Source organism: Mangrovimonas sp. sgz306409 (assembly GCF_059735265.1).
The window spans coordinates 1-57,671 of sequence record NZ_JCAPEU010000005.1 but is presented as its reverse complement, the minus strand read 5'-3'; the positions used below and the strand labels follow the sequence as shown (position 1 = coordinate 57,671).

Below are 57,671 nucleotides of genomic sequence, written 5' to 3'. Positions count from 1 at the left end.
TCGTCAAATAATGTACTGCAATGTCCTTTTTAGCACACTGAGCAACAATTGCCTTCCCCACAAGTCCTGTAGCGCCTGTAATTAAAACTGTCATACTGCCTTTTTTATAAAGTTAGGAAATGCCGCTGGTATTCAACCCTCTTTTAATTAAGGTTTAACAAAGATTTCTTACAAACAAATGATTTGTAACACATAGGAAAGTAACACCAAAAAATTTATGCAGGTTTGTAGGCCCGTAACATTTCACGCTTACCAGGAGGTCCAGGGAGTTTATCTACCTTAAACCCTACGGCCAACATGGCTCTACGCACACTACCCTTTGCAGAATAGGTTACCAAAACGCCATTTGGTCTTAAGGCTTCATACATAATTTTAAAAATATCTTCAGTCCACAATTCTGGTTGTACCCTGGCGCCAAAGGCATCAAAATAGATAAGATCAAAGCAATTAACCTCATCAATATCCTTGAATTCCTTTTGCTGCTTTTCAAGTTTAAACAATGAAGTTATTTCGTGAGCTGTCTGCCAATCCACCTTGTGCAAAGCTTCAAACTGAGGTGTTCGATCTTCTTTTGAAAGTTGTTCTGGGTAATTTAATAATTGAAGTTCTTCGGGCTTAACTGGGAAAGCCTCTACTCCAACATAATTGATGGAACAATTCAATTTCTCGGCCTCTAATAAAGTTAAAAACGCATTCAACCCAGTTCCAAAGCCTATTTCCAAAATACTAAGCGGTTCCGATTGGGAACCTAAAAAATTTTCAAACTTATACTGAAGACCGTGTTTAATAAACACATGCTGCGCCTCTTGAATGGCACCGTGTTTAGAATGGTACTGTTCATCCCAATCTTCAATTTGGATGGTCTTGGAGCCATCTCCAGTAGTAATAATTTTACGCTTCACTAAATTAGTTAATCAACAGTTTTTGAATTCTAGGAATTGGTCCTGTACACCCCATGTTGTGGCAAGAAATACAAAGATTCACGGTAGCATTGAAACGTGTTTCCAAAGACTGGGTAGAAGTAGAATCGTATAAACGTTGTTCTGCTTCAATAAAGGCTTTGGACATCGCCTGAAAAGCTTCGGTGCGGTCTTTAAAATCGGAAAGTTCTGCCGAATGAATCTTTAAAAACTGATTAGGAAATTCCGTTGGCATTGTCCCTGAAAGAATATCTTGCTTTAATTCAGCCTTGTAATCATACATCTCATTCATAAGGTTGGCCATTTCCGAAGGCACATACATATCATATTTTACAGGTACTTCAGTTTCTACCATAGCCTCCTTTGGCTGTTGGCCACAACTGCAAAAAACAGCTAACATAAGCAATATTGCAATACGCCTCATGCTACTCATCCTTTAGCAAAACGCCATCCGCCAAAAACGCATACGTACGTTCAGGATCGGTTATTTTAGCGATATCTTCCTCACTTTCTCCTGCATCTTGTGCATAGTGACGCAATTCGGCTACAGAAGTTTCAGACACATATGCCATTCCATTGATAATGACTTCTTTTCCGGCTATATTTTTTGGCACAAAAAATCCATAATCTCTAAACTTTACCATCACTTGTTTCTCATCTCCTAAATCCAGCTTCATCCAACATCCTTTGGCCTGGCATACTTCATCAACTTTGGCAACAACCTTAGTTGACAAACTGTCGCCTGCGCTTATGGATTCATACAAACTGGCTAAATCTGATGCTGCAATGGCATTATTGGCCTCTGTAGGATTTCCAAAAGACATATAAGCGATTTCTTTTTTAGTTTCTTGATTTGCCAAATCCTTGGATTCATTTTTACAGGACACCAACAACAAAGCCACGGTAAATAAGGAGAAAAATGTTTTCATACAATTAATTATTTAAGAATCTGGCTACTAAGATACTTCTTTTATTAGACAATTTAATGATTTCAAATCTCTATAAATTTCATAATTTTGTAAGCATATCAAAAACACAACTATGCAGAATACAACACACATTCAAGATATAGAAATTACCAAATGTCAAGACAGCAAGATAAATGAGATTGACTTTGACAATTTGGCTTTTGGAAAAGTATTTTCAGACCACATGTTGGTTTGTGATTATAAAAACGGTGTATGGGAAGCTCCTAAAGTGATGCCTTACCAAAATATTAGTTTGGCGCCATCGGCTAAGATTTTCCACTACGGACAATCTGTTTTCGAAGGGATGAAAGCTTATAAAGATGCCAATAACGACACGTTTTTATTTCGCCCATTAGACAATTGCAAGCGCTTAAATATTTCAGCTAAACGATTGGCTATCCCAGAAGTGCCTGAAAACTATTTTATGGAAGGACTTAAGGCTTTATTGGAAGTAGATGAGCAATGGATTCCTAAAGCTGACCAAGGTTCGTTGTACATTCGTCCATTTATTTTTGCTTCGGGAGAAGGTTTTCATGCATCTCCTGCCAATGAATACAAATTTATCATTGCAACAGCGCCTTCTGGGCCCTATTTCTCTGGTAAGGTAAGCGTACTGATTGAGCAAATCTATTCGCGCTCTGCCAATGGTGGAGTTGGATACGCCAAGGCGGGTGGTAACTATGCAGGACAATTTTACCCTACCCAATTAGCTATTGAAAAAGGATACAACCAGGTTATTTGGACCGATGACAGCACCCATGAGTTTATTGAAGAAGCAGGTGCCATGAATATTTTTATAAGAATAAAAGATACTTTAATCACTGCACCAACCAGCGATCGTATTTTGGATGGAATTACCAGAAAGAGTATTATTGAAATTGCCAAGGCAGAAGGTATTAATGTAGAAGTACGTCCACTTTCTGTTCATGAAGTAGTAGACGCCGCAAAAAATGGTGACCTTATGGAAATGTTTGGATCGGGGACTGCTGCGGTTATTTCTCCTATCGCATCTTTTGGTTATAAAAACAATGATTACGATTTACCTCAATTGGAAAACAGTTATGCTTCCATTTTGAAAAAACGCATTACAGATATTCAATATAACAGAACCGAAGATCCTTATGGATGGCGAGTTAAGATATAATGAACAAACACAATAAAAAAAAGAGAAGTCAAATGCTTCTCTTTTTTTTATTCCTCTAGAATACTTGCAATATCCGGTTTAAAATAGTTAGGGCCTTTCAACACCTTTCCATCTTCCCTATAAATAGGTTCTCCATCCTCCCCCAATTTACTCATATTGCTACGTTGGATTTCTTCGAATACGGCTTCGATTTTATGTTGTAATCCGTGTTCTATAATAGTCCCACATAAAATATAAAGCATGTCTCCCAAAGCATCCGCCACTTCTACCAAATCCCCATTGTTGGCGGCTTCCAAATATTCTTCATTTTCCTCACGCATCAATTTATAACGCAACAGGTTTTTATCTTGACCTAGGTCAGCTTCAGGGGTTTCCAAATGACCAATCTTGAATGCCGTGTGAAAGGCTTTAACCGCCTCGATGTTTTTTTTCATTGCAGTAATCCTATTTTTTATGATGTCTTTTTGAATTGATTATAAACTGATTCTGTATTTTTGCCTAAAAATAGATATATGTTTACAAAAGGTCAATGGATTTTCGGGATTTTATTTGCCATCGCATTTATTGCCATCATAACCTATACCTATAGAAAGGATTTAAAACTTCACCGAAAGTACTATAAGGGAACGGTTTGGATCTTAATCGGTTTTATAGCCTTTATACTATTTATTGCTGCCATCAAGTTTGTTTTTATGTAGTAAAAACCTTAGTTTTAGTTTTTATTGGAGTATTGCCTCACCTCTATGCCTTATAAATTTCCCCAGTATCGGGGATGGTTTAAAATAGTTGAATGGCGTTACTTCGCAATATTGTTTTACTAACTAAAACCAACAATCTTATGGCTACAAAAAGATATAGCTTAGCGGATCACACCAAGAATTACTTTAGTACATCTACAAAAAAATTATATCTACAAATCCCAGTTACGGAAAGGGGGCTTACGGCTACAAAAAAAAATATTTCGAGCACAAGCCTTTGTGCTCTTGCAATTGAAATAACGGGAGCTACTTCTACTCCAACTTCTCCTATAGTAGATTTCATTGATATGGAAATAGATTTAAGCTCTGTTTCAGGATTTCCGATATCTAACCTTCGAGACGAATTAATTGTTTATGTTTTTCTAGATCCCAATTCTACCTCTGCATTATCAACCTTAAAGAACCAAGTTGCCTCTTTCGGCAGCACCTATCCATCTCCCCTGCCAATGCCTAATGGTCTTAAAGAAATTGATGGAGATATTATTATTAGAAAAGCTTAATGAACAAAATTTTCAGTTTCTCAACTTTGTTATTTTTGCTCCTGGCCGGGATTTGCTTCGGACAGGAGCAAAATTTATTACATACCCTTGATTCCTTAAAGAAAAATGAGAATTACAGGGCAATTATACAATACCGTAAAACCATTGATGACATCCCAAACAAAACTCCTGCTAAAGGGAGTTACCAATTAGCTTTAGCAAAAGCTTATAATAACTTCAACAAAGAAGATTCTGCTTTCTTATATTTTAAAAAAGCCTTAAAATCTTTTACCCAACACCAACAAGAAGAGCAAATTGCAGAAACCAATTATGAAATTTATTCATTATTGGATTCCCAAAAAAATTTAGAATCCGAAAAAGACCTCTACCTCAACAATCTTATTGAATACGCTCAAGAACATAAAAGTGATAAATGGCTAGGGACGATTGCCAATCAAAAAGCCATAGCATTTCACAATGCTAGAGAATTAGACTCGGCCAAATATTTTTACAACAAAGCCCTTTCCTACTTTAGAAAAATTGATAGCACACAAATACAAATTGGGATTTTGTCCAATTTAGGTTCCATACACAGTAGGATGTACAAAGATCAGGACTCGGCAATAATCTTAACCAAAGCCGCCCTAAAGCTTTTTGATCAAGACACCCTAGTAAGTAAAAATAAAAATTACAAATTCATTTTTTTTAACAATCTAGGTAATTACTATCGTAGAAACCAAAACTACTCAAAGGCTCTGAATTACTATACCTCCGCTGAAGATATACACCTATCCAAACAAGCCCATAAAAGCTACCTAACACTCTATAAAAACATTGATTCCACATATGTTGAATTGAACGACTTTAAAAATGCCCATAAATACTTTTCCAAATCCGATTCCATTCAGGAAATCATCAACCTTAAAGACCAAAACGCCTCAATCACCGAAGTAGAAGCCCGCTACCAAAATGAAAAACTGAGAGCCGATAATCTAGTAACTGAAGCTGCTAGAAAAAGAAACCGAAACTTCTTAATTTTGGCCGTTGTCCTTTTAATTTCAGTAGCGATAGTTTCGTACTTGATTCAAAAGAACACACGTAGAAAACAAAAACTGGCCGAAAATGAAAAGGAACTGCAAACACAAAAACTAGCAACCGTTTTAAAAGAACAGGAGCTGAAAGCTATTGACGCCATGATTGAAGGGCAGGAAAAGGAGCGCTTGCGCATTGCCAATGATCTTCATGATGACCTTGGCGGATTAATGGCCAACGTCAAGTTGCACTTCAATAGTTTAAACGGCCAGCAAAACAAAGAACTTTTTGAGCGCACTAATCTTTTAATAGACGAAGCTTACAACAAAGTGAGAAGTATTGCCCATGCCAAAAATTCTGGAGTTATTGCAAAACAAGGTCTTTTAAAGGCCGTACAACAAATGGCTGATAAAATTTCTTATGCCAATAAAATTTGCATTGATGTAATTGATTATGGCCTAGAAAACAGACTGGAAAACAGTTTGGAACTTACCATTTTTAGAATTATTCAGGAGTTGACAACCAATGTTATCAAACATGCCAATGCCACAGAAGTGACTATTCACCTAACCAATCATGACGACAGCTTAAATATCATGGTTGAAGACAACGGAAAAGGCTTCAACCCAAGCAAAATAACTTCAAAAAGTGATGGCATGGGACTTGGCAGTATCGACAAACGAGTAGACCACCTACATGGCTCCATGGCCATTGAATCTGAACCCGACAAAGGCACCACCATAATTATTGATATTCCCCTATGATACGATTAGCAATTGCAGAAGACCATCAATCCTTAATAGATGGCATACAATTACTGTTAGAGTTTGAAAATGACATTGTAGTAGTAGGTACTGCCAATGACGGCGAAAAACTTCTAGACATTGTCAACAGCAAAACCCCCAATGTGGTTTTAACCGATATTAGAATGCCTATCATGGATGGTATTGAAGCGACCAAACAAATTAAAAACCTGTCACCCGCCACTAATGTTTTGGCCTTTTCAATGTTTGATCAAACAGAAGCCATCAATCAAATGCTTGAGGCAGGAGCATCTGGCTACATCCTGAAAAACTCTCCGCTAACAGAAGTACTTTCGGCCATTAGAACTGTAGCCGAAGGCAACACCTATTTTGATGCCAACATCAATACCAATGCCTTAAACACCTCCGAAGCAACTTCAAAAAAAGGGATTCTTACCAAACGGCAAATTGAAATTTTGGAACTTGTGGCACAGGGAAGAACCTCTAGGGAAATTGCCGATGAGCTCTTTATAGGTGTTAGAACTGTGGAAACCCACCGTAAAAACATGATTAAAATCCTAGGGCTACAAGGCAAAGGTGAATTGATGCGCTACGCTCTAGAAAAAAAATACCGATTTTAAAAATATCCCCATTATCACGGATGGTTTTATATAAGGAGGTTCGCTAGTTTTACTCCGCTATTTAGAACAATGCCTTCGGGTCAATCTAAACCTGCCCAAGAGAAATCTTTGGCTACCTAGTTGAAACATCGTTTAGGTTGAAGGGAATATTTTACGTTTTCAACTATCAAAAAATCCCCTATAAAGGGGATTTTTTACTACAAAATGTACTCATATATTTACCTTCTCTTAAATGCTTGACGTTATAAGATCTTTGAAACAACCAACCAAAGCTAGAAACCCCTTCTCCATTAGCCTATAGTATGGTAGCAGTATAAATTTTATACATTCAATTGTTTTTAGCTAATTAAATCCCCGTCATCGGGGATTTTTTGTATACAAAAACACCTACATTATTACTATGAACAAAATTAAATTTCTTCAAAATTGATTACCTTTGATTAACATCAATGTCTTCAAAATGAAATTTTTTAAATACTTTCTATTTCTTGTCCTTATAGCCTGTATCGCCTTAGCGATTTACATTGCCGTACAACCAAATTCTTATGAGGTTAAGCGTGAACTCACCATAGAAGCTCCCGTCTCCGTAGCTTATAAAAACGTGGTTGACCTTAAAAATTGGGGAGCTTGGTCGCCTTGGGTAGAAAAAGATCCCAATACCGCCATAACTTTGGGAGAAAACACTCTAGGAGTTGGCGGATCGTACTCTTGGACAGACTCCCACGGGAAAGGATCAATGAAAACTAAAGAAATAGAAGATAATACATCCATTGATCAGGAATTACGATTTGACAATTATGAGCCCTCCAATATCCATTGGAAATTTGAAGCCTTAGAACCAAATAAAACGAAAGTAACCTGGACCATGTCCGCCGATAAACTCCCCTTTATGTATAAAGCCTATGCGCTGGCTAATGGAGGATTCGACAATATGGTTGGACCCGATTTTGAGCGCGGCTTAGTTAAATTGGATAGCGTGCTTCAGGAATCCATGAAAATTTACAACATCAAAGTCAATGGTGTGACTCAGCATAGTGGTGGGTTTTATCTTTATAATACCACATCTTGCAAAATTTCAGAAGTAAAAGCTAAAATGCAAGAAATGCTTCCCAAAGTCATTCAATATGCCTCAGCAAATAATATTTCCATCGCTGGAGCTCCATATATTAACTACATTAAATGGGACGAGGCCAATAACGCAACCATTTTTTCATGTTGTGTTCCTACAACAGCTCAAGTTATTACTGCTGATGGAAGTGACATTCTAACAGGATATATGGATGCCTTTAGAGCTGTAGAAACTACGCTTACGGGTAACTACGACAATTTAAAAGAAGTTTGGGACATGGCCTTGAAATATGTACCAGAACATGGATATGAATTTCAGGAAAATGGTCCTATGTTGGAAACCTACCTTACAGATCCTATTCAAACCCCAAACCCTGCAGAATGGGTGACCAAAATCTATATTGCCATTAAGGACGACAGTAGCAATACAACTCCAGAAACAAACAGCCTTTAACTTACTTCCATGAAACATTTATTACTTGTATTTCTGGGAGGAGGCTTTGGAAGTGTGCTTAGATTTGGGATTGGGAAGCTTTGGAACAGCCATGAAACCGGTATTCCATACGGCACTTTTGCCGCCAACATTTTAGGCAGTTTACTTATCGGTATTATATTGGGATTGGCAGCAAAGAACGACACCCTTTCCCAGAGCCAAACCCTGTTTTTGGCAACTGGTTTCTGTGGCGGATTTACAACTTTCTCAACCTTTGCCTATGAAAACCATGTCTTTTTAAGAACTGGTGATTTCACAAGCTTTGCCATTTATACCATTGCAAGTTTTATCCTTGGCTTTTTGGCAGTGTTCTTGGGAATGTTTTTGGTGAAATAACTTTCGGGCTAACACCTATTTCTTTTTATAAGCCTTTACACCTGCCTTAATCTCTGTATTGAGATAGTTGTCTCTTGGCACGATAGGACACGAATAGCGTGCATTATAAGCACAATAAGGATTGTATGCTTTATTGAAATCTATGGTGAGGCTATCACCTTCAGGAATTTTCAAATCTATATATCGGCCACCCCCATAACTTTCATCTCCATTGGTATTGTCCAAAAATGGCAAAAACAAATAGTCCTCAAATCCTTCTTGTGTCATCAATTCCTCTCCTTGATAAACTTTAAGCTCATAAGAACTTCCTTTTAATTCAAACTTCAAAACGCCGTATACTCGCTCCTTGGACTCTCTATCCGTAGTTGTTTTCATTAAAAACCATGGCGAATCTGGAGTTCGGTGTAATGTTGCAGGGACCACATAGGAAGAATCTACATCGAAAAACGACAGGCCCTTAAAACCCTTTCGGTCTTCATCGGTCAATGGGGACATTGTAGCATCCCTAAATTCGGCATTTAACTTTTTTTGAAAGGCTGTTTCACCTAAAATTGGCTGCTTATCTTGGGCACATCCCAAAGCAAAAATTCCCAGAAATAAAAAAATTAAGAATCTCATATACATTTTTTTCGCCATCAAAAATACAACTTAAAGTTATTTTGCATAGCTTTGGATTTCAAACTTTTAAGAATATCATGCTTTCAGTCATCACAAGAAATAAGCAAACCTATACCTCTTCGCCTAGAAGCTGGACGCTTATACGATTGTGTTGATTGTAACCAAACAATATATCTGTAGAACGTCCGGCTTATGTCGGACGTTTTTTTATGCATCAATTTTACATTAATCAAACATGGAACGAATTTTCAACAATTATATAAGCTCCTTTAAGGGACTTTCCAAAGAAGTCTGGTGGTTGGCATTAATTACCCTCATTAACCGAGCAGGAACCATGGTGGTTCCCTTTCTATCCCTTTACCTCACTAAGAGCCTCAACTTTTCTTTTAGTGATGTTGGATGGATTATGTCTGCATTTGGAGCTGGCTCGGTTTTGGGTTCCTGGCTAGGGGGTAAATTAACAGACAGACTGGGCTATTACAAAGTCATGGTCTTTAGCCTTGTGGTATCTGGGTTCTTATTTATAGGACTGCAATTTATCAGCAGTTTTATAGGCATGGTTTTAGGAGTTGGAATGTTGATGGCTGTAGCTGATATGTTCCGCCCTGCTGGGTTCGTAGCATTGAGCGCCTACAGCAAACCGGAAAACAAAACCAGATCAGTGACTTTGATACGTCTGGCCATCAATTTGGGATTTTCGGCTGGGCCAGCCATTGGTGGGATGATCATTCTCACTTTGGGATATGCAGGACTCTTTTGGGTGGATGGCATTACTTGTATAGTCGCTGGTATTTTGTTGCTCAATGTACTCAATCCCAAAACCGCTAGAGTTCAGGATGACATCATTGCTCCAGATCCAAAATCGGCATATAAAGATGGGCCTTACATCCTATTTTTGATTGCCATGGTATTGTTCAGTATCGTGTTTTTACAATACTTTTCTACCATGCCCCTTTATTATGAAAAGGAACGAATGCTTTCTGAATTTCAAATAGGGTTGCTTATGGGAATGAACGGTTTACTTATTGCCGTTTTTGAAATGCCGCTTATAAAATGGCTCGAAGGCTTGAAGTATACCAAAACCGGTCTTATAATCTCAGGTGCCCTACTTACAGCATTGAGTTTTTTGGTTCTTAACCTTAGCTCTTGGGTAGGCATTTTGATTGTAGGAATGTTATTTATGACAGTAGGCGAAATGATAGCCTTCCCCTTCTCCAATGCCTTTGCTCTTAAAAGGGCTACACGAGGTAATCAAGGGGAATACATGGCGCTGTACAGTATGGCTTTTGCCATTGCCCACATATTTGGTCACAATACAGGCATGCAGCTCATTGAGCAAGTAGGTTTTGAAAGCACTTGGTACATTATCATAGCAATCATGTTGATTTGTGTGCTACTATTAGTATTTTTAAAGCATAAAATGGCCTATCAAAACATTAGCCAATAACCTAAAGATTTAGCATTTTGAAAATAGAAAAAGACATTATCATCATAGGCGCAGGCCCCATAGGTATTGCCTGCGCCCTTGAATGTAAACAAAGAGGATTTGATTATGTGATTTTGGAAAAGGGGGCCCTTACCAATTCGCTTTTTAACTATCCTTTGAATATGACCTTTTTCTCTACTTCGGAACGATTGGAAATTAACGATGTTCCTTTCATTAGCAACAACCCAAAACCTAACCGGGATGAAGCTTTGGAATATTACCGTCGAGTAGCCACTTCCAACCAATTGAAAATTCATTTATACGAAGAAGTTTCAAGCATTCTTGAAAAAAATGGGCAATTTATAGTCACTTCGGAAAAGCAGAATTACCATGCAAAAAAAGTAATTATCGCCACTGGTTTTTATGATATCCCAAAACTACTGAATGTCCCTGGAGAAGAACTCCCTAAAGTAACCCATTACTATAAAGAGGCACATCCCTACAGCATGCAAAAGGTAATTGTGGTAGGTGCCAGCAACTCTTCTGTAGATGCTGCTTTGGAAATTTGGCGCAAAGGTGGAGACGTCACTATGGTGATTCGAGGTAATGATATTGGTGAACGCGTTAAATATTGGGTACGTCCAGATATCCTCAACCGCATTGAAGAAGGAAGCATCAAAGCCTATTTTAATTCAGAAATACAAGAAATCAAGGAAAGTGAAGTCTTGGTAAACACTTCAAAAGGAAGCATCAGCATCCCCAACGATTATGTTGCCGCTCTTACGGGGTATCAACCTAATTTTAAGTTATTGGAGGCGGCCAATATTACCTTTAGTGATGATGAGAGACATATTCCAACCTATAACACAGAAACCATGGAAACCAATATTCCTGGACTCTATCTTGCCGGCGTGATTTGCGGAGGTATGGAAACCCATAAATGGTTTATTGAAAATTCACGTATCCATGCCAAACAAATAGCTGAGCATATTTCCCAAACCCTTTAACTATTACTTAAGAGGTTTGATATAGCCATTTTTGACCACATCAGAAAGAACAATTTGAGTTTTGCTTTCTCCGTACACAATAAGTTGGTCAATAAAAGCCTCCAAATGCTTTTGATGTTTTAGGATGACTACCATAACAATGTTTTCATTTCCGGTAATCCTGTAACAGTTCAATACCTCATCATAGGTTTTCACCTTTTCCAAAAAGGGCTTGAGCTTTCCCATAAAGGCACGAAGTGTAATAATCGCCTTGAGCTGGTAGCCCGCTTCAAAGTAAGAAACGGTAGTATGATAGTCCTCTATAATTCCACCATCTTCCATTTTTTTGATACGCTCCGAAACTGCAGGCGAACTAATGCCCACCTGTCTCCCAATTTCAGCATTGGATTGCCTTGCATTTTGCTGCAAACACTTCAATATTTTCCAATTCAAAGTATCAATACTCATTTTTAAAGTTTTTTAACTAAAAAAAATAATAATTAAACCAAATATACACTTTTACTTTAATTATTAAAGCTGAATCTAAAATCTTGTCCTTAATTTTGATATAAATTGCTATTAAACTATGTTACCTCATTTACCATCCCATTTCTCAGAACTACCTGTGTATCAAAAAGCTATAGATATCATCATATTATCTAGAAGCATTTCTACATACTTAAATCAGGATCTGAATTATCTCCGTGAAGATGGTACCGAAGACCATCACATTTATTTTACGGGAGACATTGTACAACAATCGGCTTCCCTGGCTCCAGAAATTGTCAAGGCCGAAATGGAACGCTATTCTGAAAGACGCCACAAACATATTGCGGCCCTAAGAAGAATGACCAACAGGCTCTACAGGAATTGCCGTAGATTGGAAAAATGTAACAGTAACGGCAAGGATTATATCCCTTTGCTAAGACGCGAGCTTAAAACCTTTAAAAGGTTACAGCACTCTTGGATGCTTACCCTTTAAAGTTTTATTTGCACTATAGAAATACCGTACACATATCAGGAAGCTCAACAGCTTCCGTTTTTTTGTTAAAAACTTTGTGTATAACTAAACGTACAATTTACTGAAATACACTTCATTATTAGTAATTTAGAATTGTCTCTAAGAACTTTTTATTACTAAGCCTTTCCCTAATTTTTGGTTGGTTAAATACAGGAAAGGCTTTTTTATTTCTACTAAGTATCCACATCACCCCAAGTCTTTTTATTATGCCATCAAGGATGCACATCCAAGACATAAATTTTAAACACCATTATAAGCATTCCTACTAGCCCACCTACCAAAGCGCCATTCAACCTAATGTACTGTAAGTCCTCCCCAACCTTTTCCTCTATTTGTTTCACCAACTCAACATTTGATAGTTTTGCCAAGCTTTCCCCAACCAATTCCCCTATGCGATGGTGGTGTTTATCTATTACTTCCAATAAAGTGCTCTTTAACCAAGCATCGGTACGTTCCAATTTCGAGACATCATTGTAAAAGCCATGCAACATTCTATTCACTTTCTCCTTTAAAAGTTGGGTGTGTTCTGTTTCCCCTAGAAATACTTGTTCGTGAATGATCTCTTTTACTCTTGTTAAAGCCTGTTTTACCATACCAGAATCAATCAAGCGCAACAGGAATTGCTCTCCAAACGCATTAATGGTTTCAATAGCAGGATGGTCTTCCGAGGTCAAACGGTCTCCATAATCGTAAAGCTGTCTGTCCAATGCCTGGATAATTTTATGATCCTCGGGAGACTCATGCATCTCCTCTATCAGTTCATACAACTGTTCTTGTATCCCTTTGGCTATTTTTGAAGGTTTTATAGCTCCTAATATCTGGCCAGCTCCAACCAACACCCCTTTAAGTACAGAGCCCTTCTTCTTCTGATTTTTCACCTGAAGCTCCACTTCAGTCGTTAAAAACTCCAAAGTTGCTGGGTCTGCAATTTTTTCTTTCAGCACCTCCAAAAACACCTTGAGCATTCCGTAATGTTCCTTATGCTCTACTACTTGCTTTAAAAAACGGCCTAAAGGCTCCGCAATATTATTTCCCTTGCAAGCGGGACGTAACAAATCCTCCAGACCAGACACCACATTGGGAGCGTCCAACTGCAACAACAAGGCTTCCAGTTCTGGCTTAAGAGTTTGTTGAATAGCAGTTTGATTGTCCCCGTCCATTAAATATTCCAGAATAGGCTTGGCCAAGGATATGCCTCCAATTTTATCCCTTAGCATGTCTTTGGAAAGCCATTCGTTGTTCACCAAGTCAACAATACCGGCAGACAACTTCTCCCTACTTTTTACAATGATATTGGTATGGCGTTTTACATAAGGAATGGGGATTTCCTGAAATAAAGCTCTTACCGCAAACCAATCGGCGACACCACCAACCACTGCGGCCTCAAATCCTGCCAACAGTATCTCCAAAAGATCACCTTCATATAAATGCAATTTCTTCAAGACGAGAGCTACAGTCATGAAGCAAACAGCCAAAGCCAAAGACAGGTTTCCTAATCTATTTTTTTTCATGTTGAAAGTTTGGTCTTTCTAAGGTCTTAAAAAATCCTGAAACCTAAGACCTTAATCAAAACAAAATCAACCAAATAATTTAAAAAGCATTTCAAAACCCTAATCCATAAGATACCTTTCTTTTGAAAATTCCATAAAAAAATCCCGAGAAGATTCTTCTCGGGATTTTCAATAATTGTTATGTTTTCAATCTACATATTACGTCTGTACTGACCACCTACTTCAAACAACGCATTGGTAATTTGTCCAAGTGAACAGAATTTCGTGGCTTCCATCAACTCTTCAAAAATGTTTTGGTTATTGATAGCCGCATACTGTATTGCAGACAATTGCTCAGCAACCTCTTTAGCATAACGTTCGTGAAGGTTTTCCAACGTTTTAATTTGGAATTGCTTTTCTTCTTCCGTCGCACGAATCACTTCCGCTGGAATTACCGTTGGAGACCCCTTACTGCTTAAGAAGGTATTCACCCCAATAATTGGGAATTGCCCATTGTGCTTCAAGGTTTCGTAATACAAACTTTCCTCTTGAATTTTAGAACGCTGGTACATGGTTTCCATAGCTCCAAGCACACCACCACGCTCTGTAATTCTATCAAACTCTGCCAACACAGCTTCCTCAACCAAATCAGTCAATTCTTCAATGATAAAGGATCCCTGAATTGGATTTTCATTTTTAGCCAAGCCTAATTCCTTGTTGATGATCAACTGAATTGCCATAGCACGACGTACCGATTCTTCTGTTGGCGTTGTAATGGCTTCATCATAAGCATTTGTATGCAACGAGTTACAGTTATCGTAAATAGCATAAAGCGCCTGCAAAGTAGTACGGATATCATTAAAGTCTATCTCTTGGGCATGCAAGCTACGTCCTGATGTTTGAATATGGTATTTCAACATCTGCGCTCTTGGATTGGCTCCGTACTTATGCTTCAAGGCCTTAGCCCAAATTCTACGCGCCACACGACCAATAACCGCATATTCAGGATCGATACCATTAGAGAAGAAAAACGACAAGTTTGGTCCAAACTTATTGATATCCATTTGTCGTGACAAATAATACTCCACATAGGTAAAGCCATTCGCAAGGGTCAATGCCAATTGGGTAATTGGATTAGCCCCTGCCTCTGCAATATGATACCCAGAAATAGACACCGAATAGAAGTTACGAACGTTGTTATCGATAAAGTATTCCTGAACATCCCCCATCAATCGCAAAGCGAATTCCGTAGAGAAAATACAAGTGTTCTGGGCTTGGTCTTCCTTAAGAATATCCGCTTGAACTGTTCCGCGCACCTGAGCGATAGTTTTAACTTTAATATCGGCATAGACATCGGCAGGCAACACTTGATCTCCTGTAACGCCCAACAGCATCAATCCTAAGCCGTCATTTCCTTCAGGTAATTCCCCATTATATTTTGGGCGCTCTTTTCCTTTATAGATTTCGGCAATTTTTGCCTCCACTTCTTTTTCAAGACCATTCTCCTTAATATAAATCTCACATTGTTGATCGATTGCCGCATTCATAAAGAATCCCAGCAACATTGGTGCAGGCCCATTAATGGTCATACTTACCGAAGTCATGGCATCGGCAAGATTGAATCCTGAATACAATTTCTTGGCATCGTCCAAACAGCAAATAGAAACTCCTGCATTTCCAATCTTTCCATAGATATCGGGACGATGGTCTGGATCGTTCCCATAAAGAGTCACCGAATCAAATGCTGTTGACAGACGTTTGGCAGGCATTCCTAAACTTACGTAGTGGAAACGACGGTTGGTACGCTCTGGCCCACCTTCTCCGGCAAACATACGTGTTGGATCTTCCCCCGTTCTCTTAAACGGATACAGTCCTGAAGTATATGGAAATTCCCCTGGAACATTCTCCTGTAAGCACCATCTTAAAATATCCCCCCAAGCTTGGTACTTTGGAAGGGCTACTTTAGGAATCTGTGTGTGCGACAGAGATTCTGTATGCGTTTCAATCTTTATTTCTCGATCCCTAACCTTAAAAGAATAGATTGGATTTTTATATCGGTTTACCTTTTCATCCCATCCTGTAATTACTTCCCAGTTGTATGGATCAAGGTTCATTTTCATTCTGTCGAACTCCTTAATTAGAAGTTCCAATAATAATTTGTTCTCTTCGGAAACTACCAAAGTTTCGGTATCCACTCCAGAACGTGTTAATACCGGTGCTGAGCCTACAACCGTTTCAGTGGTTTTATAAATACCATACAGTTTTTGCGCTACCTCTACTTGTGCCGTAGCAGTAGTATCATAAGCACGGTTGTTTTCTGCGATTTCAGAAAGGTAACGTGTTCTGGCAGGTGGAATCACAAAAATCTTCTCGCTCATCTCCTTGGTGATTTCAAAAGTAGACTTTAAATCACTCTCCGACTTTTCAACCAAAGTATCCATGATGGCTTTGTACAACGAGTTCATTCCTGGATCATTGAACTGCGACGCAATCGTTCCAAATACCGGCATATCATCTGGGTTGGCATGCCACAGATTGTGGTTGCGCATGTACTGCTTCTTCACATCTCGCAAGGCATCCAAGGCGCCACGTTTGTCAAATTTGTTAATCGCTACCAAATCGGCAAAATCCAGCATATCGATTTTTTCCAACTGGGTTGCAGCCCCAAATTCAGGAGTCATTACATATAAAGACACATCACTGTGCTCTAAAATTTCTGTATCAGACTGACCAATTCCGGAAGTTTCCAAAATAATCAAATCGTACTCGGCAGCTTTTAAAACTTCCACAGCTTCATTAACGTATTTTGACAATGCCAAATTAGATTGACGTGTTGCCAAACTGCGCATGTACACTCTTGGGTTGTTAATGGCATTCATACGAATTCTATCTCCCAACAAAGCGCCTCCCGTCTTTCTTTTGGAAGGGTCTACAGAAATAATCCCGACTGTTTTTTCTGGAAAATCGATTAAAAAACGTCTTACCAACTCATCCACCAAAGAGGATTTACCGGCACCTCCCGTTCCTGTAATTCCAAGTACTGGGGTATGGCTGTTTTTATTTTTAGCATGAATATCTTCTAAGGCAACCTTGGCAACTTCTGGGAAGTTTTCCGCTGAAGAAATCACTCTCGCAATAGCTTTTGGATTCTTCTCTGCTAAATGGCTTACTTCTCCATTCAAGGAATCACCAATGGCAAAATCGGACAACATTACCAAATCATTGATCATCCCTTGAAGGCCCATTTCACGACCATCGTCAGGCGAATAAATTCGGGTAATTCCGTAATCCATCAATTCCTGGATTTCTTCCGGAAGGATTACTCCACCACCGCCACCAAAAATCTTGATGTGCTCGGCCCCTTTCTCCTTCAATAAATCGTACATGTATTTAAAATACTCATTGTGTCCTCCTTGATAAGAGGTCATGGCAATGGCATTGGCATCTTCTTGAATGGCCGTGTTCACCACTTCTTCCACACTGCGGTCGTGTCCCAAATGGATTACTTCCACTCCTGTGGCCTGAATGATTCGGCGCATGATATTAATGGCAGCGTCGTGGCCGTCAAAAAGCGAGGCGGCAGTCACGATTCTTACTTTATGTTTAGGTTTGTAAGGTGCTATCTGTTTCATCTATAGTAAGCTATTGAATTAGTTTTTAAACTGAAAATCAAGAACCTAAGACAGTTTCAACTTTAAAACTATCTCTTAACCAAATGATTCTTTGCCAATCAGCCCTGATTTTCGAAACGCAAATTTAAGGATTATTCAAAAAAATACCCTGTTTATCTTAAATTATCTAAAACGTTTGAGGATTATGAAGGACATTGCAATTTTCGTATAATTTATGGCCTTCTAGAAGGAGTTTTAAACTGTTCTTTCTTTATGAAATCAATTGCTGTTTCTCATGCTCATAGCCTCACGGATCAAGGCTTCTACCACAGGTTGACTATCTTCCTCAATATTCGAAGCCGTAAGTGACATTATCAAAGGTAATAGTGTACTGTCTATAGAACTGTTGTGAGGTGCTTTAATTAGTTCCATTTTCCAAAGAGAAAGCAATTCATTGATTAAAGTTGAAGATGGCTTGTAATAGTTTTTGATTTGATGGGCCAAACTCTTGGAATAACTCTTGAACAACAAGGGATTTTTAACGAGTTTAGCAAAAAACCTTTGGGTTTCGATGGCAATACCTTGTTGGTGATTTAATGATTTTATAATGAACTCCTCACGGCTCTGTCCGTTACTTGTCTTTAAAAGCAAGAAAGTATCTACTATTAAATTGGTATGGTCCACCATGGCAAAATAATATATATCCACTCCTAGATTGGTGTTTATTACCAGCACCTCATTTTTAATAACCCCTTTAAGGAACGAGGTTAAGGTAATCACTTCAGAGCTCGATATCAGCAATTGTTTTTTATAACCTTTGCTATAAATACTCACAACTTTCAGTTCAGGAGTTTCCATATCAATTCACATTACTAAATTACAATTGTGCATTTATCAATTTACCGTTGCGTAAATTATCAAATCAACAAACAACAATCTTATAAATTTAATAATTAATAATTTCTATTCAAATTTTAAGGATTTATATTATCTATTCAAACATAAACTTTGGCTATTCACAATTTATGGCACCACTTTTGTATTTTTGACACCATTAAATTGAAAGCCCTATGAGAAAATTGATTACCATCTTCATTTGCTTAATTTCCCTAAGCACCCAAGCACAGTTGAAAGATTTATTAGACAAGCTCCCTATCAATACCGAAGAAATAATTGGCAATGCCAATATAGCCGAAGCCCTAAGAGAAGCTCTTGACCAAGGAATCGAAAAACAAGTAGACAAGCTTACCCAAACGGACGGTTTCTACAAAAATGAATTAGTTAAGATCTTGTTCCCAGAAGACATTCAAAAGGTGGATAAAGCTCTTAGAAATGTAGGACTGGGACACCTCGCCGATGAAGGCATCAAAGTACTTAATAGAGCGGCCGAAGATGCCGTAAGTGAAGCTACTCCAATATTTGTAAATGCAGTTAAAGAAATCACCTTTAATGACGCCAAAAACATCTTGATGGGAGAAGACAATGCTGCGACCTTATATCTTACCGATAAAACACAGACAGAACTTTACCAAAAGTTCCACCCGGTTATCAATGCCTCCTTTAAAAAGGTAGGTGCCGACAAAATATGGGAAGCTTTAATAAGCAAATACAACAGCCTTCCTTTCACTAAAGATGTCAATCCTGACCTTACAGATTACGTAACCAAAGAAGCTTTGGAGGGTGTCTATACCATGATTGCCGTGGAGGAAGCCAATATTAGGACTGATATTAGTTCCCGAACTACAGATTTATTACAGGACGTATTTGCCATGCAGGACTAAGCAACCCTCTTAAACAAGGTACACTCTCATTATTTAGAAGAACATCAGAAACATTTCACATTTAACAAACTCATTATCTTTAAGTTATTAAATGAAAGTTAATCCAAAGCTAATATTTACATAACATTAGTTATTGAATAAAGCCACATCTTTGTAGTGTTAGCAAAAAAATGAAAGTTTCTTCACAAAATTAGAATTAGTAAGTTAGTTTTAAATCGGTCTCTTCATCAGGGCCGATTTTTTTATGAACATAGCAATATTTTAACTTGCTGATTAACAATATTTTAGATATATTTAAAAATATTAATTGTTCTAGAAATGAAAACGTCGTCCGAACTAAAAAGCTACCAGCAGAAGCTCCTTCTAAAGTACAAAGAACTCATCGAGCAGGCTTACAATTTGCGCCAAACAGATTCGGCTTTAAGCGACATTTCAGAGTACAAAGCCATTAAATTGCTCAACAAACTTAACGAGCTCAAATACCTAAGCAGGGAAAGGGAATTGATACATCCCACACCTCCTGCCCCCATAAATTGAAATTTTACATTTTTTTAACGCACACAACACGTCTAAACCTCTCATTGGGGCGTATTTATAGTATATAAAAGCAACAAGTTTATGAACAAACATTTCTGTAAAGTAGGAACTATCAGACCGAACCTTGAGAAGGTATCAAGTCTGAACGATTTGGAAAAAAAACATTCCAATTTCATTGAAGAAGCATATAATTTGACCCAAACCGATTCTGGTTTGAGCGACGTGTTATACCATGAAGCTTCAAAACTTAGAAGGAGAATATCACGCCTCAAAGGCATTAGTTCACCTGCTCTTGATGCAGCCTTTTGAAATACTCAAATGCTTGGGTGAGCCTTGAACCGTACCATGAGAACATTTCACCATCTACTAATAGAATTTTGGCAGTGGGTGAAATGACCTCAAAAATGTTTGTATCGTCAACTTTAAACGGGTAAGGCTCACTGGATAGCAGAATGAGCTCCACATCTTCCAAAGCCGCTTCATTTAAATCAATTTCAGGGTATCTTGACAACTGTTTGAAGTAATTGTCAAACCCTTGCAACTCCATCACATAATTTATAAAGGTATCGCTAGCTGCCACCATCCAAGGGGATTTCCATATGAAATAAGCCGTCTTGTATCGACGTCGACCTTCCATAAAACTTTTAAAATCCTCAAGCTGGGAACGCAGCGAATTTTTTAATGCCTCAGCTTGATCTTCAACCGAGAACATCTCTTCATACATTCCAATAAGCTCCAAGCAATCAGAAAAATTTAGAACATCACTAATGTGCACCGGAGCAATGCCCACGCAAGCCTCCACAATCTCCAGAGTATTCTCTTCTTTATTGCACAGAATGATATCTGGCTGCAAAGCTTTGATTTTATCCACGTGGATTTGCTTGGTTCCTCCTACCACCTCCACTTGTTCCCTGATATCGTTAGGATGCACACAAAACTTGGTCACCCCTACCAAAGAATCCCGTAAACCTAAATCGCATAAAAGCTCCGTTTGGCTAGGCACCAAAGACACAATACGCTTAGGTGTATCATGTAAAAAAACCGATCTATAAAGCTGATCCTTGAAGACTTTCATTGAAAACTGAGGAGATAACTTTGGATTTTTTTACGCTTGTAAAATTGCTTCCATTTGCTGCTGAAGCTTCTTAGTTTCTTTAGCTGCAGCTTCGGCAAAATCCTCACCTTGCGATGCGTAGATAATGCCTCTTGAAGAGTTGATTAACAAGCCCACTTGATCGTTCATGCCATATTTACACACTTCCTGTAAATTACCTCCTTGAGCTCCAACCCCAGGAACCAACAAAAAGCTATCAGGAATGATGGCGCGTATTTCCGATAAATATTCAGCTTTGGTAGCACCTACCACGTACATTAAATTTTCGGAATTTTTGTAGCTCTTGGAAGTTTCCAAAACGTGCTTATACAATTCCTTTCCATCGATAAGTTTTGTTTGGAAATCAAAAGCCCCTTCGTTGGACGTCAATGCCAACAAAATGGTATGCTTATCTTGGAAGGCCAAGAATGGCTCCACAGAATCTTTCCCCATATAAGGCGCTATCGTAACACTATCAAAAGCCAAATCCTCAAAAAAAGCTTTGGCGTACATCGTACTGGTATTTCCAATATCCCCTCGTTTAGCATCTGCTATGGTAAAGATTTCAGGATAGTTTTCATTGATATAGGAAATGGTTTTTTCCAAGGCCTGCCAACCTTTGAGTCCGTAAGCTTCAAAAAACGCAATATTAGGTTTATAGGCCACACACAAATCATGGGTAGCATCAATAATAGCCCTATTAAAGGCGAATATAGGATCTTCTTCCTTCAACAAATGAGAAGGGATTTTGTTAAGATCTACATCCAACCCTACACATAGGAATGAGTTTTTAAGTTTTATCTGTTCTACTAGTTGCTCTGTGGTCACGATACTTTATTTATAGCGTTATTTTGAAATTTTAATTTTTTGGAACAAAAAAGCCTCAAAAAAGAGGCTAATTGTTGCTGTTTAAATGACATCGTCACCTGCTTTTAACTTTTCAGTGTTTTCGGCAAGCATCAATTCATCTATTATTTTTTGGATATCTCCGTTCACGATGTTTGACAAATCATACAACGTCAAACCAATTCTGTGATCAGTTACACGACCTTGTGGGTAGTTGTACGTTCTAATCTTGGCACTACGATCTCCTGAAGACACCATGCTTCCTCGTTTGGCTGCATCTTCCTCCTGCTTCTTGGCCAACTCCATATCATACAAACGGGAACGTAATACCTTAAAGGCTTTTTCCTTGTTTTTATGCTGTGATTTTTGATCTTGGCACTGTGCTACCAAACCTGTTGGAATATGTGTTAAACGCACCGCAGAATAGGTAGTGTTCACCGACTGACCTCCAGGACCTGAGGAACAGAAATAATCAATTCTCACATCCTTAGGGTCTATCTGTACATCAAATTCTTCTGCTTCCGGAAAAACCATCACCGTAGCAGCACTGGTATGTACACGTCCCTGAGTTTCCGTTTGAGGTACTCGTTGTACACGGTGTACTCCTGCTTCAAACTTCAAAGTTCCATAAACATCTTCACCAGAAACTTCAAACTGGATTTCCTTAAAGCCACCACTGGTTCCTTCGCTGTAATCTACAACATCAACTTTCCAGCCCTTGCCTTCGCAATATTTGGTATACATCCTAAACAAATCTCCGGCAAAGATACTGGCCTCATCCCCTCCTGTTCCTGCACGAAGTTCCATCACGGCATTTTTAGTGTCCTCTGGATCCTTAGGAATCAAAAGGAATTTGATTTCATCTTCCATTTTTGGAATGCTTCCTTTGGCTTCATCCATCTGCATTTTGGCCATTTCAACCATTTCAGGATCGCTTCCATCGGCAAGAATCTCTTCAGCTTCCTTAAGATTGTCCAAAAGCGTCTTGTATTCCTCTCGCTTATCAACCAATAGCTTAAGGTCCTTATATTCTTTATTTAACTGTATATAACGCTTCTGGTCTGCGATAATATCCGGTTGGATGATCAAATCACTTACCTCATCAAAACGCTGTTTTACGATATTTAATTTATCTAACATTTGCCTTTTTAAATTGTGCCGCAAAAATACGATAATTTATGAATTGTTGAATTGTTAATGACCACAAATACATCTACCAATACACCTCAATTCTTCTAAAAACAAAAAGAGCACCTTAAAAAGTGCTCTCTTCATTTGAATTATATTTCTGGAATCCTATCCACACTTGGAAGATCCACAATCTGTACAGGTCAAACAACCTTCTTGGTAAATCAAGTTGTCTGAATTACAGTTTGAACATTTTCCTTTGGCTTTGGTTCCGTCTTCTACGTAACGTTTAATTGCTCTTACAACTCCATTCTTCCAAGTACTGATTGACTCACCGTCCAACTGTAAACTGTTGATCAAATCAACAATTTTCTCAATTGGCATACCGTGACGCAAGGTACTAGAGATCAATTTTGCATAGTTCCAGAACTCTGGGTTGAATTTATGAGACAACCCTTCAATAGTGGTTTTGTAGCCTCTCTTGTTTTGATATCGGAAATCGTAACGAGACGTACCGTCTTCATTTCTATTTTTAATGATCACCCCTTCTGTAGCCCATCTTGGAATTAAAATTCCATCTTCGTCGTCGGCCAAACCAGTAAAGATTTCATAAGGTTTTCCGTCGATCAAACCAATAAAGGCAATCCACTTCTCCTTATTATTTTGGAATCTTACTACGTCCGCTTCCAATACTGCTGGACGCTTTGTTGGGAACGCTGTTAGCGTTTCGTTTGTTTCTTCTTCTTTCTTTTCGCTGTTAGAAATCAATACTCCAGATCGAGAACCGTCTCTATAAACAGTTACTCCCTTACAACCTACTTCCCAGGCTTTCAAATATAGTTCTCCAACCAATTCTTCTGAAACATTGCTTGGCAAGTTGATAGTCACACTAATAGAGTGGTCTACCCATTTTTGAACAGCTCCCTGCATGCTCACTTTGCTCAACCAATTTACATCGTTGGAAGTAGCCTTATAATATGGAGAATCTTTTACCAATTCATCCAATTCCTCTTGCGAGTAATTTTTGGTGATATCATAACCATTTACTTCCATCCATTGCTTAAAGCGGTGGTGGAATACCACATACTCTTCCCAAGAATCCCCAACCTCATCTACGAAGTCCACACGAGCTTCCTTATCGTTAGGATTTACTTTTCTACGACGCTTGTAGACTGGTAAGAATACAGGTTCTATTCCAGAAGATGTTTGAGTCATCAAACTTGTAGTTCCTGTTGGTGCAATGGTCAACAAGGCAATGTTACGACGCCCGTATTCCATCATTTCGTAATACAGCTTTTCATCGGCTTCCTTCAATCTTAAGATGAACGGATTGTCTTTTTCAAGTTCGGCATCATAGATTGTAAAAGCTCCACGCTCTTTAGCTGTGTAAACAGATCCTCTATAGGCTGCAATAGCCAAAGTTTTATGAACTTCAACAGAAAATGCATTTCCTTCTTCAGATCCATATTGAATGCCCAAAGCCGCCAACATATCTCCTTCGGCAGTGATACCGATTCCTGTACGACGTCCTTCGTAAGCTTTTTGGCGAATGTTCAACCAAAGGTTTCTTTCGATAGCCTTGATTTCATCAGATTCTGGATCGGCATCGATTTTTGCCAAAATCACATCAATTTTCTCCAATTCAAGATCGATGATATCATCCATCATACGTTGTGCATAAGCAACATGCTTTTTGAACAATTCGAAATTGAAAGAAGCTTTATCTGTAAATGGGTTTTCTACGTATGAAAATAAATTGATCGCCAACAAACGACAAGAATCGTAAGGACATAAAGGAATCTCCCCACATGGGTTTGTTGACACTGTTTTATAACCAAACTCGGCATAACAATCTGGAATAGACTCTCTTGCAATGGTATCCCAGAATAAAATTCCCGGCTCAGCTGATTTCCATGCATTGTGAACTATTTTCTTCCAAAGACCTGTTGCATCAATTGTTTTGGTTACTTGTGGGTTATCGCTAAAAATAGGATAGGATTGCTTGTAATCAACACCTTCCTTAACCGCTTTCATGAACTGATCGTCAATTCTTACGGACACATTAGCTCCAGTTACCTTTCCTTGTTCCAACTTTGCATCAACGAAAGCTTCAGAATCTGGATGGTTTACCGAAATAGACAACATCAAGGCACCACGACGTCCATCTTGCGCCACCTCTCTTGTTGAATTGGAATAACGCTCCATAAAAGGAACAATTCCGGTAGAAGTCAAAGCAGAGTTCTTTACATCACTTCCCTTAGGACGGATGTGCGACAAATCATGACCAACACCACCACGACGCTTCATCAACTGCACCTGCTCTTGGTCTACTTTCATGATACCACCATAAGAATCGGAATCTCCCTCGTTACCAATTACGAAACAGTTGGACAAAGACCCTACTTGGTATTTGTTTCCAATTCCCGCCATTGGACTTCCTTGTGGCACGATGTATTTAAAATCCTTAATTAAATCAAAGATTTCGTCTTCGCTCATAGCATTAGGATAACGAGCTTCTATCCTAGCTATTTCACTAGCAATTCGCCTGTGCATATCATTTGGGGTAAGCTCATAAATGTTCCCATCTGAATCTTTTAAAGCATACTTGTTCACCCACACGCGAGCGGCTAAATCATCACCCTTAAAATAGTCTAATGAAGCTTGAAACGCTTCTTCTTGAGTATAAGTTCTTTTGGACACTGCAGAAGTATCGACTTTCATAATAGCTGAGTTTTTTATTAGAAAAGGTTATTTAAATCGGAATGGTTTTCTGATGGTAAAAGTAGCTGTTTTTAAAACACACTTTACCTGTGTAAAAATAAAGTTATCAATAAACATCTGTTAATTTATTGATAATCAGATAATTAAAAATTGATAAAAATTAAAAAGTTGACAAATAAAAAAACGGTTTGTTTTTGTCAGAATAACAATTTAGGGATTAAAAGCCCACAACAACACCCACACCCAGCAATTGCTTCCACTGGATACGGGCGCCATTTTTTTCGTATTCCCCTTCAACCTCTGTGGCTTCCAGATTTTTAACGTCATTATCATAAATAAGGTGAGAACCAAAACTGGTCTTGACATATTTATTGACCTTAAAATTGAAGAGGACTTCCCAATCTATATCAATGTTTCCAAAACTATTGATATAGTCGGTATACAAACTTAGGCGGTTGATTAAATTTATGTTTTCGTAGACCGGGGTCTCAAAGGAATTTGTGAACAGAATTCCCATTTCGGTCCTAATGCGTTGTCCCGGTACAACTACATTGCCATCAAGATCAAACACTGCAGGCGTAACCCCGAACGACCCCGCATTAGACAAAGCTTCGTCCAATACAAACGTAGACTTAAAGGTCATAGGTGAAAAATAAAAAGAAAGCTTCTCTATGTTTTTGCCATATTCAACCCCGCCTCCTAAAAACAGATAACCGGGTGCCATAAATTGGGAAATAGGCTTGCTTGTCTCTGGGTATTTGTAACCGTTGGTAAGCTGGGTTTTAAAGTTGAAACGCGCCGAATAAAACCAATTGGTCAAAGTATCTCTTCGGTAACCCATATTGGATACCAACTCAATAACGTCGTCTGTTTTTCTCACTTCCTGCCCTTGCTGTTTATTGATCCCGTAACGCAAAGTTCCAACAGACTGCCATGAAAAATTCTTGTATTTGTATCCTAAATTGGAGGTTAATCCCAATAAGGCAGAAATAGAGTTGCTACCCCCAGAATTCCAATTCACGAAAGCTACTTCGCTTAAATCAAACCCTAACTTGTTGCTTTGCGTCCATTTTGGCTTTATGTCGTGCTTGATCGGTTTTTTTACAAATAACGAGTCAGGCTGCGCCAAAACGCATTGCACACTTAGAACAAATAACAGAACAAAAACATTTTTCATCAAACCCAAAAACTTATAATAGATTACATTTAATTAATAGTTGAACGTTCCAAATTCACTTTCTATTGTAAGTTTTTTGTTTTCAGAAGCCTCTACTCTTCCTACTATTTGTGCATCGACATTAAAAGATTGAGAAATAGCGATGATATCTTCAGCAATTTCTGGAGATACATATAATTCCATTCTGTGCCCACAGTTAAACACTTGGTACATTTCTTTCCAATCGGTTTTTGACTGCTCTTGGATTAATTTAAACAATGGCGGCACAGGGAACAGATTATCTTTGATAACATGTAGTGCATCTATAAAGTGTAATACCTTGGTTTGGGCTCCACCAGAGCAGTGTACCATCCCATGGATATCCTCGCTTGTATATTTTGATAAAATTCGTTTGATGATTGGCGCATAGGTTCTTGTTGGAGACAATACCAATTTACCGGCGTCCAATGGGGAATCTTCAACTGCATCAGTCAATTTTACCTGTCCTGAATACACCAATTCCTCAGGAACTGAAGCGTCAAAACTCTCAGGGAATTTCTCCGCCAAATATTTATGGAATACATCATGACGGGCAGAAGTTAAACCATTACTTCCCATTCCTCCATTGTATTCCTTTTCATAACTAGCCTGTCCAGAAGACGACAATCCAACAATAACATCACCTGCTTTAATGTTGGCATTGTCAATAACATCGCCACGTTTCATTCTAGCTGTAACCGTAGAATCTACAATAATGGTACGCACCAAATCTCCTACATCGGCAGTTTCACCTCCTGTAGAATGAATGGTCACTCCAAAATCCTTTAGTTCTGAAATCAATTCTTCAGTTCCATTAATAATTGCAGAAATCACTTCACCTGGAACCAAGTTTTTATTTCTTCCAATAGTAGATGACAACATAATATTATCTGTAGCTCCTACACATAAAAGATCATCAATATTCATGATCAAGGCATCTTGAGCAATTCCCTTCCAAACAAACACATCCCCTGTTTCCTTCCAATACATATAGGCCAAGGAACTTTTCGTTCCAGCACCATCGGCATGCATGATCAAACAATAGTCTTCATCGTTAGTAAGAAAATCGGGCACAATTTTACAAAAGGCCTTAGGAAACAATCCTTTGTCAATATTCTTAATCGCGTTGTGAACGTCTTCTTTGGAGGCAGAAACACCTCGTTGTGCGTATCTTTTACTTATATCTTGGCTCATGAAATCGAATTATGGCACAAAAATAAGGATTGTAATTTATTTTTCAGAGGAAACCAGACTTACTTCTGGCTTTTAACACAAAAAAAAAGACAAATAAATTAAGAACTAATTTACTTGTCTTTCTCGTACTAAAACATTAAACTAAAAACTAAAGTTTTAAATACATCTTGTAGCTGTAAAAGAATGTCACATATCTGTTGCCGGTTTCCCTTTCTGTACCGAAACTATATTGTCCGTTTTTTTCAAATCGTCTTTCTTATCTTCGGAATCCTCCTGAGAAAACAACAATGTAGCAAACATGAGTACGGCTACGCTTAGCAGTAACTTCTTCATTTTACAAATAATTGATTAATAGCACTGTAAATGTAACAAATTATGTTTCCACTTGTAAATGATTCACAGCTTTTTTATCACCAATAATCAATAATTTCGATAATTCGTAAAATACTAAGACGAAATGCATTTTAATAAGCTTTTAAGTACGTAGTATTACTTACAGCCCTATACCTTAAGACACGTTACCTTAATTATAAAATTCACTAAATCAACTACTTAACAAACAATAATTCACGGTATTTTGTTAATGGCCACAACTCGTCATCAACCAATAATTCCAATTTATCGCAATGATATCTTACCTCATCAAACATTGGTTTTACGGTGTTGCAATAGGCTGTAGCCTTCTTATCTACCACTTGGATTTTATTGGCTTCTTTTCTTACCTCAATCATCTTTGTTACATTGAAATTGATAGACTCGATATGCCCAGAAATCTCCTTAATAAGATTCAATTGTTCCTTTGCCAATTCCTTAAACTCCGCTCCAAAAATTTCCTTTAAACCTTTCACATTCTCTATCAATATATTTTGATAGCGAACTGCCGTTGGTACGACATGGTTTCTGGCAATATCGCCTAGCACGCGGCCTTCTATTTGAATGCGATGAATGTAGTCTTCCATCTCTATTTCATACCTAGCCTGAGCTTCTACCTTATTCATCACCCCCAAATTCTCAAACAATTCAATCACTTTTGGGGATACTTTTACCTTCAAAGCTTCAGGTGTAGTTTTATTATTGCTCAACTTACGCTTTTTGGCTTCCTTTTCCCATGCTTCGCTATAGCCATTCCCTTCAAATAGTATGTTCTTTGAAATTTTGATATACTCTCTCAAAACATTAAAAATAGCTTCGTCCTTTTTAAGGTTCTTTTTATCAATCAACACATCCACTTCTTCCTTAAAATCCATCAACTGCTTAGCCACAATACTATTTAATACCGTCATAGGGTTAGCGCAATTAGCCTTTGAACCTACTGCCCGGAACTCAAATTTATTCCCAGTAAAGGCAAAAGGCGACGTTCTATTCCTATCTGTATTATCCAATAATATTTCCGGGATTTTACCAACCACATTCAACTTTAAATCCGTCTTTTCTGCAGGAGACAATTTACCGTCCGTAACATTCTCCAATTCATTAAGGACGCTGCTTAACTGCTGACCAATAAATACCGACATAATGGCTGGAGGTGCCTCATTAGCCCCTAGCCTGTGATCGTTACTAGCCGAAGCCACCGCCGCCCGAAGTAATTCCTCATTATCATGTACCGCTTTTATGGTATTGATAAAAAAGGCTAAAAACTGAAGGTTGCTCATAGGCGTTTTTCCTGGACTTAACAAATTCACCCCCGTATCGGTACTTAAACTCCAATTGTTATGTTTCCCAGATCCATTAACTCCCTTAAAAGGCTTTTCATGAAATAACACCTTAAAATGGTGTCGTTCGGCTACCTTGTTCATAACATCCATTAATAAAGAGTTATGATCTACCGCCAAATTGGCCTCATCAAATATAGGCGCCAACTCAAATTGGTTTGGAGCAACTTCGTTATGGCGTGTCTTCACAGGAATCCCCAAAAGCATGCATTCATTTTCCAAATCACGCATATAAGCCATCGCCCTATTGGGAATGGTCCCAAAATAATGATCATCCAACTGTTGCCCCTTCGCGGCAGAATGTCCCAACAAAGTTCTTCCTGTAAGTACTATATCAGGTCTGGAAGCCGCCAAGCCACTATCTATTAAAAAGTATTCCTGCTCCCATCCTAAGGAAGCATTTACCTTCCTTACATTTTTATCAAAATATTTACAGACTGCCACTGCTGCATTATCCACTGCCTGTAAAGCTCTTAATAAAGGCGTTTTATAATCCAAAGCCTCACCTGTATAGGCTACAAAAACCGTAGGAATACATAAAGTGGTCTCATATATAAATGCCGGAGATGTAGGATCCCAAGCGGTGTACCCTCTAGCCTCAAAAGTATTTCTAATACCACCATGCGGAAAACTTGACGCATCGGGTTCTTGTTGCACCAACTGGCCTCCATCAAATTTTTCAATGGCAACACCCCCGCCTACAGGCTCAAAAAAGGCATCATGCTTTTCGGCGGTAGCTCCCGTTAAAGGCTGGAACCAATGTGTATAATGAGTAGCCCCCTTAGAAATGGCCCATTCCTTCATTCCTGCAGCTATATGATCCGCAATAGTCCTATCTATTTTAAAACCAAATCTATTGGCATCCATAACACTATTACAAGCCTCTTTGGTTAAATACTGGCGCATGGCCACTTCATTAAAAACCTTTGAACCAAAAATGGCAGAGCGGCGCTCTTTAAAATCCATTTTCAAGGGCACTCTATCAAAAGACTCCTTGACAGCATGAAATCGTAATGTTGACATATTTAAATATTTAGACCACAAAAATAGCGGGTAAGCCCATTTCGGTAAAAGCAATTTCACCTAAATTATTAACAAAATCGCATTTTTACCCCTAAAAAAGCACCCGTTTTAAAAATAACCCTAAAAAAAACAGGGCTTAATTAAAAAAAAGAATACCTGTTAATAAATTACCCCCTAAAAAAAGGCAGTTAATATCAAATCATTTATATTTGCCCTATTAATTGATAATATTTTTATACAATGGCAAAATCTAAACTTGAGTACATTTGGCTAGATGGTTATTACCCTACTCAAAACATGAGAAGTAAAACTAAAGTCGAAGAAGATTTTAGTGGTAAATTAGAAGACTGTCCTATTTGGTCTTTTGATGGAAGTTCAACAAAACAAGCTGAAGGCGGATCTTCTGACTGCCTTTTAAAGCCGGTTGCTATTTACCCTGACCCAGCAAGAAAAGACGGGTACTTGGTAATGACAGAGGTTTTAAACGCTGATGGAACTCCTCACGAATCAAACGGAAGAGCTACCATTGATGATGATGACAACGATTTCTGGTTCGGATTCGAACAAGAATATTTCATCATGGACACTCATACTCAATTGCCATTAGGATTCCCTATTGGAGGTTACCCTGGTCCTCAAGGAATGTACTACTGTTCTGTAGGTGGAAGAAACACTCACGGAAGAGATATCGTTGAAGAACATGCTGACTTATGTATTGAGGCTGGTTTGAACTTTGAAGGGATCAACCAAGAAGTTGCCTGTGGACAATGGGAATTCCAATTGTTTGCAAAAGGCGCTAAAAAAGCTGGAGATGAGATTTGGATTGCTCGTTACCTATTGGATCGTTTGACTGAAAAATACGGTTACTATATTGAATACCACCCTAAACCAGTAAAAGGTGATTGGAATGGTTCGGGAATGCATGCCAACTTCTCTAACTCTGTTTTAAGAACTTGTGGAGACAAAGAAACTTATATGAAAATTTGTGAAGCGTTCCGTCCTGTTGTTGATGAGCACATTGCTGTTTACGGAGAGTTTAACGACGAGCGTTTGACTGGTAAGCACGAAACCGCTTCTATCAATGACTTTAGCTATGGAGTTTCCGATAGAGGTGCTTCAATTAGAATTCCTATTATTACCGTTGAAAGAGGTTGGAAAGGATGGTTGGAAGATCGTCGTCCAGCATCTAACGGAGACCCATACAAGATTGCCGGTAGAATTGTGAAGACAGTAAAATCTGCAGTATTGGATTAAATTTGTTCATAATTACATAAATGATCAAAAGCTTACATTAATTTGTAAGCTTTTGTTTTTTATGCCTACGTTTGGCCTTAATTTGAATAAAAATTAAAAAATGAGAGAACAAATATCAGTTGATAAAGCAATAAAAAGAGGACATCTTATTGTAAATGTTCCTGTATTTATTGCAATTTCTGGTTGTCCTTCTTTAGCATTTTACTTATCTAAACAGAACTTAATTCCTGATTGGGGAACAGAATTGGATTTATTTTAGCCTGGTTAATTTGGAGTTTTATGATTACCAAGTGGAGAATTTGGGCTTTTGAGAACGTTAGAAATGTTCACGAATTAAAAAAAAGAGCTATCCAAGAAAAATTGATTTGGAACGACGGAAAGGTTTTTGAAAAAACTGAAATTAGAACCAGTGAGGATAGAAGAAAACTCAAAAAGCTTGAAAAGAAATTTGAGTTAGAAGATGAATATAGAGAAGATTATTCCCTTCCTCCAAAAATGGAAATTTACTATTCAAAATCATATACCTACTTCGAACTTGGTTTTTCAATTTTAATAATTGGTGTTGGATTTTACTTTTTCACCAAAGGAACTAACAAACCATATATCTTAGGTGCAATAATGACAGTAATCGGCCTTTATAGCTCAGTAAAAGAATCCAAGAAAGCTTTTAACAACAAACCACAAATAATTATTGATTCTAAAGGAATTCAGACCAAAAATGTCAATTTTAAAAATTGGTCAAGTATAGAACGTGAAGAAGTTATTCAAGAAGGTTACGGAAAGTCATCAAAATCCTATCTTATTTATTTCTATGATAATGACGAGTATGAAAAAGTTGAAATTGCCTCTCTAAATGTTACACACAGAGAATTAGAAAACATAATAAGACCGTACAGAAAACGCCATATTAAAATTCCTCACGACCGAACAGATAAATACACAAACACCAAATAGGCACCAAACAACACCATCCCTTTTAACCTACCTATTTCATATCGTTTTGGAGTAAATACCATAGGAATTAAAATAGCCGCAAAACCTATCATCCAGAAAATATTTGTAGAGAGAATTTCAGGTGTTTCAGGATTTACTGAAATAGGCTTTATAATAGCAGTCAATCCCAAAACCGAAGCAATATTAAAAATATTGGACCCTATTAAATTCCCCAAAGAAATAGCCTTCTCCTTTTTTAATGCCGCAATTACAGAAGCGGCCAATTCAGGCACGCTGGTCCCAACGGCAATCACAGTTACCGATATAGCATATTCGCTCACCCCAACGGCTGAAGCCAGTTCTTTGGCTCCTCTTACCAACCATTCACTTCCAAAATACAGGGCAGCAGCACCAATCAACAGCCAAACAACAATCTTGAAATTAGAAGTTTCCTGAAGGGCATCGTCCACTTCTTCCGAAAGGTCTACCTTGATCTTTTTTCTGGAATTTCTAATCATGATGAACAAAAAGACAGACAATGCCAGCATAAAAAACACACCTTCCCACACACTCAACAACATATCCTGCTTTAAAAAAGCATACAAGAGCATGGACAAAATCATCATCATAGGCCAATTAAGCCTATAAAAATCCCTATCAACCACTAACGGCGAAATAAAAGCCGTAACCCCTAATACCAAACCAATATTGGCAATATTGGACCCGATGACATTCCCAAGAGAAATATCCGAAGAGCCTTCCAAAGCAGCCTGCAAACTCACCAATAGCTCTGGTGCCGAGGTAGCAAAGGACACTACCGTCATACCAATCACCAATTTTGACAACTTCAACTTAAAGGATAATGCTACAGACGATCTTACTAAAAACTCTCCACCAACCACAAGCAGCAATAGTCCCAATACCACCCAAACAATGCTCATCATAAATTATTTTTTTGCGAATATAGCCAACAATCGAGAGATAAGCCTTGTATTTTTTGCAATTGTTAACATTGGAGGCCAGAGCAGTTTAAAGTTTCGTTAAACTCCAACAAAGCATTGAATTTTGCTTTAATTTTGATAGAGAACTTTTAAATATTTACACAATGAAAACGCTAATTTCCAAACTCGGATTAGGCATTGTGCTCAGCGGCGTTCTAAGTCTAATCCCCTTAAATTATCAAGCCCAGAACCAACAAGATCAAACTCCCGATTACTCTATTACCATCGACAGTAAGACCACTCCACAAAACATCGAAGACATTAAAAAAATGTTGGACAACCACCAAATCACGGCAAACTTTTCCAACATCGAACGTAACAGTAGCGGTGACCTTACAGGAATTAAAATTGAGCTTACCGACGAAAATGGCAACCAAACCGTAAGCCGAATTTCCAGCAACTACCCTATCCACAAACTCTCTTTTGGCAAAAAGGACGGAAACCTCTTCATTTCGCAAGACGCATTAGGCTTTAGGGATCTTGCATTGATTGACCCTTCTATTTTCAACCAAGACCAGGATTCTATTTTTGGACAGAGTTTCAGTGGTTTCAATCAATTCAATTTAGATGATTTTTTCAACAATGAAGACCAAGCATTCTTTTTAAATGGTGAATCTTTTTCTTTTGAAGACCTAAAACAAGAACTGGAAGAACAGATGAAGCAAATGGAAAACCAAGGCGACATGTTTTCACAATATCTATATGAAGACAATTCCCAAAAGTTCCACTTCATAGACGATCCTGACACTGAAAAACTCATCATCATCGATGGAACGGAAAGTGATTTTGAGACCTTGAATGATTTGGCTGAAAATCACAAAATCAAATCGGTTGACCACTTAAAACCTAATACAGCAACCATTATTTATGGCAAAAAAGCCAAAGATGGCGCCATAATTGTCACTACCAAGAAATAATAATCTCCCATAAATTTAATAGACTGCACGCCATACGGCGTGTTTTTTTTTAATACAAAACTAAAAAAATAGTTAAAAAACTAGTAATACAGTTGTATAACTATAAAAATAGTTATAAGTTTGAACAACCTATAATTCTTTCATCATGCAAAAGTTAACGAACAAAGAAGAGGAGATCATGCACATTTTATGGAAGCTTGAAAAGGCTTTTGTAAAAGATGTCCTTGCCGAAATAAAAGAAGACAAACCGCATTATAACACCCTTTCAACCATTATAAGAAATCTTGAGGAAAAAGGATATGTTAGCTATCAAGCCTACGGCAAAACCCACCAATACTTCCCCATTGTAAGCAAAGAAGATTACAAAAAGAAATTTATGAATACAGCCATTGAAAACTATTTCAATAATTCCTATAAAAATGTGGTGTCGTTTTTTGCCAAGGAAGAAAAGATTAGTGTTGAAGAGTTGAAAGAGATCATTTCCCTAATCGAAAACAAATCATGATTATGGAATATTTATTGAAATCATCGGCTATCATCATCCTATTCTATGCTTGTTATAAATTATTTCTGCAAAAGGAAACCTTTTTTCAATCCAACCGAGCATTCTTAATTTTAGGATTGGTCTTGGCTGCTATATTCCCTTTAATCATTATTCCTATTTACATGGAATATACGCCTGCACCCGTGACGGCCAATTTCACTTTAAACCAGTTGGCTCAACCTGAAATGGAAGATGCCTGGGAACTAACAGATTTGTTGCCTTGGATATATGGTCTTGGAGTAATATTCTTTTTATCTAAACTCCTGTTTGAAATCACCTCCCTCTTCCTTCTTTTGAAAAAACATCGAAAACAAGCTTTTGGCAAATACATCTTTATTGAAACTAACAAAAATCTAACGCCATTTTCATTTTTCAACCATATTGTTTACAACCCCACCCAATTTACCAAAAGTGAACTCCAACATATCATCAACCACGAAAAAGTGCACGCACAACAACTGCACTCTATAGATGTACTGCTCATTCAATTGGCTACGGCCTTACTTTGGTTTAATCCGTTTATATGGCTCTACAAGAAAGCCCTCTCTCAAAACCTAGAGTTTATTGCCGATGGTAACGCTCAACAACATGCCAATAGTGAAAAGAGCTATCAAATGCTATTGCTAAAAACCTCAACTTCTAATCATCAATTGGCCTTGGCCAACAATTTTTATACATCATTAATCAAAAAACGAATCGTTATGTTACACAAATCCAAATCACACAAAATAAAGGCTTGGAAATACAGTTTGATACTGCCTATCCTAGCTTGGTTTTTAATGAGCTTCCATACCAAGACCGTGCTTGTTGAAGCCAACGCAAACAATGAGCTGCTCCCCAATGTTCCTGAAACAGCAACTACTCTTAAAGGAGCTCCAGAAACTACCGAACTTAAAATTATCATCACCAAAGATTTCTCTGAAAAGGAATTTGAAGCAGTTAAAGCTGCAGCAAAAAAAGAAGGCGTAACGCTTAGTTTCAGCAACATTAAACGCAATGACAAAGGGGAAATCATAGCCATTTCTGCCGAGGCCAAAACTGAAAAGGGATCTAGCAACTTCAACCTTAATGGTACAGAACCCATCAAACCTTTTGTGTTCAACTATAACGAGAAAGGTTTTAGTTTTGGAACAGTATCTACAATGGGAGAAGCGCAAGCTTCAACCATTTCAGGAGAAGACAAAAACATTTACTTCGTAACCAGAGACACACTAAAAGAAGGAACTCCTACCAAAATCATCATTAATAAGCAAAATATAACAACAGGAAACAATGATGTCTACTTTTCTCCAGAAGACAGCGACTCTATTTACATTGTTAAAGATATTTCAAAAGCAATTTGGACAGATAAAAATGGGAAAACAGTGGATATTCATGCCTACCATAACGACCAAGTAGCCACAACAATGAAATTGAAAAGCTCAGACAACATCCTTTACATAATAGACGGAAAAAAGGCCACTGCAACAGAATTACACAACATTGCACCCAACGCCATAGAGTCTGTAAACGTATATAAAGACAATAAGGCTATTGAATTATATGGCGCAGAAGGAAAAGAAGGGGTCATTATCATTAACACTAAAGGCAATAATACTTGGACTACAGATGACGGCTCTAGTATCGTTATCAGGAACACATCAGGAAACAAAACTTATGAAATTAGAAATAATGAGTGCTACGCCCCCTTTGAAATCTCAAAAGAAACTTCAGACTCTGCATTAGAAGCACATAAAGAAGCTTTAGCTCAAAAAAACGTGACAGTAAAATACTCCAAACTAAAACGCAATAAGGCAGGAGAGATTGTCAAATTGAAAATATCACTGAACAACAATAACAACAAAAAGTCAAGTGCCACTTTTGAAGATCCCGATGGCATTCCAAACATTGTCTTTGGAAAATACGATGATAATGTTTTTGTAAAATCAATTAACTAGCAAAAAAATGCCCAACTAAATAGTTGGGCATTTTTTGTTAAAAAGACCTTCTTTCATTTTCAAAAACAAAACCTTTTAAATTCTCCTTTTTGATTCTTTCGGAATTCTCAAAAAAGATGAATTCCTTAAAAAACGCCCCTTTCCCTTCCTCAACTTCCCTAGGATTTCAAAAACACCTTCAAAACACCCCTAGAATTATTACAGTTTAAAACATAAAACAAACTTAAGACTTACATTTAAAAACATATTTGAAGACATAAGTATTTCAATTTGGAATACCTACTATTTTTTTACTTATAAATTAGAAGTCAATTTCATTAATTTCCTTAAAAATGCTTGGAAATAAGGTGTTCCTCCTGATATCTTTAAAAAACAATCAAGAATTTAATCTATTTATTAACCCTTAAAACCATAACACCATGATCACTCTTGCTAAAATATTAATCGATTTAATATTCTCTATCAGATAACCATTTGGACCTTTTTAAGTAAAACTTAGTTCTAGAATAAGTTTTACTATTTTTAAGTTCTCAATATCTTAGCGAGATGAAAAAACACCTTTTTAAGAGCATCGCAAAACTGAATAAACGCTTACTGCCAAGTTTCAGCAAACAACAGTTAGACCTTAGCAAAGCCAACAAACTTCAAATGGCTATTATTGGTTGGCGTGCCTACATCACCAAAAATGCTTTGGACTGATCTTTCTGACATTCTTAAAACCTGTCAAGAATCACTATTTTCTTCCACAAAAACACACCAAACCCCAATAAAACACTATAAACCAAAATCTTAAACTTCCATTTTCATATCATACATTCTGAATTAATCAAGTAAACAATTACGTAGTAATGGGTATATTTTCTAACAACATAGAACCGTAGTTTTATACAAAACGTTAGATAAATCGTAATTAACCTTTATTTAACATTTGTAAGATATATCGTATTTAATTATTGATTTTATTTATACTAGAGGTTTATCGTTTTACCTAAAAAACATAAATACTTAAAAATAAAATACTTACCCCAAACCACCTGCACTCCCTACTTAAAATAGGTAACGATTCTTGCCCTGAATCTGCCATTTTCTACACCTCCATGTTATAGTGACCCTATATAACTATGGCTATCGATTCATTTATTAATCCTTAATTATTTATTCATGGACAAATCCATTACGCAAGGTGCGTTTAACCAACCACCAACCAAAACTCCCAAACCCTTTTTCCGTTCGCTAACCTACCTGCTCCTTATTTGGTTATTAACGTCTACTTCGGCATTAATGGCTCAAACCAACATTACCATTAAACTATTGGACAGTGGAGAGAACCCATTACCAGATGGAAGCTCTGCAATCTTAAAAGTCTATGACTCTGGCTGGTCCACAGTTGACACGAACAACGGGAATGGAGAGTTTAGCTATACAACGTCATCTACAAGCGTTATTTTTAAAATGTACTACAATAAAGGGGTGCAATCCATCAATACCGCTGTTACGAGTGCTTCGCAAGAGGTTATTTTTAATACTGTAACTGTAACTCCTTCATTAGAAGATTCTAACGGCGTTACATTATCAGGTGGCCAAGTAAAACATTATCAAAATGGATGGTCTGGACTTTACGATTCCAATACTCCTCAAGAATTACTTCCTGGGAATTATACCTTTACAACCTATTACAACAAAGGTGTACAAAACATGTCCAGCGTAGCAGTTTCTGGAGATGAACAAGAAGTACTCTTTAAAACAGTATCTGTTACACCTAGCTTAAAAACCTCCACTGGAGCTACCTTAACAGGAGGTCAAGTTAAGCATTACCAAAATGGATGGTCTGCACTTTACACTTCTAACGAAGACACCTCTGAATTACTCCCCGGGAATTATACCTTTACAACCTACTACAACAATGGAGTACAAAGCATGTCTGGAGTTGCAATTTCCGGTAATGCTCAAGAGGTTCCTTTTGTTACTGTTAGTGTAATACCTACCCTTAAGAACTCAGACGGAGAAGAGTTAACAGATGGAGAGGTAAAACACTATCAAAACGGATGGTCTGGCTTGTATGACTCAAATAATACTGTAAACCCTCAAGAATTACTACCAGGAACTTATACATTTAGAACCTACTACAATAAAGGAGTGCAAAGCATCTCAGGCGTTACAATTTCTGGAATTGAACAAGAGGTCGATTTTGAAACTATAACTGTAACCCCCAAATTATTGGCCTGCGATAATACCACTGAGGTAGAAGGTGGCCAAGTAAAACATTACCAAAATGGATGGTCTGGGCTTTACCCTAACAACTCTTCTACAGAGCTACTACCAGGAACTTATACTTTTAGAACCTATTTTAACCACGGGGTTGAATCACAAAACGGTATTGATATTACTACAAACAGCACACCAACTTTTACCGCTGTTGAATTGGACATTAATTTTGACGGCCTAGTGAAATTCTATCAAAATGGATGGGGCACCTACACCAATCCAAGCTACCTTCTAACAGGTGACTATATTTTCAAATTCGGTAACATAAGTATCCCGGGGATTACTATTGACTGTAATACTGAAATAGGAGACGTATACCTGTTTAAAACCGTAAAAGCCGATGGTAGCCCACTACCTAACGTCAATATTAAACGTAATAATTATGGGACTAACTATGTTAACGTTGGTACAACTGATGAAAATGGAAATCTTTATGTTTTAAACGCTGATTTTGAAGGCTCATGGAAATTCCGTGCCAGTAAAGACTACTCTAACCAATATATTATTACTGGTCCAGATTATATTTTATTCCAAACCGCAAAGTATACTGCCCATGTGAAGAAAACAGACGGCTCAGATTTTGAAGGTATTGAAACGGAATACAACGATTATGGTACTCACTGGATAGACTTGGATTCTCAATACACTGATGCCAATGGTAATGCCAGCATTGAACTTTTCCCTGGTGATTTTAAGTTTAGAGCAAAAAAGAATTACTCTGTACAGGAAAATACACTGGAGTTGACAAGTTCTGGAGCAATGGGAACAGTAGAGTTCCAAACTTCAACATTTACCACTCATGTAAAAAAACATGATGGGGCTAATTTTGATGGCATAGAAACTGAGTACAACGACTACGGTACACATTGGATAGACCTTGACTCTCAATACACCGATGCTAATGGTAATGCGAGTATAGAGCTTTTCCCTGGCGACTTTAAGTTCAGAGCTAAAAAGAACTATTCTGTTCAGGAAAACACGTTGAACATACCAACATCAGGAAGTACGGATTTGGTAGAGTTCCAAACAGCATTGGCCGTTGCTCATCTAGAAGACTGTGACACCAACATGCCTATTGAAGGTATTGAAGTAGAATACAACGACTACGGTACTCACTGGATCGATTTAGATCCACAATCTACAGGAGTTGATGGTAATGCTTCTATTGAATTGTTCCCAGGAACTTATGACCTTAGAGCTAAGAATATTTACACTTTCGAAACCAAATCAATTATATTGGCTGACCCTTCCGTAAATACTTCTACCACGGTTGAATTCTACCCAACTCGAGTTTGCTTTAACTCCGATATGGTAAAATACAATGATTATGGTACCCATTGGTTAACCTTACCATGTAACACCTATATGTTCCCTGGCACTTACGATTTCAGATTCTATAACAATGGTAACCTTGACCTAGAAACGTCTGTAGCCATTAGTGGATGTGCCCAAGAGCAAGCGCCTATTTTTGTACAACTTCTGGATAGCGAAGACAATGGCTTGGCCAATGCCCAATTTGAATACCGTTTTGGTTACGGAAGCTACACTACCATAGGCACTGATGCCACAGGCAACGGTATTTGGACTTTTATCGATGGTAACCCAAGTTATACCAAGGTAAATGTTAGCTATAAAGGTTCCTCAAAAGAAATCCAACAGAATGTTCAGAGCAACCCCATGTTTATTTTCAACACCGTAAAAGTGACTGCTGATCTTGAGACTTCGCTTTTTGATGATATCACTAACGATGCTGATGATTGGCAATACAGATTTGGCTATGGCCCGTACACTTCTTTCGACCCTACGACAGGAGAGGAACTGTTACCTGGAAATACCAAAGTGAAAGTTTCTCATAAAGGAACATCTAAGGAAATACAGCAAAACACTAGTTCGACTGCTCATTTTGATTTCAGCACTGTAAAAGTGAATGCCAGCCTATTTGAGTCTAATCTTACCACTGATATTACTGAAAATGCTTCTTTTGAATACAGATTTGGTTATGATTCTTATTCAACTTTAGATCCTGTAAATGGAGAAGAGTTATTACCAGGTGATACCAAAGTAAAAGTTTCTCATAAAGGAACTTCTAAGGAAATACAACAAAACACTGGTGCAGATGCTAGTTTTGACTTCAATACTGTAAAAGTAACCGCTAGCCTTGTAGAGTCTAATCCTGATAATGATATCACTGCAGATGCTACATGGCAATACAGATTTGGCTATGGCTCATACACATCTTTCAACCCTATAGATGGAGAGGAATTATTGTCAGGAAACACCAAAGTGCAAGTTTCTTACAAGGGAACCTCTAAGGAAATGCAACAAAACACTGGTGCTGATGCTAGTTTTGACTTCCAAACAGTGCTAGCTACTGCAAATTTATGTGGTGGGACATCCGGTACATATGTATACCGTTACGGATATGGACCTTATATGCCTTTTAATCCTAGCGGTGAGGAGCTACTACCTGTAACCACCAAAGTAAAAGCAACCAATGATGTTGGTACATCTCAAGAAAAGCAACAAAATATAGGTTCAGATTCATTCTTTGAATTTAGCTTTGATTGTGTAGCTCCATCAACGGCGGCTCCCCAAGTTAATGCTTTTGGCTCCCAAAATACGGTAAAATGCTACCCTAACCCAACCAGCGAATATGTAACCTTGGAAACAGATCACCCTGGTAATATTTTTATATTCAACCAAACAGGCTACCAAGTACATAAAGGAAAAGGTAAAACAATTGATGTGACCAACTATCCTGAAGGTTACTATTTTGTAAAAGCTGGTAATTATACTGGTAAATTCTACGTTAAGCACTAACTAGATAAAAAACTTTCTAAAAAAGCACCCTCTGATGGGTGCTTTTTTTATATGTTCCAGACAGCTAAAGTAAAATGAAAAAATTCCCTAAAAACTTAACATTGAAAGTAGCCTTTAAAGTTGCCCAGCTACAAATCATGGATTAATTTTACGTTTACAAAAAAAACGCCAACCATGGTACAGGATTTAGACACCAAGGAACTTTTGACTTCGTTCCTTTATGAACTTGACGATTACAGCTCGTTGGATTCCTTAAAATTTCTTGTGGAAGACAGTAGCGAGCACTATCACAGTTACCAAATTACCTATTGGACTGCCAATAAAGAACTCAAAACACTTTTGGTTGAAATAGACCTTCTTAAAGGAAAAATGTCGTTTGGCCCTTGGGGCGCATGCGCCATGGAGACAGTGAAGTTTTAGGTTGCCTCTTTTCAAAATTCCCCTTAAATCCTTTTCGTTTTAACGAAACAGAAAAAGGCACATCCCTAAGAATGCGCCTTCAGTAAAAAAATTCCCTAATGCAATTAACTAATAGCATGTCAAAAATAGGGTATGCTATAAAATATCTTTTACGGGTATCCGTAACATCGCTGTTTTTATTTTAGATTAACCCTAAGTCCTTCACAATAGCCACTAAATGAATGGCATTATTGGCATTAAATTGAATTCGAAGTCTATTGAGTCGTTTTTCAATGGAACTCAAACTATTGGGGTATACCTTAGCTTCCTTGAAAGATTTACTGATTTGATCCTGCGAATAGCCCAATGACAACTGCCGCATCAATTCAATATCAAAATCCTCAATCTCCATTTCTGATTTTTGGCTTAAGGCATGTGAAATCTCTTTGGAAAGGAATTGTCCTCCGTTAAAAACCTCATCCAAAGCCTGCTGTAACTCCAACAAACCTCTGCGCCCCTTACACACATAGGCATTGACACCATATTCCAACAACTGCCTAACAGTTTGCAACCTATCTTCTATGGAATAGACAATAATTTTAAGGTTTGGAAAATCCTGATGAATGGCCTTTACCAAACTTTCACCCGAAGTAAATTGCTGCTCCCTATGGTCTGCCTTAAAAGAAAGATCTGTAATCAACAATTCAAAGGGCTCACCATCCATTTTGGCCTTTTTGAGTTTTAGATAAGCTTCATCACAATATTGGGCCTGAACCACATTGGAAACCTTTAAAGTTTGCAATACCGAGGCCACACCTTGATTGATACTTCCTAAGTCGTCGACTATTAAAACTTTATTGAACATGCTATCAAATTCTTATCAATGCCTTAAATCCGGCTTCATTATTACTTTCAAAGGTAATGGAACCTTTAATGGATTTCATACGGTTTTCCGTATTTTGAAGGCCGCTTTTCTTATAAAGTTCGGTTCCAATGCCATTATCAGCATATTGAATTTGCATCCGTTTTCCATTTTGCTCGAATTTCAAAACCACATAAGAAGCCTTGCTGTGCTTTCGCATATTCACCATCAACTCCTGCAAGACTCTATAAATAGTTGCCTTTTGCAAATTTGAAAATAGCCTCCAATCTACCTTTGAAAGGTTTTGCACAATAACCCTAACCTCTTCAGTATTGAAACCTTTCAATAATTCCATTAAGGTTTCTCCGAAATTATGTTCCACATCAATATCACTGTGTTCCTTGGAAATATCCCGCGTTTTTCGGTACACTGCTTCCAAATGATCCAAAACCTCTTCAGTTTCTTTGCTAGCCTGCAATTTGGTCATGATTTGGTACACATCATTGGCCACCTCATCATGTACCTTTTTGGAAATACGCGTTTCGGTTTCAAATACTTTTTGAAGCTTCTCTTTATTGTGCTTTATCCTTCCTATAACATATACAGTTCCAAAAACCATTATTACCAATACCAATATCATGATGAGTCTTTGCCTTTCAAATTCACTTTCCTCATACAAGCGTTGTTGTTCACTAAACTGGTACCTGTAATACTCAAAATTGTCCTTGGCCTGTCTTCTGGCCTTCTCCAAACTATCCTTCAGCTTTTTATATTGAACCACTTCCGGTGTACCGTTTAGAAGCAACAATGTAGACAACGTACTTTCTAAATACTGCGGATTATTGAGCGTTTTTGCAAACCCCAAAGCCTTATTGGCATAATCCAGGGCCGTTTCCCTATCTCCCCTATCCAAATAATATTCCGACAAATGACTATAGCTTGTGATGATTCCCGGAACATAATTGTTAGTTTCCTTTATGGATAGGGCCTCCAACAAATTTTGAAGCGCTTCCGGTTGGTGCAACTTGGATTGCGCCAACCCCAAATTATCCAATATTCGCGCTGTCATCTTAACACCTAAATGAGGGGATTTTGTATAAGCCTCTTCAAAATACACCAAGGCCTTGGTGTATTCGCTTTCATCCATATACAAATTCCCGATATTATTCAATAAGGTTGCTCTGCTACTCTCATCTTCAACCAATTCCAAGCTCTTATTGTAAAACTCCAAGGCCTTTGAAGGATTGTCCAAACTTCGGTAAACGATTCCCAAATGGTTATAAATGCCAATTCTATTTTCCTTTATTTTTTCAGAATCCTCCATCTGTCCCAACAACTCCAAAGCCTCCACACTGGAAATTTCGCTATCAGACAACAACCCCATTTTCTTTTCTATACTTGCCAATAATCTTAAATCAAATACAGCTTTTTCAATGTCCTTCTTCTGAAGACTCTCATCTTTATGTTGCTTATAAAAATTGTAAGCTTTTGCCAATTGGGCATTGGACTCTGGGCGACTAGCAACTTGATAATAATAGGTAAGACTATCCACTTTTTGTTGGGACTGTATATGCAACACCACCCCAAAAAGGCATATAAATAGAATAGACAAGGTTGGTTTCATGCCCCTAAAATAACAATAAAAACAGCAGGATAACCCCTTTATTTACTTGGAAGAATAAAAAAAGACACGCCTGTTTGGACGTGTCTTAAATCAGGTTGGTTGGTTATTTGTTCTCAAATAACTATTGGGAATACAATAGTAGGACTTTACTTTTAAACGTCATTACGGAATTCCGTAATGACGCTCCTTTTTCCCGAATTCAATTATTCCTAGGGTCTTGTTTTAAACTCAATTTCCTACTCCACAGGATATCCAAACTACAAAAATCATGGTCTTCCGTGACAGTGCAGATTATAAAATTTCAAAAATATTATTATCACGAAAAGTAAAAGAGCTTAATTAAGAAGCCACTTCCTCTTTCATAAACTGCACTTCATACAGATTTTTGTAGTAGCCATCTGTTTTCTTGAGCAATTCTTTATGGGTCCCCTGCTCCACTATTTTCCCTGCAGCCATCACCAAAATCATATCGGCCTTTTTGATGGTGGCCAATCTATGGGCAATGACAATAGAAGTTCGGCCTTTGGTAATTTTATCGGTAGCATCCTGAATCAATTGTTCGGAATGGGAATCGACTGAAGAAGTCGCCTCATCCAATACCAACACACTAGGATTGGTAACATAAGCTCTTAAAAAGGAAATAAGTTGACGTTGCCCCGAAGACAACATTACACCGCGTTCCTTCACATTATATTGGTAGCCGTTAGGCAAACTCATGATAAAATCATGAATTCCAATATTCTTGGCTGCAGTTTCCACCTCCTCCTGTGTAATATTCGGATCGTTTAAAGTGATATTGTTGAAAATAGTATCGGCAAACAAAAAGACGTTTTGCAGCACCACAGCAATCTGAGCCCTTAATGATTTAAGCGTCATATCCTTGATATCGATGCCATCGATTAAGATATGTCCACTTTGAATGTCATAAAAACGATTCAACAAATTGATAATGGTAGATTTTCCAGCACCGGTAGCACCAACAATGGCTACCGTTTGCCCAGCCTTTACTTCAAACGACACGCCTTTCAGCACTTCTTCATTTTCCACATAAGAAAAACGCACATCCCTAAAGGAAATATCCCCTTTAAAATGTTCGGCTTCCAAAGACCCTGTATCATCAATTTGAGAGGTTGTATCCAACACTTTAAACACCCTATCGGCCGCCACCATACCCATTTGCAAGGTATTGAACTTATTGGCTATTTGGTTCAAAGGTCTAAACAACATAGGGATCATCATGATAAAAGCGGTCAATTCACCCACCGAAGCTGTGCTGTCGTTTATGACTTGAAGTCCCCCATACCACACCACTAACCCAATGGTAATAGAAGATAGAAATTCGGCTACTGGAAAGAAAATGGAGTTATACCATACCGTTTTTAACCACCCTTTTTTATGGCGTTCATTAATAGCCATGAAGTTCTTGTACTCAATATCTTCTCGGGTAAACAACTGCAAAATCTTCATTCCCGTTACACGCTCCTGAACAAAACTGTTTAAGTTGGAAACTTCCGTCCTTACATCCTGGAAAGCCAACTTCATGTACTTTTGGAAAATTCGAGTAGCAAATAACACCAATGGTAAAGTGGTAAAAACGATTAGTGACAATTCCCAATTCATATAAAACATCATTGCTCCCACAGCGAGCATTTTAAGAACATCACTAAAAATCATAAAAAGGCCTTCCCCAAAAATATCGGCAATGCGTTCCATATCGGTTACGGCTCGGGTAATCAAAATTCCCACGGAAGAATTATCAAAATACTTCATTTTGAAACTTAACATATGCTTAAAAAGTTTCACCCGAATATCCTTTACTACCGATTGTCCCAACCAGGAAGCATAATAAATGAACAGCAATTGGCAAACTACCTCCAATACCAATACCAATACCATTAATAGGATATAGTTCAAGAAGCCATCATACTCGTGGATTGCCATTTTTGTATCTATGGCCAACTGTAAAATTTTTGGACGTATCGCTCCAAAAACAGCAAGCCCAACTACAAAAGCCATGGTCCACCAAAACACTTTTTTGTAAGGGCGCGTATAGTGCATTAAGCGCTTGAACAAGGTGACATCAAAAACATTTCCTTTCTTGGACATAACTTACTTTATAGTTTTATTGATTCGGGATAGACCACCTCCGTTAAATATAATCCGTGTGCCGGTACCGAAAAACCAGCTTCGCTTCTACTCTTGGATGCGATAATTTGATGTAGATCTTCCAAAGAAGTTTTGCCTAAACCTATGTTCACCATAGTGCCCACAATGGCTCTTACCATGTTTCGTAAAAACCTATCGGCGGTAATGATAAAAGTAAGTTCTCCATTGGCCTCCTCCCACACGGCTTCCTTGATATCACATATATATGTTTTTACATCTGTGTTGGTCTTGGAAAAACACTGAAAGTCCTTATACTGTTTCAATATTTCACAGGCTGCATTCATCTTTTCCACATCTAAAGAAACGGTCATTAAATAAGCATAATCAAAAGAAAACACATTTTTACGATTGGAAATTTTATAATGATAAGTCCTTCCAGTAGCATCAAAACGTGCATGGGCATCTTCCTTCACCCTGAAAATATCATGAATAGCAACATCCTTTGGCAGAAACGAATTTAGTCTATATACCAAGTTAAGGTCTTCCACCACTTTATCGGTATCAAAATGGGCAAACATCTGCGAGGCATGCACCCCAGTATCCGTTCTTCCCGCTCCTACAATCGCTATGTCCTCCTGCAACAACATGGACAATGCCTTTTCCAAAACTTCCTGCACCGAAATGGCATTGGGCTGGTTTTGCCAACCATGGTAGGCCTTGCCGTTATATGACAATTCAATAAAATATCTCAATCGAAAATCTTAATTTTGCTTATGAACCCACAAAGATAAAGTTATTCCCGCTAAGGCAGGAATCTAATATTTAAAAAAAGGAAAAACGCTTTTCCATTCCTAAATATGAAACGGATACTTTTACTCTCAGATACCCACAGCTATATAGATGACGACATCCTCAAGTATGTCAAACAAGCCGATGAAGTGTGGCATGCAGGAGATATTGGCGACTTAAAAGTCACCGATGCTATTAAAGAACTAAAACCTTTAAGAGCTGTTTACGGGAATATTGATGATACCAAAGTTAGAACCGAATTCCCCGAAAATAACCGTTTTATGTGCGAGGATGTAGATGTGTGGATTACGCATATTGGAGGTTATCCACCACGTTACAACCCTAGGGTAAAACCAGAGATTTACGAAAATCCCCCAAGGCTATTTATCTGTGGGCACTCGCATATACTAAAGGTTATGCCCGATAAAAAATTGAACCTACTCCATATGAATCCCGGCGCCGTGGGAACCCATGGCTTTCATAAAGTAAGAACCATGCTGCGTTTTACCATAGATGGTCCAAAAATTGACAATTTGGAAGTGATAGAATTTAAACGCTAAACCCTATTTCAAAATACCCCATAAAAAAACCCAGAACTTTCGCTCTGGGTTTTTTACGCACTAAAATAATTAAGATATAAGGTTTTATCGTAATCGATCTACAGATTTTACAAGATCTTCATCCTTTTTGATGGCTTTATTGGCTAAAACCAAAAATACGATAGAAAAGATAGGAAGAAGAATCCCAATACCTTTCTCAGAAACATCTGCTTCTCCAGATAAATTTAGAGATTGATATACAAATAATCCTAATAAAATAAAGTTCAATATGATGTTAAGTCGTCCCAATACAAATTGTGACTTCCTATTGTTATATCTAAATACAGACACCAAAGATAATATTGCTGACAATAAAAACAAACCTAAATACAATATATTGTCCTTTGCAAAAAAAGGTGCTCCTTCCGCGGTTGTCCATAAATGGAATACAAAACTCAAACCGGCCGAAATACCAGTCGCTATCAATAAATAAACAGTTTGAATACGCTGTAGCATCTATTTTTAAAAATTTAGCCACAAAACTAAGAGTTTCTTTTTAAAAGATGTATTAAATTATAAAATAAAATTGTATTATTGCATAAGTAAGCTGCTACCCAAAAGGTTTACAGCCTATTAAATCTTCAGATTTTTTTCTAGTTTTTCCCATTTATTTCAATTTCAGAAAACTTCGAATCAAATCAATTCAGTAAATATTACATTATTTTTTATTAATATACATGTTTGAAATTTCGCAATTAAAGGAAAAGAAGCTTTCCGAGCTACAGGAAATCGCTAAGCAATTAGACGTACCTAAGTTCCGCACCCTTAAAAAATTGGATTTGGTATACCAAATCCTAGATCATCAGGCAGCCAATCCGGAAGCCTTCAAAAAAGAAATCATCGCTCAGGCCAGCACTAATGAAGCGCTACCTGAGAAAAAAGAAACCGCTCCGGCTAGCACGAATAAATCGCAACCTGAGAAAAAAGAAACCACTCAGCCCGAAAGAGCCCCTAGAAAGAAAAGAGAGCGCATAAAAAAACCAGCCACACAACAAAAAGAACAACAGCAAATGGAATTTGCTGAAGCCAAAAAAGAGGCCGCTCCTGCCCCAAAAGAACCTAAAGCAGCCGAAACAGCTGCCCCTGCCGTTGCCGAACCAAAGAAAACCAACGACAAAAACATCAAACAGCGTCCTAAAGACTCTGACAAAAAGCAACGCAACGACAACAAGCAAAATCAAAGAGATAACAAAAACGAACATCAAGGAAACAACGGTAACAAGGACACTAGAAACCGCTATCGTGAACCTGATTTCGAATTTGACGCAATTATAAAAAGTGAAGGCGTTTTGGATATCATGCAAGACGGCTACGGTTTCCTTCGTTCTTCAGATTATAATTATTTGTCTTCTCCTGACGATATTTATGTATCGCAATCACAAATTAGATTGTTTGGGTTAAAAACCGGAGATACCGTTTTAGGACATGTGCGCCCGCCAAAGGAAGGTGAAAAGTATTTCCCGTTAATTAAGGTAAGTAAGATTAATGGTCAAAAACCAGAAGTGGTGAGAGACCGTGTTTCTTTTGAGCACTTAACACCTTTGTTCCCTCAGGAGAAATTCAATATCGCTGAAAAACAAGCCACTATTTCTACAAGAATTATGGATTTGTTCTCTCCTATCGGAAAGGGACAACGTGGAATGATTGTTGCTCAGCCAAAAACTGGTAAAACCATGCTTCTTAAGGATGTGGCAAACGCCATTGCGGCAAACCACCCAGAAGTATACCAAATGATTTTGTTGATTGACGAACGTCCAGAGGAGGTTACAGACATGCAACGAAACGTGCGTGGTGAAGTAATTGCTTCGACGTTTGATAAAGAAGCTCACGAACACGTAAAAATTGCCAATATTGTATTGGAAAAAGCCAAACGTTTGGTAGAATGTGGTCACGATGTGGTAATCCTTTTGGATTCCATTACAAGATTGGCCAGAGCGTACAATACTGTACAGCCTGCTTCTGGTAAAATATTAAGTGGTGGTGTTGATGCCAATGCGCTTCACAAACCAAAACGTTTCTTTGGAGCTGCGCGTAATATTGAAAATGGAGGTTCTTTGACCATTATCGCAACAGCATTAACTGAAACAGGTTCTAAAATGGACGAGGTAATCTTTGAAGAATTTAAAGGAACAGGTAACATGGAACTGCAGTTGGATAGAAAAATCTCCAACCGTAGAATCTTCCCTGCTATCGATCTTACCTCTTCAAGTACCCGAAGAGACGATTTGTTACTGGACGACAACACCATTCAAAGAATGTGGGTAATGAGAAAATACCTTGCCGATATGAACCCTGTAGAGGCTATGGAGTTTATCAACGATCGCTTTAAACAAACCAGAAACAACGAAGAGTTCCTGATCTCCATGAATGGATAGAAATTGAGTATTTAAACATTGTATATTAAAAAGCCCATGAACTTATTCATGGGCTTTCTTTTTGCTAATGATTTCCAACTCCTGAACTACCTTAACTTATAAGAATACCTTCAAGATTGAATTAGATAAGTTTGAAGCAAAAAAAAGTCTTTCCGTTTGGAAAGACTTTTAATCTATCTTTTTCTTCTTCTTACAAAGAAGCTACGTGCTTAGTTAAACTTGACTTCAAGTTAGCAGCTTTGTTAGAATGAATTACATTCTTCTTAGCTAACTTATCAATCATAGATACAACAGATGGCAAAAATTCCTGAGCCTCTTTAGCCACTTCCATTCCACGTAACTTTTTGATAGCATTACGAGTTGTCTTGTGCTGATATCTATTAGTTAAACGCTTAGCTTCGTTACTTCTTATTCTTTTTAATGCTGACTTATGATTTGCCATTTTCTTTCTATATTAAAAAATTGTAGCCCGTAGGGGAATCGAACCCCTCTTACCAGGATGAAAACCTGGCGTCCTAGCCGATAGACGAACGGGCCATTAATGTTTCGTTTTCGAGAGCGCAAATGTAAAACATATTTCTTACACTCACAACATCTCTCAGTAAATTAATGTACTTTTATTTGTAGCCCGTAGGGGAATCGAACCCCTCTTACCAGGATGAAAACCTGGCGTCCTAGCCGATAGACGAACGGGCCATTGTATTTATTGAATTCGTAAATTAATTCACTATTCAATCTTGCAATACGTTTCAAATAACGAGCAATTTCTCAATTGCGGTTGCAAAAATACAACTATTTTTAAATGCTGCAATACCTAATTCAACTTTTTTGAAAAAAAATTTTCTTAGTAGGCTTTTGCAAACAATACTCTACCTTTTGAAGGCTTGCCTGAATACACACAAACCCCTTCCTCCTCTTTTCTATCCAAAGGAATACAACGAATAGTAGCTTTGGTCAATTCTTTGATTTGCTGTTCTGTTTCAGGTGTTCCATCCCAATGCGCCGATATAAATCCTGTTTTATTTTCCAAAACGTCCTTAAACTCGTCAAACGTATCAACCTCTGTTATATGGGTATTTCTAAAGTCTAGGGCTTTATTAAATAGAGATTCTTGGATCTCTGTCATCAAACCGTCTACTACCTCTACCAAATCATCCATGGCTACAGATTGCTTGGAAAGTGTATCTCTTCTCGCCAATTCAACCGTTCCATTTTCCAAATCCTTAGGACCAATGGCTATACGCACTGGAACTCCCTGCAACTCATACTGTGCAAATTTGGCACCTGGACGATGCGTTGTTCTATCATCGTATTTACAACTTACACCAATTTTACGCAATTGTTCCATAATAGACTGTGCCTTTTCAGAAACAGCGTTTAGTTGCTCTTCACTTTTATATATAGGAACAATAACCACTTGTATTGGCGCTAAGTTTGGAGGCAATACCAATCCATTATCATCACTATGGGTCATGATCAAAGCTCCCATAAGCCTCGTAGAAACTCCCCAAGAAGTTGCCCAAACATAATCTAGTTTTCCTTCAGCATTAGTAAACTTCACATCAAAAGCCTTGGCAAAATTCTGACCAAGGAAATGCGATGTTCCCGCTTGAAGAGCTTTCCCATCTTGCATCAAAGCTTCTATACAGTAAGTCTCAACTGCACCTGCAAAACGCTCACTTTCGGTTTTCACGCCTTCAATAACTGGAATGGCCATAAAGTTTTCTGCAAAATTGGCATAGATCTTATTCATTTGCTCCGTTTCTGCCAATGCTTCTTCCTTTGTGGCATGAGCAGTGTGCCCTTCTTGCCACAAGAATTCTGCAGTTCTTAAAAACAATCTGGTGCGCATTTCCCAACGCACCACGTTGGCCCACTGGTTGATTAAAATTGGTAAATCCCTATAACTTTGAATCCACCCTCTATAAGTGTTCCAAATAATAGCCTCACTAGTTGGCCTTACTACCAATTCTTCTTCCAATTTAGCCTCTGGGTCTACCCTTAATTTACCGGCATTGTCAGGGTCGTTCTGCAACCTATAATGGGTCACTACCGCACATTCCTTAGCAAAGCCTTCGGCATTTTTCTCTTCAGCCTCAAACAAACTTTTGGGAACAAAAAGCGGGAAATATGCATTTTGATGCCCTGTTTCCTTGAACATTCTGTCCAATTCGGCCTGCATTTTTTCCCAAATTGCGTATCCGTATGGCTTGATTACCATACACCCTCTAACAGCTGAATTCTCAGCCATATCAGCCTTCACAACCAATTCATTATACCATTTTGAATAGTCTTCGGCTCTGCTCGTAAGATTTTTGCTCATCGTAAGTGTTTTGGCACAAAAATTGCGCTAATGTTAAATACAAGAATAGTTCGGCAAAACTAACTATTTTTGTAATGTTCAACAATAAAATTAAAGAGATATGCAATTTAACAGCTACGTAAAATCAAAATTGCCATTATTTGTTGTACTGGGTTTTGTATTCCTGTTAGCTTCTTGCGGTTCCTACCAATATGCAGGTTATGATAACGATGGTATATACAACTCAAATGGTGTGGTTTATGAAGATGCCCCTCGAGTAGAGACTTCGGCGAGCAACAATGGCTACTACAAAGCCTATTTTGCCGAAAAATCCCAACAATATGAAGAGATTCCTCAATCTGAAGATATCATCTTTACCGATATTGAATCTTATGAAGGGAATTATTATGAAGAGCAAGATACCACCGCTGTTATAGACAACTATAAAGGTTACGCCGGATGGGGAGACAACAGCTCTGAAGTTTCCATTAACTACTACAACAATTTTGGGTATGGCTATTGGGGATACAACTATTGGGGTTACAATCCTTATTCCTGGAGAGCTTGGAATTATTACCCATATTGGAATGTTGGTTGGAATTACGGCTGGGGTTGGAACGTTGGCTGGGGATGGGGTTATTATGACCCATGGTGCTCCCCATATTATGGAGGCTATTACGGTGGCTACTACGGCTACCCCTATTACGGATACCCACATTACAGAAGACCATACGCTTCTTACAATGCTGGTAGAAGAGGATATTCCAACTATTATAACAACCCAGGAGGAAGAGTTGCTGTTAATCGCAGCAGACAAAATTCTACTTTAACCCGTGATTACAGGTCTTCTGTAAGAAGAAGTACTAGCACGTTGAGTAGATCAAGTAGCAGAACCTCTACGCTTCAAAACAATAGATCTAACACAGTAAGAAACAACAACTCTGGTTATACGCCTAGAACCAATAATTCTTCCAACGTTAGAACTAGAAGTTACTCTACACCAAGTAGAAGTAGCATGCCAAGTATGCGAAGTGGAAGTTCCTCTAGAGGCTCTATGGGCACCCGAGGAGGCGGTGGCGGTTCACGTTCTTCATCAGGTAGAAGACGTTAAAACCATAACCTCAATCAACTTATAATCCAATAACCAAATTGTATGAAAAAGTTAAGTTTCCTAATTATAGGGGCATTATCTATGTCCCAACTTATGGCACAAGACATCTCAGACGCTTTAAGGTATTCATTTGATGATATTCAGGGAACCGCTAGATTTAGATCAATGTCTGGAGCTTTTGGAGCCTTGGGAGGAGATCTATCAGCTATCAGCATCAACCCTGCAGGATCATCTGTTTTTACGCGTAGTTACGCTACATTTTCTTTATCTGTTCAAGCTATCAACAATGATGTGAACTATTTCGGTAACAACAGATCCTCTTCAGAATCCAAATTTGACTTAAACCAAATAGGAGGCGCTTTTGTTTTTAATAATACCAATGGAAACTCTCCTTGGAAGAAATTTGTTCTTGGTGTTAGCTATGACAAAGTGGCTAATTTTAATAATGATTGGACTGCTTCAGGAACCAATACCGACAACTCCATTGCTTCTTATTTCACTGGCTATGCGCAAGGCTTAAGACTTGATGAAATTTCTGCATTTCCAGGAGAATCCTATTCCGAAGCCTATTCTGCTATTGGTTCCGCCTATGGCTACAATAACCAACAGGCGTTTTTGGGTTACGAATCCTATATCATAGACCCTGAAAATGATTTGGATGAAAACACCTCATATATCTCCAATATCGCTCCGGGATCTTACAGACAAAACTATTACTATTCGGCGAGAGGGTATAATGGAAAGTTAGCTTTCAACATGTCTTCACAATTTAAAGACAAACTCTATTTAGGACTAAATTTGAATACTCATTTTATCAATTATGAACGTTATACCTATTTAAATGAAACTAACAATAATTCTGGATCTTTGGTCCATGAAGTCGGTTTTGAAAACGGATTGTATACTATAGGAACAGGATTTTCATTTCAACTTGGCGCTATAGGCAAACTTACCGAATCTCTAAGATTGGGAGCTACGTACACCTCCCCTACTTGGTATACAATTGCAGAAGAAACCACTCAATATTTAGAAACCTACAGAACCGAAGGTAGCCAAGAAATTGCTCAAATTATTAATCCGAATATCATTAATGTTTTCCCTGACTACAGATTACAGACACCTGGAAAATTCACAGGAAGTTTGGCCTATGTTTTTGGAGACAAAGGGCTATTAAGTTTTGACTATTCTATAAGAGATTATTCCAACACTAAATTCAAACCTAAATCCGACCCATATTTTTCTAGTCAAAATTCATTGATCAGAAATACCCTTTCAACAGCTTCCTCTTACAGATTTGGAGGTGAATATCGCATACAACGGGTAAGCTTGAGAGCTGGCTACAGATTTGAAGAAAGTCCTTATAAAAACAACGACTTGTATGGCGATCTAAACGGCTACTCCTTTGGAATTGGTTATAATTTTGGAAATTTCAAATTAGATGCTGCCTTCGACCAATCAAAGCAAGATGTCAACTATCAACTTTACAATGTGGGCCTTACTGATAATGCTCTAATCGACTCCAAAGTGAGCAATTTTGTTATCACCTTAGGTTTTAATCTATAAGACAAATACTATTTATTATAAATCATAAAAAGGTCCTTGAGCTTAATCTTAAGGACCTTTTTTTACTTCTTTGCCAAAACTAATTATCAATCGCACCTATTTCATTTCAATATATTACTAAGAATAATTAAACCCTAGTTCATTCTTCTCAATAAACAAATAAACGAATACCTTCCGCATTCAAACATTCTAAAACATCTATCTTACCAGTAATTATACCTATATAAATAAAAATCCCGAACCATGTGGTTCGGGATTTTTTCTATTATATCTATTTTACTTTAATACTCTACTCTAGCGTTTCAGGGTAAAGTGGGCTTTAAACTCCTTGCTCTGTCCCGTAGATGGTTCGGTGTACTCCACAACAAACCAGTAGTCGCTGCTCGGCATCGCGGCTCCGTTGTACGTTCCATCCCATCCTTCGCCAGATGGAGAGATCTGCTTTATAAGCTTTCCTTGTCTGTCGAAGATGAAAATCCTTGTCGCCGATTGGTCACTAAATCCAACAATGTTCCAAGTGTCGTTGTAACCGTCACCGTTCGGCGTAAAGTATAACGGATAATCCAATACGGATATTGTCACACTGGCCTCTCCACAGCCCAAAATATCACGGGCCGTCACTGTATGCTCTCCCCATGGCACGTCCTCGAACACGCCGCTGTCCTGCCATGGCCCGTCGTCAAGGCTGTACTCATATGTACTGTCACCGCTGGCCGTGGCCACCACGATGTGGTTGTCCGCAAAGGCCTCCGTCATTACTTCCGCTACGATTGTAGGCGGTGCGCTCTCGATCACCTCGGTAGTGTCCGTGCGCTCGCACATGGTCACCGTAGAGGTGGACACGTCGATCACCGTTACACTGTAGATCCCCGCTTCTGTCGGCTCATAGCTGCCACTGGTAGCCCCCGCGATCTCCTGTCCGTTGAAGTACCAGATGAACAGGTAGTCTGGCTCCGTTAGCCCCGTCTCCAGTACCGGTGGGTCTATCGCCTCGGTACCGTTGGTGTCCAGACACAATACATAGCTATCATAGAGGTCGAACACCGGCTGTGGGTTCACCTGGAGGGTCAGCTCAGCAACCGCGTAACAGATGGAGTCCGGTGTGGTATCGTTGTCCACACGGGCGTAGATCACCTGTGGGTTGGTCACGTTCTCATAAAGGGTCGGCAATGGGCCTGTTCCCGCTTCGGCATCCGCCTCGCTGGCATAGTAGCTCACCGTATAGTTTGTCGGGTCCTGTCCGTCCAGAAGTTCCGCGTCCATGGCAGACAGGTCGAACTGTACGCTGTCGTCGGTCGGGTCGCCG

At 38.2% G+C, this 57,671-nt stretch carries 53 protein-coding genes and 2 tRNA genes (1 of these 55 running past the window's edge); 26 read left to right on the top strand and 29 right to left on the bottom strand.

Going from position 1 to position 57,671, the window contains the following annotated elements:
• The 4 genes from AC6I5C_RS09865 to AC6I5C_RS09850 form a co-directional block, all read right to left on the bottom strand.
• Positions 1-94 carry the 5' end (the start) of a TIGR01777 family oxidoreductase gene (locus tag AC6I5C_RS09865; protein WP_497905007.1) on the bottom strand. It extends 809 nt beyond the left edge of the window, so only the first 94 of its 903 coding nucleotides appear in the window; its start codon is at positions 92-94; the stop codon falls past the left edge of the window.
• Between the two features lie 121 nt (positions 95-215).
• On the bottom strand, positions 216-902 hold the full coding sequence (mnmC2, locus tag AC6I5C_RS09860; RefSeq protein WP_497905006.1) for a tRNA (5-methylaminomethyl-2-thiouridine)(34)-methyltransferase MnmC2: 687 nt from the start codon (positions 900-902) through the stop codon (positions 216-218).
• Positions 903-906: 4 nt separating this feature from the next.
• Positions 907-1,344: a hypothetical protein gene (locus AC6I5C_RS09855; protein ID WP_497905005.1), complete on the bottom strand. Its 438-nt coding sequence runs from the start codon at positions 1,342-1,344 to the stop codon at positions 907-909.
• A gap of 1 nt (position 1,345) precedes the next feature.
• Positions 1,346-1,849 carry a DUF4920 domain-containing protein gene (locus tag AC6I5C_RS09850; RefSeq protein WP_497905004.1) on the bottom strand — a complete coding sequence of 168 codons (504 nt, stop codon included), beginning with the start codon at positions 1,847-1,849 and terminating at the stop codon, positions 1,346-1,348.
• Between the two features lie 112 nt (positions 1,850-1,961).
• Here AC6I5C_RS09850 and AC6I5C_RS09845 point away from each other — a divergent pair, with 112 nt between their 5' ends.
• Positions 1,962-3,032, top strand: a complete 1,071-nt coding sequence (locus tag AC6I5C_RS09845; RefSeq protein WP_497905003.1) for a branched-chain amino acid aminotransferase — start codon at positions 1,962-1,964, stop codon at positions 3,030-3,032.
• A 47-nt stretch (positions 3,033-3,079) separates the two neighbouring features.
• On the opposite strand, the gene AC6I5C_RS09840 is transcribed toward AC6I5C_RS09845, so the two are convergent.
• Positions 3,080-3,466 (bottom strand): pyrophosphohydrolase domain-containing protein, encoded by a 387-nt coding sequence (locus tag AC6I5C_RS09840; RefSeq protein WP_497905002.1) that lies wholly within the window; start codon positions 3,464-3,466, stop codon positions 3,080-3,082.
• 78 nt (positions 3,467-3,544) lie between these two features.
• Here AC6I5C_RS09840 and AC6I5C_RS09835 point away from each other — a divergent pair, with 78 nt between their 5' ends.
• The 6 genes from AC6I5C_RS09835 (at position 3,545) to crcB (ending at position 8,582) form a co-directional block, all read left to right on the top strand.
• The gene (locus AC6I5C_RS09835) at positions 3,545-3,730 is read left to right on the top strand and encodes a hypothetical protein (RefSeq protein WP_307899859.1); all 186 of its coding nucleotides are present in this window, start codon (positions 3,545-3,547) and stop codon (positions 3,728-3,730) included.
• 140 nt (positions 3,731-3,870) lie between these two features.
• Positions 3,871-4,290, top strand: a complete 420-nt coding sequence (locus AC6I5C_RS09830) for a hypothetical protein (protein ID WP_497905001.1) — start codon at positions 3,871-3,873, stop codon at positions 4,288-4,290.
• Entirely contained in the window at positions 4,290-6,065 is a 1,776-nt protein-coding gene (locus AC6I5C_RS09825; protein WP_497905000.1) for a tetratricopeptide repeat-containing sensor histidine kinase, read from the top strand. Before AC6I5C_RS09830 ends, AC6I5C_RS09825 begins: the two co-directional genes overlap by 1 nt.
• Positions 6,062-6,685: a response regulator gene (locus AC6I5C_RS09820; RefSeq protein WP_497904999.1), complete on the top strand. Its 624-nt coding sequence runs from the start codon at positions 6,062-6,064 to the stop codon at positions 6,683-6,685. The genes AC6I5C_RS09825 and AC6I5C_RS09820 overlap by 4 nt, the downstream gene beginning before the upstream one ends.
• 460 nt (positions 6,686-7,145) lie before the next feature.
• Entirely contained in the window at positions 7,146-8,207 is a 1,062-nt protein-coding gene (locus AC6I5C_RS09815; RefSeq protein ID WP_497904998.1) for an SRPBCC family protein, read from the top strand.
• 9 nt (positions 8,208-8,216) lie between these two features.
• Positions 8,217-8,582 carry a fluoride efflux transporter CrcB gene (crcB, locus tag AC6I5C_RS09810; RefSeq protein WP_053975647.1) on the top strand — a complete coding sequence of 122 codons (366 nt, stop codon included), beginning with the start codon at positions 8,217-8,219 and terminating at the stop codon, positions 8,580-8,582.
• 15 nt (positions 8,583-8,597) lie between these two features.
• Here the strand turns inward: crcB and AC6I5C_RS09805 are convergent, their stop codons facing one another.
• Positions 8,598-9,200 carry a DUF1684 domain-containing protein gene (locus AC6I5C_RS09805; protein ID WP_497904997.1) on the bottom strand — a complete coding sequence of 201 codons (603 nt, stop codon included), beginning with the start codon at positions 9,198-9,200 and terminating at the stop codon, positions 8,598-8,600.
• Positions 9,201-9,435: 235 nt separating this feature from the next.
• Between AC6I5C_RS09805 and AC6I5C_RS09800 the strand changes: the two genes are divergently transcribed.
• Both AC6I5C_RS09800 and AC6I5C_RS09795 read left to right on the top strand, forming a co-directional pair.
• On the top strand, positions 9,436-10,647 hold the full coding sequence (locus AC6I5C_RS09800) for an MDR family MFS transporter (protein WP_497904996.1): 1,212 nt from the start codon (positions 9,436-9,438) through the stop codon (positions 10,645-10,647).
• A 17-nt stretch (positions 10,648-10,664) separates the two neighbouring features.
• Positions 10,665-11,633, top strand: a complete 969-nt coding sequence (locus AC6I5C_RS09795; protein ID WP_497904995.1) for a YpdA family putative bacillithiol disulfide reductase — start codon at positions 10,665-10,667, stop codon at positions 11,631-11,633.
• A 3-nt stretch (positions 11,634-11,636) separates the two neighbouring features.
• On the opposite strand, the gene AC6I5C_RS09790 is transcribed toward AC6I5C_RS09795, so the two are convergent.
• Complete coding sequence (locus AC6I5C_RS09790; protein ID WP_076664223.1) at positions 11,637-12,080, bottom strand: Lrp/AsnC family transcriptional regulator; 444 nt, start codon at positions 12,078-12,080, stop codon at positions 11,637-11,639.
• 118 nt (positions 12,081-12,198) lie between these two features.
• Here AC6I5C_RS09790 and AC6I5C_RS09785 point away from each other — a divergent pair, with 118 nt between their 5' ends.
• Positions 12,199-12,594 (top strand): hypothetical protein, encoded by a 396-nt coding sequence (locus AC6I5C_RS09785; protein WP_053975652.1) that lies wholly within the window; start codon positions 12,199-12,201, stop codon positions 12,592-12,594.
• A gap of 251 nt (positions 12,595-12,845) precedes the next feature.
• On the opposite strand, the gene AC6I5C_RS09780 is transcribed toward AC6I5C_RS09785, so the two are convergent.
• From AC6I5C_RS09780 to AC6I5C_RS09770, 3 genes are all read right to left on the bottom strand, one after another.
• Positions 12,846-14,144, bottom strand: coding sequence for a DUF445 domain-containing protein (locus tag AC6I5C_RS09780; RefSeq protein WP_497904994.1), 1,299 nt, complete (start codon positions 14,142-14,144; stop codon positions 12,846-12,848).
• A 191-nt stretch (positions 14,145-14,335) separates the two neighbouring features.
• Positions 14,336-17,755: a methylmalonyl-CoA mutase family protein gene (locus tag AC6I5C_RS09775; RefSeq protein WP_497904993.1), complete on the bottom strand. Its 3,420-nt coding sequence runs from the start codon at positions 17,753-17,755 to the stop codon at positions 14,336-14,338.
• Positions 17,756-18,013: 258 nt separating this feature from the next.
• Positions 18,014-18,592, bottom strand: coding sequence for a hypothetical protein (locus AC6I5C_RS09770; RefSeq protein WP_497904992.1), 579 nt, complete (start codon positions 18,590-18,592; stop codon positions 18,014-18,016).
• 212 nt (positions 18,593-18,804) lie between these two features.
• Here AC6I5C_RS09770 and AC6I5C_RS09765 point away from each other — a divergent pair, with 212 nt between their 5' ends.
• The 3 genes from AC6I5C_RS09765 to AC6I5C_RS09755 all read left to right on the top strand — a co-directional run bounded on the left by AC6I5C_RS09765 (position 18,805) and on the right by AC6I5C_RS09755 (position 20,361).
• Positions 18,805-19,515: a DUF4197 domain-containing protein gene (locus AC6I5C_RS09765; RefSeq protein WP_497904991.1), complete on the top strand. Its 711-nt coding sequence runs from the start codon at positions 18,805-18,807 to the stop codon at positions 19,513-19,515.
• Positions 19,516-19,833: 318 nt separating this feature from the next.
• Entirely contained in the window at positions 19,834-20,052 is a 219-nt protein-coding gene (locus tag AC6I5C_RS09760; RefSeq protein ID WP_053975657.1) for a Lacal_2735 family protein, read from the top strand.
• Positions 20,053-20,133: 81 nt separating this feature from the next.
• Positions 20,134-20,361, top strand: a complete 228-nt coding sequence (locus tag AC6I5C_RS09755; RefSeq protein WP_123812122.1) for a Lacal_2735 family protein — start codon at positions 20,134-20,136, stop codon at positions 20,359-20,361.
• Here AC6I5C_RS09755 and AC6I5C_RS09750 read toward each other — a convergent pair.
• The 8 genes from AC6I5C_RS09750 to AC6I5C_RS09715 all read right to left on the bottom strand — a co-directional run bounded on the left by AC6I5C_RS09750 (position 20,330) and on the right by AC6I5C_RS09715 (position 30,964).
• Positions 20,330-21,127: an ABC transporter substrate-binding protein gene (locus AC6I5C_RS09750; protein WP_497904990.1), complete on the bottom strand. Its 798-nt coding sequence runs from the start codon at positions 21,125-21,127 to the stop codon at positions 20,330-20,332. The genes AC6I5C_RS09755 and AC6I5C_RS09750 overlap by 32 nt on opposite strands.
• 30 nt (positions 21,128-21,157) lie before the next feature.
• On the bottom strand, positions 21,158-21,973 hold the full coding sequence (pyrF, locus tag AC6I5C_RS09745; protein ID WP_497904989.1) for an orotidine-5'-phosphate decarboxylase: 816 nt from the start codon (positions 21,971-21,973) through the stop codon (positions 21,158-21,160).
• A gap of 81 nt (positions 21,974-22,054) precedes the next feature.
• A complete protein-coding gene (gene prfA, locus AC6I5C_RS09740) occupies positions 22,055-23,131 on the bottom strand; it encodes a peptide chain release factor 1 (RefSeq protein ID WP_053975661.1) in 1,077 nt (358 codons plus the stop codon).
• Positions 23,132-23,287: 156 nt separating this feature from the next.
• Positions 23,288-25,840, bottom strand: coding sequence for an adenosylcobalamin-dependent ribonucleoside-diphosphate reductase (locus tag AC6I5C_RS09735; RefSeq protein WP_497904988.1), 2,553 nt, complete (start codon positions 25,838-25,840; stop codon positions 23,288-23,290).
• Between the two features lie 217 nt (positions 25,841-26,057).
• On the bottom strand, positions 26,058-27,017 hold the full coding sequence (locus AC6I5C_RS09730) for a DUF3078 domain-containing protein (protein WP_053975663.1): 960 nt from the start codon (positions 27,015-27,017) through the stop codon (positions 26,058-26,060).
• A 33-nt stretch (positions 27,018-27,050) separates the two neighbouring features.
• Positions 27,051-28,229, bottom strand: coding sequence for an AIR synthase related protein (locus tag AC6I5C_RS09725; RefSeq protein ID WP_497904987.1), 1,179 nt, complete (start codon positions 28,227-28,229; stop codon positions 27,051-27,053).
• Positions 28,230-28,415: 186 nt separating this feature from the next.
• Positions 28,416-28,562: a hypothetical protein gene (locus AC6I5C_RS09720; RefSeq protein WP_157503042.1), complete on the bottom strand. Its 147-nt coding sequence runs from the start codon at positions 28,560-28,562 to the stop codon at positions 28,416-28,418.
• Between the two features lie 215 nt (positions 28,563-28,777).
• A complete protein-coding gene (locus AC6I5C_RS09715) occupies positions 28,778-30,964 on the bottom strand; it encodes a glutamine synthetase III family protein (protein WP_497904986.1) in 2,187 nt (728 codons plus the stop codon).
• A 240-nt stretch (positions 30,965-31,204) separates the two neighbouring features.
• Between AC6I5C_RS09715 and AC6I5C_RS09710 the strand changes: the two genes are divergently transcribed.
• The 3 genes from AC6I5C_RS09710 to AC6I5C_RS09700 all read left to right on the top strand — a co-directional run bounded on the left by AC6I5C_RS09710 (position 31,205) and on the right by AC6I5C_RS09700 (position 33,172).
• Positions 31,205-32,218, top strand: a complete 1,014-nt coding sequence (locus AC6I5C_RS09710; RefSeq protein ID WP_497904985.1) for a glutamine synthetase beta-grasp domain-containing protein — start codon at positions 31,205-31,207, stop codon at positions 32,216-32,218.
• A 100-nt stretch (positions 32,219-32,318) separates the two neighbouring features.
• The gene (locus AC6I5C_RS09705; protein ID WP_497904984.1) at positions 32,319-32,477 is read left to right on the top strand and encodes a hypothetical protein; all 159 of its coding nucleotides are present in this window, start codon (positions 32,319-32,321) and stop codon (positions 32,475-32,477) included.
• Positions 32,478-32,497: 20 nt separating this feature from the next.
• Entirely contained in the window at positions 32,498-33,172 is a 675-nt protein-coding gene (locus tag AC6I5C_RS09700) for a hypothetical protein (RefSeq protein ID WP_497904983.1), read from the top strand.
• On the opposite strand, the gene AC6I5C_RS09695 is transcribed toward AC6I5C_RS09700, so the two are convergent.
• Positions 33,136-34,092, bottom strand: coding sequence for a calcium/sodium antiporter (locus tag AC6I5C_RS09695; RefSeq protein WP_497905204.1), 957 nt, complete (start codon positions 34,090-34,092; stop codon positions 33,136-33,138). The genes AC6I5C_RS09700 and AC6I5C_RS09695 overlap by 37 nt on opposite strands.
• Positions 34,093-34,256: 164 nt before the next feature.
• Here AC6I5C_RS09695 and AC6I5C_RS09690 point away from each other — a divergent pair, with 164 nt between their 5' ends.
• The 6 genes from AC6I5C_RS09690 (at position 34,257) to AC6I5C_RS09665 (ending at position 43,055) form a co-directional block, all read left to right on the top strand.
• Positions 34,257-35,069 (top strand): hypothetical protein, encoded by an 813-nt coding sequence (locus tag AC6I5C_RS09690; protein WP_497904982.1) that lies wholly within the window; start codon positions 34,257-34,259, stop codon positions 35,067-35,069.
• A gap of 145 nt (positions 35,070-35,214) precedes the next feature.
• Positions 35,215-35,574, top strand: coding sequence for a BlaI/MecI/CopY family transcriptional regulator (locus AC6I5C_RS09685; RefSeq protein WP_053975669.1), 360 nt, complete (start codon positions 35,215-35,217; stop codon positions 35,572-35,574).
• Positions 35,575-35,576: 2 nt separating this feature from the next.
• Positions 35,577-37,550 (top strand): M56 family metallopeptidase, encoded by a 1,974-nt coding sequence (locus tag AC6I5C_RS09680; protein ID WP_497904981.1) that lies wholly within the window; start codon positions 35,577-35,579, stop codon positions 37,548-37,550.
• A gap of 546 nt (positions 37,551-38,096) precedes the next feature.
• The gene (locus tag AC6I5C_RS09675) at positions 38,097-38,249 is read left to right on the top strand and encodes an SsrA-binding protein (protein WP_497904980.1); all 153 of its coding nucleotides are present in this window, start codon (positions 38,097-38,099) and stop codon (positions 38,247-38,249) included.
• Positions 38,250-38,711: 462 nt separating this feature from the next.
• On the top strand, positions 38,712-42,635 hold the full coding sequence (locus AC6I5C_RS09670) for a T9SS type A sorting domain-containing protein (RefSeq protein ID WP_497904979.1): 3,924 nt from the start codon (positions 38,712-38,714) through the stop codon (positions 42,633-42,635).
• A 174-nt stretch (positions 42,636-42,809) separates the two neighbouring features.
• The gene (locus AC6I5C_RS09665; protein ID WP_076664197.1) at positions 42,810-43,055 is read left to right on the top strand and encodes a hypothetical protein; all 246 of its coding nucleotides are present in this window, start codon (positions 42,810-42,812) and stop codon (positions 43,053-43,055) included.
• Positions 43,056-43,236: 181 nt separating this feature from the next.
• Here AC6I5C_RS09665 and AC6I5C_RS09660 read toward each other — a convergent pair whose 3' ends face one another.
• From AC6I5C_RS09660 to truA, 4 genes are all read right to left on the bottom strand, one after another.
• Positions 43,237-43,899: a response regulator gene (locus tag AC6I5C_RS09660; protein WP_497904978.1), complete on the bottom strand. Its 663-nt coding sequence runs from the start codon at positions 43,897-43,899 to the stop codon at positions 43,237-43,239.
• A 4-nt stretch (positions 43,900-43,903) separates the two neighbouring features.
• Entirely contained in the window at positions 43,904-45,520 is a 1,617-nt protein-coding gene (locus AC6I5C_RS09655) for a tetratricopeptide repeat-containing sensor histidine kinase (protein ID WP_497904977.1), read from the bottom strand.
• A gap of 339 nt (positions 45,521-45,859) precedes the next feature.
• Positions 45,860-47,626: an ABC transporter ATP-binding protein gene (locus AC6I5C_RS09650; protein WP_497904976.1), complete on the bottom strand. Its 1,767-nt coding sequence runs from the start codon at positions 47,624-47,626 to the stop codon at positions 45,860-45,862.
• 8 nt (positions 47,627-47,634) lie between these two features.
• Positions 47,635-48,378 carry a tRNA pseudouridine(38-40) synthase TruA gene (truA, locus tag AC6I5C_RS09645; protein ID WP_497904975.1) on the bottom strand — a complete coding sequence of 248 codons (744 nt, stop codon included), beginning with the start codon at positions 48,376-48,378 and terminating at the stop codon, positions 47,635-47,637.
• 105 nt (positions 48,379-48,483) lie between these two features.
• Between truA and AC6I5C_RS09640 the strand changes: the two genes are divergently transcribed.
• Complete coding sequence (locus AC6I5C_RS09640) at positions 48,484-48,975, top strand: metallophosphoesterase family protein (RefSeq protein ID WP_497904974.1); 492 nt, start codon at positions 48,484-48,486, stop codon at positions 48,973-48,975.
• Between the two features lie 84 nt (positions 48,976-49,059).
• Here the strand turns inward: AC6I5C_RS09640 and AC6I5C_RS09635 are convergent, their stop codons facing one another.
• Positions 49,060-49,470, bottom strand: coding sequence for a DUF4293 domain-containing protein (locus AC6I5C_RS09635; protein WP_497904973.1), 411 nt, complete (start codon positions 49,468-49,470; stop codon positions 49,060-49,062).
• A 221-nt stretch (positions 49,471-49,691) separates the two neighbouring features.
• Here AC6I5C_RS09635 and rho point away from each other — a divergent pair, with 221 nt between their 5' ends.
• Complete coding sequence (gene rho / locus AC6I5C_RS09630; RefSeq protein WP_497904972.1) at positions 49,692-51,389, top strand: transcription termination factor Rho; 1,698 nt, start codon at positions 49,692-49,694, stop codon at positions 51,387-51,389.
• A gap of 190 nt (positions 51,390-51,579) precedes the next feature.
• Here rho and rpsT read toward each other — a convergent pair whose 3' ends face one another.
• The 4 genes from rpsT to proS form a co-directional block, all read right to left on the bottom strand.
• Entirely contained in the window at positions 51,580-51,831 is a 252-nt protein-coding gene (rpsT, locus tag AC6I5C_RS09625; protein WP_053975676.1) for a 30S ribosomal protein S20, read from the bottom strand.
• A 23-nt stretch (positions 51,832-51,854) separates the two neighbouring features.
• Positions 51,855-51,926, bottom strand: a tRNA-Glu gene (locus AC6I5C_RS09620).
• 87 nt (positions 51,927-52,013) lie between these two features.
• A tRNA-Glu gene (locus AC6I5C_RS09615) sits at positions 52,014-52,085 on the bottom strand.
• A gap of 148 nt (positions 52,086-52,233) precedes the next feature.
• On the bottom strand, positions 52,234-53,712 hold the full coding sequence (gene proS, locus AC6I5C_RS09610; RefSeq protein ID WP_053975677.1) for a proline--tRNA ligase: 1,479 nt from the start codon (positions 53,710-53,712) through the stop codon (positions 52,234-52,236).
• A 100-nt stretch (positions 53,713-53,812) separates the two neighbouring features.
• On the opposite strand from proS, the gene AC6I5C_RS09605 reads away from it, so the two are divergent.
• Entirely contained in the window at positions 53,813-54,802 is a 990-nt protein-coding gene (locus AC6I5C_RS09605) for a hypothetical protein (RefSeq protein ID WP_497904971.1), read from the top strand.
• Between the two features lie 42 nt (positions 54,803-54,844).
• On the top strand, positions 54,845-56,365 hold the full coding sequence (locus tag AC6I5C_RS09600; RefSeq protein WP_497904970.1) for an OmpP1/FadL family transporter: 1,521 nt from the start codon (positions 54,845-54,847) through the stop codon (positions 56,363-56,365).
• 294 nt (positions 56,366-56,659) lie between these two features.
• Here the strand turns inward: AC6I5C_RS09600 and AC6I5C_RS09595 are convergent.
• The coding region (locus AC6I5C_RS09595) for a T9SS type B sorting domain-containing protein (RefSeq protein ID WP_497904969.1) at positions 56,660-57,671 on the bottom strand (1,012 nt) is incomplete at its 5' end.

Excerpts from the sequence above, each read along its gene's own strand:
- AC6I5C_RS09855 (WP_497905005.1), bottom strand. The coding sequence starts at position 1,344 with ATGAGGCGTATTGCAATATTGCTTATGTTAGCTGTTTTTTGCAGTTGT.
- AC6I5C_RS09850 (WP_497905004.1), bottom strand. The coding sequence starts at position 1,849 with ATGAAAACATTTTTCTCCTTATTTACCGTGGCTTTGTTGTTGGTGTCC.
- AC6I5C_RS09845 (WP_497905003.1), top strand. The coding sequence starts at position 1,962 with ATGCAGAATACAACACACATTCAAGATATAGAAATTACCAAATGTCAA.
- AC6I5C_RS09840 (WP_497905002.1), bottom strand. The coding sequence starts at position 3,466 with ATGAAAAAAAACATCGAGGCGGTTAAAGCCTTTCACACGGCATTCAAG.
- AC6I5C_RS09835 (WP_307899859.1), top strand. The coding sequence starts at position 3,545 with ATGTTTACAAAAGGTCAATGGATTTTCGGGATTTTATTTGCCATCGCA.
- AC6I5C_RS09830 (WP_497905001.1), top strand. The coding sequence starts at position 3,871 with ATGGCTACAAAAAGATATAGCTTAGCGGATCACACCAAGAATTACTTT.
- AC6I5C_RS09825 (WP_497905000.1), top strand. The coding sequence starts at position 4,290 with ATGAACAAAATTTTCAGTTTCTCAACTTTGTTATTTTTGCTCCTGGCC.
- AC6I5C_RS09820 (WP_497904999.1), top strand. The coding sequence starts at position 6,062 with ATGATACGATTAGCAATTGCAGAAGACCATCAATCCTTAATAGATGGC.
- AC6I5C_RS09815 (WP_497904998.1), top strand. The coding sequence starts at position 7,146 with ATGAAATTTTTTAAATACTTTCTATTTCTTGTCCTTATAGCCTGTATC.
- crcB (WP_053975647.1), top strand. The coding sequence starts at position 8,217 with ATGAAACATTTATTACTTGTATTTCTGGGAGGAGGCTTTGGAAGTGTG.
- AC6I5C_RS09805 (WP_497904997.1), bottom strand. The coding sequence starts at position 9,200 with ATGAGATTCTTAATTTTTTTATTTCTGGGAATTTTTGCTTTGGGATGT.
- AC6I5C_RS09800 (WP_497904996.1), top strand. The coding sequence starts at position 9,436 with ATGGAACGAATTTTCAACAATTATATAAGCTCCTTTAAGGGACTTTCC.
- AC6I5C_RS09790 (WP_076664223.1), bottom strand. The coding sequence starts at position 12,080 with ATGAGTATTGATACTTTGAATTGGAAAATATTGAAGTGTTTGCAGCAA.
- AC6I5C_RS09785 (WP_053975652.1), top strand. The coding sequence starts at position 12,199 with ATGTTACCTCATTTACCATCCCATTTCTCAGAACTACCTGTGTATCAA.
- AC6I5C_RS09780 (WP_497904994.1), bottom strand. The coding sequence starts at position 14,144 with ATGAAAAAAAATAGATTAGGAAACCTGTCTTTGGCTTTGGCTGTTTGC.
- AC6I5C_RS09775 (WP_497904993.1), bottom strand. The coding sequence starts at position 17,755 with ATGAAACAGATAGCACCTTACAAACCTAAACATAAAGTAAGAATCGTG.
- AC6I5C_RS09770 (WP_497904992.1), bottom strand. The coding sequence starts at position 18,592 with ATGGAAACTCCTGAACTGAAAGTTGTGAGTATTTATAGCAAAGGTTAT.
- AC6I5C_RS09765 (WP_497904991.1), top strand. The coding sequence starts at position 18,805 with ATGAGAAAATTGATTACCATCTTCATTTGCTTAATTTCCCTAAGCACC.
- AC6I5C_RS09760 (WP_053975657.1), top strand. The coding sequence starts at position 19,834 with ATGAAAACGTCGTCCGAACTAAAAAGCTACCAGCAGAAGCTCCTTCTA.
- AC6I5C_RS09755 (WP_123812122.1), top strand. The coding sequence starts at position 20,134 with ATGAACAAACATTTCTGTAAAGTAGGAACTATCAGACCGAACCTTGAG.
- AC6I5C_RS09750 (WP_497904990.1), bottom strand. The coding sequence starts at position 21,127 with ATGAAAGTCTTCAAGGATCAGCTTTATAGATCGGTTTTTTTACATGAT.
- prfA (WP_053975661.1), bottom strand. The coding sequence starts at position 23,131 with ATGTTAGATAAATTAAATATCGTAAAACAGCGTTTTGATGAGGTAAGT.
- AC6I5C_RS09735 (WP_497904988.1), bottom strand. The coding sequence starts at position 25,840 with ATGAAAGTCGATACTTCTGCAGTGTCCAAAAGAACTTATACTCAAGAA.
- AC6I5C_RS09730 (WP_053975663.1), bottom strand. The coding sequence starts at position 27,017 with ATGAAAAATGTTTTTGTTCTGTTATTTGTTCTAAGTGTGCAATGCGTT.
- AC6I5C_RS09725 (WP_497904987.1), bottom strand. The coding sequence starts at position 28,229 with ATGAGCCAAGATATAAGTAAAAGATACGCACAACGAGGTGTTTCTGCC.
- AC6I5C_RS09720 (WP_157503042.1), bottom strand. The coding sequence starts at position 28,562 with ATGAAGAAGTTACTGCTAAGCGTAGCCGTACTCATGTTTGCTACATTG.
- AC6I5C_RS09715 (WP_497904986.1), bottom strand. The coding sequence starts at position 30,964 with ATGTCAACATTACGATTTCATGCTGTCAAGGAGTCTTTTGATAGAGTG.
- AC6I5C_RS09710 (WP_497904985.1), top strand. The coding sequence starts at position 31,205 with ATGGCAAAATCTAAACTTGAGTACATTTGGCTAGATGGTTATTACCCT.
- AC6I5C_RS09705 (WP_497904984.1), top strand. The coding sequence starts at position 32,319 with ATGAGAGAACAAATATCAGTTGATAAAGCAATAAAAAGAGGACATCTT.
- AC6I5C_RS09700 (WP_497904983.1), top strand. The coding sequence starts at position 32,498 with ATGATTACCAAGTGGAGAATTTGGGCTTTTGAGAACGTTAGAAATGTT.
- AC6I5C_RS09695 (WP_497905204.1), bottom strand. The coding sequence starts at position 34,092 with ATGAGCATTGTTTGGGTGGTATTGGGACTATTGCTGCTTGTGGTTGGT.
- AC6I5C_RS09690 (WP_497904982.1), top strand. The coding sequence starts at position 34,257 with ATGAAAACGCTAATTTCCAAACTCGGATTAGGCATTGTGCTCAGCGGC.
- AC6I5C_RS09685 (WP_053975669.1), top strand. The coding sequence starts at position 35,215 with ATGCAAAAGTTAACGAACAAAGAAGAGGAGATCATGCACATTTTATGG.
- AC6I5C_RS09680 (WP_497904981.1), top strand. The coding sequence starts at position 35,577 with ATGGAATATTTATTGAAATCATCGGCTATCATCATCCTATTCTATGCT.
- AC6I5C_RS09675 (WP_497904980.1), top strand. The coding sequence starts at position 38,097 with ATGAAAAAACACCTTTTTAAGAGCATCGCAAAACTGAATAAACGCTTA.
- AC6I5C_RS09670 (WP_497904979.1), top strand. The coding sequence starts at position 38,712 with ATGGACAAATCCATTACGCAAGGTGCGTTTAACCAACCACCAACCAAA.
- AC6I5C_RS09665 (WP_076664197.1), top strand. The coding sequence starts at position 42,810 with ATGGTACAGGATTTAGACACCAAGGAACTTTTGACTTCGTTCCTTTAT.
- AC6I5C_RS09660 (WP_497904978.1), bottom strand. The coding sequence starts at position 43,899 with ATGTTCAATAAAGTTTTAATAGTCGACGACTTAGGAAGTATCAATCAA.
- AC6I5C_RS09655 (WP_497904977.1), bottom strand. The coding sequence starts at position 45,520 with ATGAAACCAACCTTGTCTATTCTATTTATATGCCTTTTTGGGGTGGTG.
- AC6I5C_RS09650 (WP_497904976.1), bottom strand. The coding sequence starts at position 47,626 with ATGTCCAAGAAAGGAAATGTTTTTGATGTCACCTTGTTCAAGCGCTTA.
- AC6I5C_RS09640 (WP_497904974.1), top strand. The coding sequence starts at position 48,484 with ATGAAACGGATACTTTTACTCTCAGATACCCACAGCTATATAGATGAC.
- AC6I5C_RS09635 (WP_497904973.1), bottom strand. The coding sequence starts at position 49,470 with ATGCTACAGCGTATTCAAACTGTTTATTTATTGATAGCGACTGGTATT.
- rho (WP_497904972.1), top strand. The coding sequence starts at position 49,692 with ATGTTTGAAATTTCGCAATTAAAGGAAAAGAAGCTTTCCGAGCTACAG.
- rpsT (WP_053975676.1), bottom strand. The coding sequence starts at position 51,831 with ATGGCAAATCATAAGTCAGCATTAAAAAGAATAAGAAGTAACGAAGCT.
- proS (WP_053975677.1), bottom strand. The coding sequence starts at position 53,712 with ATGAGCAAAAATCTTACGAGCAGAGCCGAAGACTATTCAAAATGGTAT.
- AC6I5C_RS09605 (WP_497904971.1), top strand. The coding sequence starts at position 53,813 with ATGCAATTTAACAGCTACGTAAAATCAAAATTGCCATTATTTGTTGTA.
- AC6I5C_RS09600 (WP_497904970.1), top strand. The coding sequence starts at position 54,845 with ATGAAAAAGTTAAGTTTCCTAATTATAGGGGCATTATCTATGTCCCAA.